Source organism: Microbispora sp. NPDC046973, assembly GCF_040644495.1.
Taxonomy (GTDB): domain Bacteria; phylum Actinomycetota; class Actinomycetes; order Streptosporangiales; family Streptosporangiaceae; genus Microbispora.
Genome location: NZ_JBEYWQ010000029.1, coordinates 1 through 57,386, shown reverse-complemented (window position 1 = coordinate 57,386; position 57,386 = coordinate 1). Strand labels below are relative to the sequence as shown.

48 protein-coding genes, 1 tRNA gene and 5 pseudogenes are annotated in these 57,386 nt (G+C 70.5%); 25 read left to right on the top strand and 29 right to left on the bottom strand.

Annotated features, from left to right (window positions below; genetic code table 11):
- Positions 1-4 precede the first annotated feature (4 nt).
- Together ABZ860_RS35005 and ABZ860_RS35000 are read left to right on the top strand one after the other, a co-directional pair.
- Entirely contained in the window at positions 5-394 is a 390-nt protein-coding gene (locus tag ABZ860_RS35005) for a hypothetical protein (protein WP_357228735.1), read from the top strand.
- Between the two features lie 364 nt (positions 395-758).
- Complete coding sequence (locus ABZ860_RS35000; protein ID WP_357228732.1) at positions 759-1,757, top strand: pentapeptide repeat-containing protein; 999 nt, start codon at positions 759-761, stop codon at positions 1,755-1,757.
- A gap of 141 nt (positions 1,758-1,898) precedes the next feature.
- Here the strand turns inward: ABZ860_RS35000 and ABZ860_RS34995 are convergent, their stop codons facing one another.
- The 11 genes and pseudogenes from ABZ860_RS34995 to ABZ860_RS34945 form a co-directional block, all read right to left on the bottom strand.
- The gene (locus tag ABZ860_RS34995; protein WP_357228729.1) at positions 1,899-3,050 is read right to left on the bottom strand and encodes a glutathione-independent formaldehyde dehydrogenase; all 1,152 of its coding nucleotides are present in this window, start codon (positions 3,048-3,050) and stop codon (positions 1,899-1,901) included.
- A 13-nt stretch (positions 3,051-3,063) separates the two neighbouring features.
- The gene (locus tag ABZ860_RS34990) at positions 3,064-3,516 is read right to left on the bottom strand and encodes a DUF1931 family protein (protein WP_357228727.1); all 453 of its coding nucleotides are present in this window, start codon (positions 3,514-3,516) and stop codon (positions 3,064-3,066) included.
- A gap of 30 nt (positions 3,517-3,546) precedes the next feature.
- Positions 3,547-3,681: pseudogene (locus ABZ860_RS34985) on the bottom strand (HSGNP motif-containing (seleno)protein); the annotation flags it as partial.
- A 204-nt stretch (positions 3,682-3,885) separates the two neighbouring features.
- Positions 3,886-4,329, bottom strand: coding sequence for a thioredoxin (trxA, locus tag ABZ860_RS34980; RefSeq protein ID WP_357228724.1), 444 nt, complete (start codon positions 4,327-4,329; stop codon positions 3,886-3,888).
- A gap of 3 nt (positions 4,330-4,332) precedes the next feature.
- On the bottom strand, positions 4,333-6,969 hold the full coding sequence (gene clpB / locus ABZ860_RS34975; protein WP_357228722.1) for an ATP-dependent chaperone ClpB: 2,637 nt from the start codon (positions 6,967-6,969) through the stop codon (positions 4,333-4,335).
- Entirely contained in the window at positions 6,942-7,268 is a 327-nt protein-coding gene (locus ABZ860_RS34970; protein ID WP_357228719.1) for a chaperone modulator CbpM, read from the bottom strand. Before ABZ860_RS34970 ends, clpB begins: the two co-directional genes overlap by 28 nt.
- A complete protein-coding gene (locus ABZ860_RS34965) occupies positions 7,265-8,254 on the bottom strand; it encodes a J domain-containing protein (RefSeq protein WP_357228717.1) in 990 nt (329 codons plus the stop codon). Before ABZ860_RS34965 ends, ABZ860_RS34970 begins: the two co-directional genes overlap by 4 nt.
- Positions 8,254-8,748: a nucleotide exchange factor GrpE gene (locus ABZ860_RS34960; protein WP_169988667.1), complete on the bottom strand. Its 495-nt coding sequence runs from the start codon at positions 8,746-8,748 to the stop codon at positions 8,254-8,256. The genes ABZ860_RS34965 and ABZ860_RS34960 overlap by 1 nt, the downstream gene beginning before the upstream one ends.
- Positions 8,749-8,761: 13 nt before the next feature.
- Positions 8,762-10,660: a molecular chaperone DnaK gene (gene dnaK, locus ABZ860_RS34955; RefSeq protein ID WP_357228714.1), complete on the bottom strand. Its 1,899-nt coding sequence runs from the start codon at positions 10,658-10,660 to the stop codon at positions 8,762-8,764.
- A gap of 22 nt (positions 10,661-10,682) precedes the next feature.
- Positions 10,683-11,150, bottom strand: a complete 468-nt coding sequence (locus tag ABZ860_RS34950; protein ID WP_357228711.1) for a general stress protein — start codon at positions 11,148-11,150, stop codon at positions 10,683-10,685.
- Between the two features lie 426 nt (positions 11,151-11,576).
- Positions 11,577-11,795 (bottom strand): glycosyltransferase, encoded by a 219-nt coding sequence (locus ABZ860_RS34945; RefSeq protein ID WP_357228709.1) that lies wholly within the window; start codon positions 11,793-11,795, stop codon positions 11,577-11,579.
- 236 nt (positions 11,796-12,031) lie between these two features.
- Here ABZ860_RS34945 and ABZ860_RS34940 point away from each other — a divergent pair, with 236 nt between their 5' ends.
- The gene (locus ABZ860_RS34940; RefSeq protein WP_357228706.1) at positions 12,032-12,247 is read left to right on the top strand and encodes a hypothetical protein; all 216 of its coding nucleotides are present in this window, start codon (positions 12,032-12,034) and stop codon (positions 12,245-12,247) included.
- 367 nt (positions 12,248-12,614) lie between these two features.
- On the opposite strand, the gene ABZ860_RS34935 is transcribed toward ABZ860_RS34940, so the two are convergent.
- Entirely contained in the window at positions 12,615-13,244 is a 630-nt protein-coding gene (locus tag ABZ860_RS34935) for an SMI1/KNR4 family protein (RefSeq protein ID WP_357228703.1), read from the bottom strand.
- A gap of 169 nt (positions 13,245-13,413) precedes the next feature.
- Here ABZ860_RS34935 and ABZ860_RS34930 point away from each other — a divergent pair, with 169 nt between their 5' ends.
- The 6 genes and pseudogenes from ABZ860_RS34930 to ABZ860_RS34905 all read left to right on the top strand — a co-directional run bounded on the left by ABZ860_RS34930 (position 13,414) and on the right by ABZ860_RS34905 (position 20,850).
- Entirely contained in the window at positions 13,414-13,722 is a 309-nt protein-coding gene (locus tag ABZ860_RS34930; RefSeq protein WP_357228700.1) for a transposase family protein, read from the top strand.
- A pseudogene (locus tag ABZ860_RS34925) lies at positions 13,698-13,932 on the top strand (transposase); the annotation flags it as partial. The gene ABZ860_RS34930 and the pseudogene ABZ860_RS34925, both read left to right, overlap by 25 nt.
- Before the next feature lie 624 nt (positions 13,933-14,556).
- Positions 14,557-16,716: a hypothetical protein gene (locus tag ABZ860_RS34920; protein ID WP_357228697.1), complete on the top strand. Its 2,160-nt coding sequence runs from the start codon at positions 14,557-14,559 to the stop codon at positions 16,714-16,716.
- A 147-nt stretch (positions 16,717-16,863) separates the two neighbouring features.
- Positions 16,864-18,249: a multicopper oxidase domain-containing protein gene (locus ABZ860_RS34915; protein ID WP_357228695.1), complete on the top strand. Its 1,386-nt coding sequence runs from the start codon at positions 16,864-16,866 to the stop codon at positions 18,247-18,249.
- Positions 18,250-18,346: 97 nt separating this feature from the next.
- Positions 18,347-19,096, top strand: a complete 750-nt coding sequence (locus ABZ860_RS34910) for a YcnI family protein (protein ID WP_357228692.1) — start codon at positions 18,347-18,349, stop codon at positions 19,094-19,096.
- Positions 19,093-20,850, top strand: coding sequence for a copper resistance protein CopC (locus tag ABZ860_RS34905; RefSeq protein ID WP_357228689.1), 1,758 nt, complete (start codon positions 19,093-19,095; stop codon positions 20,848-20,850). Before ABZ860_RS34910 ends, ABZ860_RS34905 begins: the two co-directional genes overlap by 4 nt.
- A 919-nt stretch (positions 20,851-21,769) precedes the next feature.
- On the opposite strand, the gene ABZ860_RS34900 is transcribed toward ABZ860_RS34905, so the two are convergent.
- The 4 genes and pseudogenes from ABZ860_RS34900 to ABZ860_RS34885 form a co-directional block, all read right to left on the bottom strand.
- Positions 21,770-22,777, bottom strand: a complete 1,008-nt coding sequence (locus ABZ860_RS34900; RefSeq protein WP_357228686.1) for a LacI family DNA-binding transcriptional regulator — start codon at positions 22,775-22,777, stop codon at positions 21,770-21,772.
- A gap of 36 nt (positions 22,778-22,813) precedes the next feature.
- Positions 22,814-24,166, bottom strand: coding sequence for an amidohydrolase family protein (locus tag ABZ860_RS34895; protein ID WP_169988444.1), 1,353 nt, complete (start codon positions 24,164-24,166; stop codon positions 22,814-22,816).
- A gap of 10 nt (positions 24,167-24,176) precedes the next feature.
- Complete coding sequence (locus ABZ860_RS34890) at positions 24,177-25,301, bottom strand: FAD-dependent oxidoreductase (protein ID WP_357228683.1); 1,125 nt, start codon at positions 25,299-25,301, stop codon at positions 24,177-24,179.
- 280 nt (positions 25,302-25,581) lie between these two features.
- A pseudogene (locus ABZ860_RS34885) lies at positions 25,582-26,061 on the bottom strand (transposase); the annotation flags it as partial.
- A gap of 47 nt (positions 26,062-26,108) precedes the next feature.
- Between ABZ860_RS34885 and ABZ860_RS34880 the strand changes: the two are divergent.
- A pseudogene (locus ABZ860_RS34880) lies at positions 26,109-28,202 on the top strand (ISAzo13 family transposase).
- A 15-nt stretch (positions 28,203-28,217) separates the two neighbouring features.
- Here the strand turns inward: ABZ860_RS34880 and ABZ860_RS34875 are convergent.
- A pseudogene (locus ABZ860_RS34875) lies at positions 28,218-28,979 on the bottom strand (IS256 family transposase); the annotation flags it as partial.
- A 509-nt stretch (positions 28,980-29,488) separates the two neighbouring features.
- Positions 29,489-29,562, bottom strand: a tRNA-Pro gene (locus ABZ860_RS34870).
- A 92-nt stretch (positions 29,563-29,654) separates the two neighbouring features.
- On the opposite strand from ABZ860_RS34870, the gene ABZ860_RS34865 reads away from it, so the two are divergent.
- A complete protein-coding gene (locus ABZ860_RS34865) occupies positions 29,655-30,089 on the top strand; it encodes a hypothetical protein (protein ID WP_357228681.1) in 435 nt (144 codons plus the stop codon).
- 9 nt (positions 30,090-30,098) lie between these two features.
- Here the strand turns inward: ABZ860_RS34865 and ABZ860_RS34860 are convergent, their stop codons facing one another.
- Positions 30,099-30,434 (bottom strand): DUF6458 family protein, encoded by a 336-nt coding sequence (locus tag ABZ860_RS34860; protein WP_357228678.1) that lies wholly within the window; start codon positions 30,432-30,434, stop codon positions 30,099-30,101.
- Between the two features lie 118 nt (positions 30,435-30,552).
- Between ABZ860_RS34860 and ABZ860_RS34855 the strand changes: the two genes are divergently transcribed.
- The 6 genes from ABZ860_RS34855 to ABZ860_RS34830 all read left to right on the top strand — a co-directional run bounded on the left by ABZ860_RS34855 (position 30,553) and on the right by ABZ860_RS34830 (position 36,734).
- On the top strand, positions 30,553-31,194 hold the full coding sequence (locus tag ABZ860_RS34855) for a hypothetical protein (RefSeq protein WP_357228676.1): 642 nt from the start codon (positions 30,553-30,555) through the stop codon (positions 31,192-31,194).
- A complete protein-coding gene (locus ABZ860_RS34850; protein ID WP_357228673.1) occupies positions 31,191-32,036 on the top strand; it encodes a hypothetical protein in 846 nt (281 codons plus the stop codon). The genes ABZ860_RS34855 and ABZ860_RS34850 overlap by 4 nt, the downstream gene beginning before the upstream one ends.
- Before the next feature lie 7 nt (positions 32,037-32,043).
- Positions 32,044-32,238: a hypothetical protein gene (locus ABZ860_RS34845; protein ID WP_030509495.1), complete on the top strand. Its 195-nt coding sequence runs from the start codon at positions 32,044-32,046 to the stop codon at positions 32,236-32,238.
- A gap of 152 nt (positions 32,239-32,390) precedes the next feature.
- The gene (locus ABZ860_RS34840; RefSeq protein WP_357228671.1) at positions 32,391-32,852 is read left to right on the top strand and encodes a CBS domain-containing protein; all 462 of its coding nucleotides are present in this window, start codon (positions 32,391-32,393) and stop codon (positions 32,850-32,852) included.
- Positions 32,853-33,003: 151 nt separating this feature from the next.
- The gene (locus tag ABZ860_RS34835; protein WP_357228668.1) at positions 33,004-34,737 is read left to right on the top strand and encodes an ABC transporter ATP-binding protein; all 1,734 of its coding nucleotides are present in this window, start codon (positions 33,004-33,006) and stop codon (positions 34,735-34,737) included.
- The gene (locus tag ABZ860_RS34830) at positions 34,734-36,734 is read left to right on the top strand and encodes an ABC transporter ATP-binding protein (protein WP_357228666.1); all 2,001 of its coding nucleotides are present in this window, start codon (positions 34,734-34,736) and stop codon (positions 36,732-36,734) included. Before ABZ860_RS34835 ends, ABZ860_RS34830 begins: the two co-directional genes overlap by 4 nt.
- Before the next feature lie 28 nt (positions 36,735-36,762).
- Here ABZ860_RS34830 and ABZ860_RS34825 read toward each other — a convergent pair whose 3' ends face one another.
- The 8 genes from ABZ860_RS34825 to ABZ860_RS34790 form a co-directional block, all read right to left on the bottom strand.
- Positions 36,763-38,082, bottom strand: a complete 1,320-nt coding sequence (locus ABZ860_RS34825) for an MFS transporter (RefSeq protein WP_357228663.1) — start codon at positions 38,080-38,082, stop codon at positions 36,763-36,765.
- Positions 38,079-39,362, bottom strand: a complete 1,284-nt coding sequence (locus ABZ860_RS34820) for a hypothetical protein (protein ID WP_357228660.1) — start codon at positions 39,360-39,362, stop codon at positions 38,079-38,081. Before ABZ860_RS34820 ends, ABZ860_RS34825 begins: the two co-directional genes overlap by 4 nt.
- On the bottom strand, positions 39,359-41,554 hold the full coding sequence (locus ABZ860_RS34815; RefSeq protein WP_357228658.1) for a prolyl oligopeptidase family serine peptidase: 2,196 nt from the start codon (positions 41,552-41,554) through the stop codon (positions 39,359-39,361). Before ABZ860_RS34815 ends, ABZ860_RS34820 begins: the two co-directional genes overlap by 4 nt.
- On the bottom strand, positions 41,551-42,744 hold the full coding sequence (locus tag ABZ860_RS34810; protein ID WP_357228656.1) for a radical SAM protein: 1,194 nt from the start codon (positions 42,742-42,744) through the stop codon (positions 41,551-41,553). The genes ABZ860_RS34815 and ABZ860_RS34810 overlap by 4 nt, the downstream gene beginning before the upstream one ends.
- A 118-nt stretch (positions 42,745-42,862) precedes the next feature.
- Entirely contained in the window at positions 42,863-42,997 is a 135-nt protein-coding gene (locus tag ABZ860_RS34805; protein WP_357228653.1) for a hypothetical protein, read from the bottom strand.
- Positions 42,998-43,158: 161 nt separating this feature from the next.
- Positions 43,159-44,457 carry an NAD(P)/FAD-dependent oxidoreductase gene (locus ABZ860_RS34800; protein WP_357228651.1) on the bottom strand — a complete coding sequence of 433 codons (1,299 nt, stop codon included), beginning with the start codon at positions 44,455-44,457 and terminating at the stop codon, positions 43,159-43,161.
- 15 nt (positions 44,458-44,472) lie between these two features.
- Positions 44,473-44,889: an ATP-binding protein gene (locus tag ABZ860_RS34795; RefSeq protein WP_357228648.1), complete on the bottom strand. Its 417-nt coding sequence runs from the start codon at positions 44,887-44,889 to the stop codon at positions 44,473-44,475.
- Positions 44,890-45,009: 120 nt separating this feature from the next.
- Complete coding sequence (locus tag ABZ860_RS34790) at positions 45,010-45,789, bottom strand: SigB/SigF/SigG family RNA polymerase sigma factor (protein WP_142557195.1); 780 nt, start codon at positions 45,787-45,789, stop codon at positions 45,010-45,012.
- 186 nt (positions 45,790-45,975) lie between these two features.
- On the opposite strand from ABZ860_RS34790, the gene ABZ860_RS34785 reads away from it, so the two are divergent.
- Positions 45,976-46,332, top strand: coding sequence for an STAS domain-containing protein (locus tag ABZ860_RS34785; RefSeq protein ID WP_357228645.1), 357 nt, complete (start codon positions 45,976-45,978; stop codon positions 46,330-46,332).
- A 61-nt stretch (positions 46,333-46,393) separates the two neighbouring features.
- Here the strand turns inward: ABZ860_RS34785 and ABZ860_RS34780 are convergent, their stop codons facing one another.
- Positions 46,394-47,104 (bottom strand): GAF and ANTAR domain-containing protein, encoded by a 711-nt coding sequence (locus ABZ860_RS34780; protein WP_357228642.1) that lies wholly within the window; start codon positions 47,102-47,104, stop codon positions 46,394-46,396.
- Between the two features lie 97 nt (positions 47,105-47,201).
- On the opposite strand from ABZ860_RS34780, the gene ABZ860_RS34775 reads away from it, so the two are divergent.
- The 5 genes from ABZ860_RS34775 (at position 47,202) to ABZ860_RS34755 (ending at position 53,493) form a co-directional block, all read left to right on the top strand.
- Positions 47,202-49,007, top strand: a complete 1,806-nt coding sequence (locus ABZ860_RS34775) for a SpoIIE family protein phosphatase (protein ID WP_357228640.1) — start codon at positions 47,202-47,204, stop codon at positions 49,005-49,007.
- Between the two features lie 437 nt (positions 49,008-49,444).
- Positions 49,445-50,497, top strand: a complete 1,053-nt coding sequence (locus tag ABZ860_RS34770; protein ID WP_357228637.1) for a glycosyltransferase — start codon at positions 49,445-49,447, stop codon at positions 50,495-50,497.
- 90 nt (positions 50,498-50,587) lie between these two features.
- Positions 50,588-51,823: a glycoside hydrolase family 16 protein gene (locus tag ABZ860_RS34765; protein ID WP_357228634.1), complete on the top strand. Its 1,236-nt coding sequence runs from the start codon at positions 50,588-50,590 to the stop codon at positions 51,821-51,823.
- A gap of 44 nt (positions 51,824-51,867) precedes the next feature.
- Positions 51,868-52,959 (top strand): RNA polymerase subunit sigma-70, encoded by a 1,092-nt coding sequence (locus tag ABZ860_RS34760; protein WP_357228632.1) that lies wholly within the window; start codon positions 51,868-51,870, stop codon positions 52,957-52,959.
- 93 nt (positions 52,960-53,052) lie between these two features.
- On the top strand, positions 53,053-53,493 hold the full coding sequence (locus ABZ860_RS34755) for a hypothetical protein (protein ID WP_357228629.1): 441 nt from the start codon (positions 53,053-53,055) through the stop codon (positions 53,491-53,493).
- A 79-nt stretch (positions 53,494-53,572) separates the two neighbouring features.
- On the opposite strand, the gene ABZ860_RS34750 is transcribed toward ABZ860_RS34755, so the two are convergent.
- Positions 53,573-54,625 (bottom strand): helix-turn-helix domain-containing protein, encoded by a 1,053-nt coding sequence (locus tag ABZ860_RS34750; protein WP_357228627.1) that lies wholly within the window; start codon positions 54,623-54,625, stop codon positions 53,573-53,575.
- Positions 54,626-54,708: 83 nt separating this feature from the next.
- On the opposite strand from ABZ860_RS34750, the gene ABZ860_RS34745 reads away from it, so the two are divergent.
- Positions 54,709-55,620: a proline dehydrogenase family protein gene (locus ABZ860_RS34745; RefSeq protein ID WP_357228625.1), complete on the top strand. Its 912-nt coding sequence runs from the start codon at positions 54,709-54,711 to the stop codon at positions 55,618-55,620.
- Positions 55,620-57,293, top strand: a complete 1,674-nt coding sequence (gene pruA, locus ABZ860_RS34740; RefSeq protein ID WP_357228622.1) for an L-glutamate gamma-semialdehyde dehydrogenase — start codon at positions 55,620-55,622, stop codon at positions 57,291-57,293. Before ABZ860_RS34745 ends, pruA begins: the two co-directional genes overlap by 1 nt.
- The last annotated feature ends 93 nt before the right edge of the window (positions 57,294-57,386 follow it).

The following is a 57,386-nucleotide window of genomic DNA, read 5'->3' as shown; positions in this document are numbered from 1 at the left end:
GGGGTTGATTCCCGCGGGGCTGCTGGTCGTCGGTCATCCGTCTGCGGCATCGGCGGTGCGCGGCGCGGGGTTGTCGTCGGCGACGGGGCAGGCGGCAGGCGAGCTCGTCGATCGTTGCCTGGCGCTGCCGGGCCAGCGCGAGCTCACGCACCAGCTCGGCGATGCGCGGTTGCGGTCGAGTGCCTGCGGTCGTCCGGTGCCGTCGTCACCCACCGCCGCCGCTGTCGCGGCCCTCCACTGCGCCTATCAGGCCGTCACAATGCTGACGCGGCGGCACACCGAACTGCATCCCACCCGCGAACTGCTCGTCCGCCCGCACCTACGCCTGTCCGCGGAAGGCCTTCACCGTGTGCTCGACCGCTGGCAGGCCGTACAGCGGGGTGTCGGCAACTGACGGCTCGTCCGAGCAACAAACGAGCAACGAGAAACAGAAAAAGCCGTGATCACCTTCGCGTGATCACGGCTCCGACCTGCTGGTACCCAGTCATTGAGATCGGCTACCCCACACCGCCCAGAGTCGAAAACCGTACAGTGGCGCTCCTGGCCATGTAACTGCGCTCGCGAGACAGTGGAACCACTGATCCCATTGCCGATCTCCTCGGGTGCCCATGAGCCGCTTCGAAGATCACATACCTCGTCTCCCCGGCCACCCTGTGCGAACAGACAAGATCATGCGGGGACGCGCCCCATGCCGATATTGGATATCCGCGCCTCTCGTCTTCACTGCGCTCTCAGGACTCATCACACTGGCCTGCACCTTGTTCCTTCCCCGATATGTCCTCGCGTGGGACCTGGGCACCGCCAAGGCACCGGACGACTACGCCGCCGCGGTGAACGACATCCGAACCGCCCTGCTCCAAGGAGTCGGTGGTTTGGTACTTCTGATCGGCGCCTATCTGACCTGGCGTCAACTACAGCTCAGCCGTCACGGGCAGGCCACCGAGTCCTTTGCTGCTGCCATCACCCACCTGGGCGATCCGAACCTGGACGTCCGCCTCGGCGGCATCTACGCTCTCGAACGCATCTCCCGCTCCTCCTCAGACGATCGCCGGTCTATCTCGGAGATCCTGTCCTCGTTCGTCGGCAACCGCAGCCGCGATCCTCAACGAGGTGCCGCGCACGCGCGGCAGGCCGGCACACCGCCTGGCAGCGATGTCAACCTTTCGCTCCGCGCCCCCGACATCCACGCAGCGCTGACTGTGCTCGGCCGCCGGGCCCCGATCCGAGGTCAGGTGCTCTTTCTCGACCGCCTGGTCCTTCCCAAGGCCAACCTCGCCTCCGTTCGACTCCGGGACGCGGATCTCCACTTCAGCGACCTGACGGAGGCCTCCCTCATCGGAGCCGATCTGACCCGAGCAGATCTCACCGGAGTAAGACTGGCTGGGACGAACCTCATCGACGCCGTTCTCTACCAGTCCGACCTACGCGACGCCGTCCTGACCGGGGTCATCGCGGAGGGCGTTGACCTTCGTGGAACAGATTTGACCAGGGCCGACCTGCGGAATGCCAACTTACGCGGCGCTCGGATGGACTACGCCGACCTTCGCGAGGCCACGCTCACCGGCGCCGACCTTGCAGGCGCCTCGCTGAAACGAGTGGTCTTCGACGAGAAGACCAAATGGCCCGAGGGCTTCGACACCTCACGCATCAAGCCAACGCGCCAACGGAATCTCCCACCCATCAGTCCCCGCACCTACGATGAATTCGCCGTCCCAAAGCTCGCCGCCGAGAAAGGCCGGCCATCCAAGTCCACGTAATCTGCCGATGATCACGCTATCTGCCACGGCGCGATGCTCCACGAGTTCACCATCACACTCGGCGGCGCAGCCCTCTGAGCTGCGTCGGGACGGCGGGATTTGAACCCACGACCCCTTGGCCCACTCCCACGACGGGCCGGGTCAGCCGATGCCGGCGGGATGCAGGACGACCTTGGTCCAGCCGGGATCCCTCCGGTCGAAGTGCTCGTAGCCGCCGGGCGCGTCGTCCAGATCCAGCTCGTGTGAGACGATCCACGACGGCCGGGCCTTCCCCTGGTGGATGAGGGTGCAGAGCTGCCGGTTGTAGTTCTTGACGTTGCACTGGCCGTTGCCCATGGTCTGGCCCTTGAACCAGAACATCCCGTAGTCGAAGGCGATCTCGCCCTGCTTGTAGAGGTCGTCGGGGCTGCCGGGATCCGTGGGGATGAACACGCCCACGACCCCGATCGTCCCGGCGAACCTCACCGACTTGACGAGGTTGTTCAGCGTCATGTTGGGATGCTCGTGCCCCTGGGGGTCGTGCGCCTGGAAGCCCACGCACTCGCAGCCCCGGTCGGCGCCCCTGCCGTGCGTGAGCTCCATGACCTGGTCGACCGGCGACGTCTTGGAGTCGTCGATCGGAATCGCCCCGATCTCCTCGGCCTTGGCCAGCCGGTCCGGGTGGCGGTCCACGACCATCACCATGCCTGCGCTCTTGAACGTCGCGGAGTAGGCGGCCATCAGGCCGACCGGCCCCGCCCCGTAGATCACGACCGAGTCGCCGGCCTGCACACAGGCGAGCTGGGTCGCGTGCCAGCCGGTGGGCCAGATGTCGGCCAGCATGACGTAGTCGCTCTGCCTCTCCCGCGCGTCCTCAGGCAGGACCAGGCAGTTGAAGTCGCCGAACGGCACGCGTAGCAGCTCGGCCTGGCCGCCGTTGTACGGGCCCATGTCCGCGAAGCCGTAAGCGGCCCCGTCCACCCCCGGCTCCGGGTTGGTGGTGAGGCAGAAGGCGGTCAGGCCTCTCTCGCAGTTGGCGCAGAAGCCGCACGCGACGTTGAACGGCACGCAGACCATGTCGCCGACGCGGACGCGTACCACTCCCGGCCCCACCTCGACCACCTCGCCGAGGTTCTCGTGGCCGAGGACACGGCCCGGCTCCAGGTCGGTCCGGCCTTCGTACATGTGCAGGTCCGACCCGCAGATGTTGGTCGTGGTGACACGGACCAGGACGTCGGTGGGCATCTCTATCCGCGCGTCCGGCACGTTCTCGACGCCGACCTGTCGGGGTCCCTCGTATACGACTGCCTTCATGATGTCCTCGCTTCTAGAGCAGCAGCTCGAAAACGCGGATCACGCGTTCCCACTGCTCGGTCCTCGGATTCTTCAGGCCGGGATCGAGGATGGTGAACGTGAGCGCCAGCGCCAGCGACAGCCCGCCGACGATCTCGGGCAGCCGTTTTCTCACCTCCTCGCCGATGGACAGGTCGAGCGGAGGCAACGCCGCGAGCTGCTCCAGGATGGGCTTCAGCTCGATGTCCTCGTCGAGGTCGCGGAACCGGTGGATGCTCTCCTGGAGGCCCTTGGTGATGGGCAGGTCCCAGGTCTCGACGACGTCCCGGACGTTCGCCTTCGCGTGGGCCTGGCCGATCACCAGCAGGTCGTACAGCTTCTGGTTCACGAAGTCGCTGTAGCGCCGGAGATCCTCCTTGTCGACGTCGAGGCCCGCCGCCGTCCTGAAGAACCGCTCGAACCTCGGCACCGCCATCACTTCTGCCATCGCCAGTCCCCTTCCTCCCCGCGTGGGCGCTCAGCCCCTCAGCTGAAGGTGTTCGTGCACGAGGCGCACGGCCATCGCGCCCTCGCCGACGGCCGACGCGACCTGTTTGATCGACCCGTTCCGCATGTCGCCGGCCGCGAACACACCCGCTCTGCTGGTCTCCAGCGGGAACGACCGGCTCGTGGAGTCCGGCACGCCCTCGCCACCTTGCCGCTCAGTACGACGAGGAAGGCGGCGCACGGGTCGCCCTCCGCGAACAGCACGTCGTCCCGGTGAGCCGGGCGACGCTCGCCGTGGGCGGCCGGCGTCCGCATCTGCACATCGCTCAGCCGGGGGTAGGCGCCCTGCGGATCGGGCGACTCGGTGAGCTCATCCGGCCAGCGCATCGCCGACCCACTTCCGCAACACGGGCGCCGGCGCCGCACCGGCCCGCTGGGCCACGACCCGCCCCAGCCGCAGGACGACGAGCGTCGGCACGGCTCGCACGTCGAAGCGCCGCGACGTCTCTGGCGCCTCGTCGATGTTCACCTTCACCAGCTTGATCCGCCCGGCCAGCTCGGTGGCGACCTGCTGGAGCGCCGGGCTCACCATGCGGCAGGGCCCACACCAGGACGCCCAGAAGTCGACGACGACCGGAATCCGCGCCGCCTCGGCGACCTCGGCGAAGTCCTCGTCCCGCGCGTCCACCACCCAGGGCAGCGACTCGCGGCACTCGCCGCAGCGCGGCGCTCCCGCCCCCGCCTTGGGCACGCGGTTGTTCCGGCCGCAGTGCGGGCACCGGACGACGCTCGACTCGACGACCTTCGGCGGCATCGGTCAGCCCTCCGGGTTCTCGTACGTGACCACGATCTCGCCGCCGGACAGTTCCACCCGGATGGTCGCGCCGTCGCGGACGTCGCCGGCGACCAGCGCCCGCGCGACCCGGGTCTCCACCTCGCGGGCGATGTAACGCCGCAGCGGGCGGGCTCCGTAGATCGGGTCGAACCCGCGCTCGGCGATGTGGCGGACCGCCTCCGGGCTGATCTCGAGCGTCATCCTGCGCTCGGCGAGCCGCGCTCTGATGTCGTTGAACATCAGCGTGACGATCTGCTCGATCTCGGCCTCGGTAAGCGGCTTGAACAGCACGATGTCGTCGATGCGGTTGAGGAACTCGGGGCGGAAGCGGGCGCGCAGCTCCGCCATGACCATCTCGCGCACCTCCGGGTCGATCTCGCCCGACGGCGCCGCCTTCTCGCTGAGGTAGTGCGAGCCGATGTTGGACGTCATGATGATCACGGTGTTGCGGAAGTCGACCGTGCGCCCCTGGGCGTCGGTGAGCCGCCCGTCGTCCAGCACCTGCAGCAGCGTGTTGAACACGTCCGTGTGTGCCTTCTCGATCTCGTCGAAGAGCACCACGGAGTAGGGCTTGCGCCGCACGGCCTCGGTGAGCTGGCCGCCCTCCTCGTAGCCGACGTACCCGGGTGGGGCGCCGACGAGGCGGCTGACGGTGTGGCGCTCCTGGTATTCGCTCATGTCGACGCGGACGATGTTCTCCTCGGTGTCGAACAATGCCTCGGCCAGCGTCTTGGCCAGCTCGGTCTTGCCGACTCCGGTCGGCCCGAGGAAGATGAACGACCCGATCGGGCGGCGGGGGTCCTTGATCCCCGAGCGCGCCCGGATGATGGCGTCGGCGACCGCCCGCACGGCCTCGTCCTGGCCGATCACCCGCTGGTGCAGGATCTCGTCGAGCCGTAGCAGCTTCTCCCGCTCGCCCTCCTGCAGGCGGCTGATCGGGATGCCGGTCCACCGCGACACGATGCCGGCGATCTCCTCCTCGGTCACCACCTCGCGCAGCAGCCGGTGCCCGCCCTGCTTGCTCTCCAGCTGTTCCTCCGCGGCACGCAGCCTGCGCTCCAGTTCGGGAAGCCTGCCGTGCCGCAGCTCGGCCGCGCGGTTCAGGTCGTACATGCGCTCGGCCTGCTCGGCCTCCCGGCGTACGCTCTCGATCTCCTCGCGCAGCTGCTGCACCTTGCGCAGGGCGTGCCGCTCGGCCTCCCACTGGGCCCGCATGGCGTCGGCCTCGGCCCGCAGGTCGGCCAGCTCCTTGCGTAGCGTCTCCAGGCGCTCCCGGCTCGCCGGGTCGTCCTCCTTGGCGAGCGCCGCCTCCTCGATCTCCAGCCGCGTCACCCGGCGGGTCAGCTCGTCCAGCTCCGCGGGCATCGAGTCGATCTCTGTACGGAGCATGGCGCACGCCTCGTCGACCAGGTCGATCGCCTTGTCGGGGAGGAAGCGGTCGGAGATGTAGCGGTGGCTCAGCACGACCGCGGCGACGATCGCGCCGTCCTGGATCTTCACGCCGTGGAAGACCTCGAGCCGCTCGCGCAGCCCGCGCAGGATGGAGATGGAATCCTCGACCGACGGCTCGTCGACGAAGACGGGCTGGAAGCGGCGCTCCAGCGCGGCGTCCTTCTCGATGTGCTTGCGATACTCCGCCACGGTCGTCGCGCCGATCATGTGCAGCTCGCCGCGGGCCAGCATCGGCTTGAGCATGTTGCCGGCGTCCATCGCCCCCTCGGCGGCGCCCGCACCGACCACCGTGTGCACCTCGTCGACGAACAGCAGGATGCGTCCCTCGGACGCCGTCACCTCGGTGAGCACGGCCTTCAGGCGCTCCTCGAACTCGCCGCGGTACTTCGCCCCCGCGACGAGCGCGCCCATGTCCAGGCTGAAGATCGTCTTGTCCTTCAGGCCCTCCGGTACGTCGCCGCGCGCGACGCGCTGCGCGAGGCCCTCCACGATCGCCGTCTTGCCCACGCCCGGGTCGCCGATCAGGACCGGGTTGTTCTTGCTCTTGCGGGACAGGATCTGGACGACCCGGCGGATCTCGCCGTCCCGCCCGATGACCGGGTCGAGCTTGTCCGCCCGCGCCGCGGCGACGAGGTCGCGCCCATACTTCTCAAGCGCCTCGTAGGCGACCTCCGGATTGGCGGAGGTCACCCGCTGATTCCCGCGTGCCTGCGTCAGGACCTGCAGGAAGCGCTCACGGGTCAGCCCGTGTCCCTTGAGCAGCCGGCCCGCCGCGCTGTCGACGCCCTCGTCCAGCAGCGCCATCAGCAGGTGCTCGACCGACACGTACTCGTCCTTCAGCCGGCCGGCCTCCCGCTCGGCGGCGTCGAACAGCCGCGACAGTCGTTGGGTGACGTAGACCTGGCCGGGAGCGGCGCCGGGACCGGTGACGCGGGGCCGCCGTTCCAGCTCGTGCTCCAGTTCGAGCCGGAGCTTGTCCGGGTCGGCGCCGGCGGCGGACAGCAGGCGCGGGACGAGCCCGTCGGGCTGCCGGACCAGCGCCAACAGCAGGTGCTCCCCGTCGACCTCGGTGTGTCCGAAGCGGATCGCCGCGGTCTGGGCGTCGTGCAGGGCCTCCTGCGACTTCTGCGTCAGGCGGTTCAGGTCCACGATCTGTCTCCGGTCCATCTCGTATGGGTGCGCAGAGCCGCCTCCAGCTCCGCGATGCGGTCCAGGAGGTCCGTCACGAGGCCGAGGGAGGCGTAGTTGACGGCGAGCCCCGCGTGCAGGCGCTTAAGGCGCCCCACGGCGGCGACCTGGGCGGGCGGGAAGCACAGGCCGCCCGAGAAGCCGGTCCAGGCCTCGATCAGCCCGAGCGCCACCAGGCGACGCACCAGTTCCGGGTGCAGTCCCGTGGCCCGGGAGAAGGACTCCAGGTCCAGGTGCCCGACGTCCACCTGGGCGAGCCGGACGAGCGGATAGGTCATGACGGGCTCCTCGGGTTGAACGCCGAGATCCTGGCCAGTTGCTCGTACAGGCGGCGCTCCTCGTCGCCGAGCGTGGGCGGCACCATGATCCGGACCTCGGCCAGCAGGTCTCCGGGCCGGCCGCGCGGGTTCGGCATGCCCTGTCCGCGCAGGCGCAGGCGGCGCCCGGACGAGGTGCCCGGCGGCACCTTGACCTTCGCCTCCCCGCCGGGCGTGTCGACCGCTACAGTCGCCCCCAGCGCGGCCTCCGACGGCGTCAGCGGAAGGCGGACGTGGATGTCGCGCCCCTCGAGGCGGTAGCGGGGGTGGTCGGCGATCCGCGCGATCAGGTAGAGGTCGCCCGCCCTGGCGCCGTCGCTGCCCGCGCCGCCCTGACCCGCGAGCCGGATCCGCTGGCCGTCGGTCACGCCGGGGGGAATGTTCACCTGGAGGGTCCGCCCGCCTCCCGGGCCGGGGATCGTGATGCTCCGCCGGCCGCCGCGGTAGGCCTCCTCCACCGTGAGCGGCAGCTCGGCCTCCTGGTCGGCGCCGGGCACCGGGCCCCAGCCGCGGCCGGTCGCGCCGCGCCTGCGCCTGCCGAAGACGCCACCGAGCAGGTCTTCGAGGTCGATGCCCTCGAAGCCCTCGCCGGTGGTGAAGTGGATCTCCTCCCCGCCGGGTCCGCGCGCCCAGGCGGGCCCCTGTCCCGCCCAGCCCGGCCCCGCGCCGGCTCCCGCTCCGGCGCGGGCGCGCGCGTACGCCGCCGGGTCCACGCCCTCGGGCACCCGGCGGAAGTCCGGCCCGAACGCGTCGTACCGCCGCCGCGTCCCGGGGTCCGACAGCACCTCGTACGCCTCCGAGACCTCCTTGAAGCGGTCCTCGGCGTCCGGGGCCTTGTTGACGTCGGGATGGTAGGTGCGGGCCAGCTTCCGGTAGGCCCGCTGGATCTCGTCCTGGTCCGCCGTCCTCGGCACTCCGAGAGCCTCGTAGAAGTCGCGCTCCGCCATCACTCGTCGGCCTTCGTGGAGACGACGACGGAGGCCGGGCGCAGTTGCAGCGCGCCGTCGCCGTAGCCGGGCCGTACGACGTCGACGACGGTGCCGGCGTCGACGTCCGGGACGGCGACCGTGCTGACGGCCTCGTGCCTGGCGGGGTCGAATCGCGTCCCGACGTCGTCCCTGCGCGGGAAGCCGAGACGCGCGAGCACGCCGACCGCCTGGTCGCGGACGGCCCGGACCCCCTCGATCACCGCGTCGGCGTCGGCGCCCGCGTGCTTCAGCGCGAGTTCGAGGTTGTCGATCACCGGCAGCCACTCGGCCGCGACACGCGTACGCTCCTCGATCCGCTGCCGGTCCATGTCGCGCGCGACACGCTTACGGAGGTTGTCGAGGTCGGCGACGGCCCGCAGCCACCGGTCCTCCAGCTCGGCGAGCTTCTCAGCAACGGGTTCCTCGACGGCCTGCCGGGGCTCCGGAGGTGGTGTCTCATTCCGCTCGGTCATGTCATGTCACGGGCTATTCGGAGCTGGTGAACTCGGCGTCGATGACGTCCTCGTCCGAGGGGCCGGCGGCGGCCTGGCCGGGCCCGGCCTGAGTCGGCCCCTGGGTCTGGGCCTGGGCGGCGGACGCCGCCACGCCGAGGCCGTGGTAGACCTGCTGCAGCTCCGCGGTCAGGCCGCGCAGCCGGTCGACGGGCACCTCTTCCTTGATCGCCTGACGCGCCTCCATGATCAGCTGCTCGGCCCGCGCCTTCTCGTGCACCGGGACGGCCTCGCCCAGCTCCGACAGCCGGCGTTCCACCTGGTGGGCGACCGAGTCCAGCTCGTTGCGCGCGTCGATCGCGGCGCGAAGCTGCGCGTCCTCGGCGCGGTGCCGCTCCGCGTCGGCGATCATCCGGTCGATCTCGCTCTTGTCCAGGTTGGAGCTCTCGCTGATCGTGATGCGCTGCTCGGCGCCGGTGTCCTTGTCCTTGGCGGAGACATTCAGGATGCCGTTGGCGTCGATGTCGGTGGTGACCTCGATCTGCGGCACCCCGCGGGGCGCGGGCCGGATGTTCTCCAGCCGGAACCGGCCGAGCACCCGGTTGTCGGCGGCCCGCTCGCGCTCGCCCTGCAGGATGACCACGTCCACGGCCGACTGGTTGTCGTCCGCCGTGCTGAACGTCTCCGTGCGGCGGGCCGGGATCGTGGTGTTCCTGTCAATGATCTTCGTCATCACGCCGCCGAGCGTCTCGACGCCGAGCGACAGAGGAGTGACGTCGAGCAGCACGACGTCCTTCAGCTCGCCCTTGATGATGGCGGCCTGGACGGCCGCGCCGACGGCCACGACCTCGTCCGGGTTGACCGTCATGTTCGGTTCCTTGCCCGTCAGCCGCCGCACGAGTTGCTGCACGGCCGGCATGCGGGTGGAGCCGCCGACGAGGATCACCTCGTCGAGGTCGTTCGTCGTCAGCTTCGCGTCGGCCATCGCCTGCTCCACCGGGCCCCGGCAGCGTTCGAGCAGATCGTGGGTGATCTGCTCGAAGGTCGAGCGCATGAGCGTCGTGTTCAGGTGCTTGGGGCCGGTCGCGTCGGCCGTGATGAACGGCAGGCTGACCTGCGTCTGGGTGACCGCCGACAGCTCCACCTTGGCCTTCTCCGCGGCCTCGAACAGCCGCTGGAGGGCCTGCGGATCGCGCCGCAGGTCGATGCCCTGCTGCTTGTGGAACTCGTCGGCCAGGTGGTCGACGATGCGCCGGTCGAAGTCGTCGCCGCCCAGGTGAGTGTCGCCCGAGGTGGCGCGGACCTCGATGACGCCCTCGCCGATGTCGAGGACGCTGACGTCGAACGTGCCCCCGCCCAGGTCGAACACGAGAACGGTCTCGTTGCCCTTCTTGTCCAGGCCGTATGCCAGGGCCGCCGCGGTCGGCTCGTTGATGATCCGCAGGACCTCCAGGCCGGCGATCTTGCCGGCGTCCTTGGTGGCCTGCCGCTGCGCGTCGTTGAAGTACGCGGGCACCGTGACGACGGCCTCGTTGACCTTCTCCCCCAGGAACTTCCCGGCGTCCGAGGCCAGTTTGCGCAGCACGAAGGCGGAGATCTCCTCCGGCGCGTACAGCTTGTCGCGCACCTTGAACCGCACGGCGCCGTCCGGGCCCGGCACCACGTCGAACGAGACCGCCTTGATCTCGCTGCTCACCTCGTCGAACTTGCGCCCGATGAAGCGCTTGGCCGAATAAATCGTGCCCTTCGGGTTGAGGATCGCCTGGCGTCTGGCCATCTGGCCCACCAGCACCTCGCCCTGGTCCGTAAAGGCCACCACCGAGGGAGTCGTGCGCGACCCCTCGGCGTTCGGGACGACCGTCGGATGCGCGTCCTCGGTGGTCGCGATGACCGAGTTCGTCGTGCCGAGGTCGATGCCCACCGCCTTGGCCATGTCCTCATCCCCCTCCTGGCGCTCACCTGAGCGCAGCGGCCTCACGAGCGTGTGTGAGCACGCGCCGGGCCTCGTCGGCGAACTCCGGGTCGACGAGGATGTCGTAGTGGTCGGCGACGACCGCAGGCATCGAGGCGAACGCCCGGTGCTGCACCACGTGACTGATCGCACCCCAGACGAGGCCGAAGATCAGCCCGAGCACGATCGAGGAGCCGATGGCCCATCCGGCCCCCGGGCTGAAGATCGCGAATATCAAGCCGATGAGAAGACCGATCCAGCCGCCGGTACCCGCGCCGGTGACGAGCGCCCTGCCGAGGCCCCATCGCCCGAGCACCTTCTCCTCCCACCGCAGATCGCAGCCCACGATGGTGACGTGTGCGATCGGGAAGTCGTGGCGGGCCAGGACGTCCACCGCGTGCTGGGCCGCGTCGTAGCTGCTGTAGGTGGCCAGCACCACCTTGTGGGGCCCTGCTGTTCTCGGGACGCTCACGGGACCGATCCCCCTCGCCTATTCCAGCTCGTGAAGACGACTCGCTCCGCCGCCGATGCGCATCGGCCGGAGCGGGAGAACCGGAATCCACGCCACCTTCGACGTTGGCGGTATCAGGGCTCTACCAGCGAGAACAATCCCTATGACGCGTGTCCCCCCGTCGGCTTGTGGAACACCCGACGGGATTTTCGTCTCCCATGCCAGGATCTCGCCTCCCGTTCCCTCGCACCACCCTCCCTGCCCCTCATCTGCCTCTCATGAGAAGTGGCAAGTCGCCCAATGGGAGCGCCAGATGAGAAGCATCTTTGTACCTACTCGGTCATGCATCGTGGCTCCCCGCAATTCACCCTTCCCGTCCAGTCGGACGGGGAGGCTGATGCATCCGCGAGGAGACCTGCTGGTACACGCGTTCGTAGGCCTCGATCATCACCGGGACGTCGAAGCGTTGCAGCGCGTAGGCCGACACGGCCGCCGGCTCCCGGCCTCCTCGATGGCGATCGGGAGCTGCCCGACCTCGTGACGGACACTGCCCGTCACCCCATCCAGGACGACCTCGGGGACCGCACTCCTGCTGAGTCCCACCACCGGTGTCCCGCAGGCCAGAGCCTCGATCATGACCATGCCGAAGGGCTCCTCCCACCGCACCGCGCTCAGCGGCCTCGGCGTCCAGGCCGGTCTGGCGGCTCACGATTTCGAGGAACTCTTCGTAGTCCACGTCCGCGCTCCTCGCTCGACACAGCATGCATAGGTTTCTCGTGGTCGGCTACCCGCCGCCCATGGGGAGGCTCATCCAGCTCAAAGCGGTGTTTCCTGATCCACCCCTCCTGCTCGAACGCCGCCCGCGACGCGGTCTGACGCTTGCTCGTGACGCGGTCTGACGCTTGCTCGTGACGCGGGCCCGGCAGGACGGGCCGCCGCGGATGGTGAGTGCGGTCGGCGTTGTCGTACCGGCGATGTGCGGCATCAGCGGCAGGATCTCCCGCGGCTACGTTGCCGGAGACCCGGACGACACCGACACCGAGGTGCTGACCGCCTTCATCGAGGCGGCCCAGGCACTGGATCTCTGGGCTAAAGCGCCTTTCCCGCTCGTCGCTTGACCCCCGCAGCTAGTCATATCCGTTGAGCACAAGGCTGTGACACCTGCTCCTGAGACAGCACTTTTATAGAGTTTTCCTTTACAGCGTAGATCATTAACTCAATCGCTGCGACCGGCCGATTTGACCATTTGGCGAGCTCATTGGTTTCAAGGCCTCGGAATGAGCGGCAGCCTGCGGCAAGGCTAAAAACAGTGTCGGGACGGCGGGATTTGAACCCACGACCCTTTGACCCCCAGGACGTTGAAGTAGACGTCTGCGCAGCTCATCGGGGTTTAGGTAGCTGTGAACAAACGTCTGGTGACGCGCCGGTTGTTCGGCTGCGAGCATGGCGTGTGGTCCCCGGATGGTCCCTACGTTGCCAGCCCTACTAGAACTCTTCGGTACGCGTGCCATCCGGGTTGATTCGGTAGTAGTAGAGACGGTGGTCCTTCGCGTACTTGGCCTGTTCCTCGCGGTAGGAGGCGGTCAGCCGGCGCCATGACGAGATCTCGCGTGCCGCGATGCCGCGCAACCAATCTGTGAAGCGCTCATGCGTGGCGGTGGGAACATTCTCTGGACTGCCACCCTCGCAATACGACCAAACTTCGGGATCGTCTTCCGAACCTCGCAGAAAATCGAACTGGTAGCCCTGGTGCATGGAGATCACCCGGTCAGTCTCCTGGAGGCGGAACGGTGAGGCATTCTCCTCCAGAAGCTCCTTCGCCGCGGACCACAGACCAAGGATGCGCGGATGGTAGACGTCAGTTCCCTGCATAAAGTGGCCTGCACCGCCACCGAGCAACAGAAGAAAGCACCGGTATGCTTCCGGCAACGGCGCCGGCTGGTCGCGTTCTACCTCGCGGATCTGCTCAGTTGTCAGCCCTAGAATCTGATCAGCTACAGCCGTGGTCCCGTCCGCAACGGCTGCGGCGACGGCACGCACTCGTTCCGCTGACGACAGCGACGACCAACTGTCGGGCCAACCGACCTGCCGGACTGACTGCCGCTCATCTCCCACAGTCCAAGGTCTCCTCTCGACACCCCGCCGCACCGTGTCAGGCGAAATCGGCCAGGCGGCAGTAGTGCGATCAAGCCAAGACTTGTGTCGACGACACGTGAAAACCGGCTCTGGCACTAATTCTGCGATCTTCCAGCGCTCGGCTGCCGGGTGTTGCTGATCATGCTGGGTGACGATCTCGGAGTTGCTCGCGGTTCTCTTCCCTCATCTGTCCGGCCCGCAGATTGACGGGGTGTGCCGGTCGGGCAGGTCGATCCGGATCCGGGCCAGGACTGGCTCCAGGCAGGCGGCGTGCTCGCGGTGTGGGACGGTCTCCCAGCGCGTGCACAGCAGCTATGAGCGGCGGGTGTGCGACAGCGCGGTCGGCGGCCAGGAGATGGTGCTTCACCTGCGGGTACGGCGGTTCCGGTGCGGCAACGACGACTACGCCGCGAAGACTTTCTGCGGCTCACCGGCGAGGGCCTGGAGCAGTGGATGAAGCGGGTTCAGGCCGATGACCTGCCGGAAATGCACTCCTTCGTCACGGGTCTACGCCGCGATTTCGACGCCGCCAAAGCCGGTTTGACCTTGCCCCACAGCTCGGGAAAGGTCGAAGGGCACGTCAACCGCGTCAAGATGCTCAAGCGGCAGATGTATGGCCGGGGCCAACCCCGACCTCCTGCGCAAACGCATCCTCCTCGCCAACTGAGGCGGATCAACGCACGAAATCAGTGCCAGAGCCACGATCGAGCCGGAATTGACAACTGAGCGCTTGAGAACATCACGCTCGTCTTCCAGCTCAGCGCGGTCCTTCTCCCACGCGGCCTTTGGCGTCTCATGAGTCGTGAAGGGTGCCGGTGTGTGTCACGCCGTGCGTCCCGGCGCCGGCGATGGAGTAATCGGTGGACCCTGGCCGTTGGGCCACGTGACGCGGCTTGTTTCAGGGTTGTTGCGTCTGTTGTATTTGTCCATCAGTCGCCTGAGCGGCGCAAATCCCGCTCTGGTCAGTTCGACCTGAGCTTGGCACTGAACCAACCCCATTCACGGACCCCGCCGCGCCACGTTGAGGCGTTCGTAACCGTGTTGCGCGTGAGCGCGCATTCACGGCGAGTTAACTTCGCCCGGCCGTGGCGTGAAACATCCGGCTGGCGTCATCGATCTCACCCCACTTCAGGAGGATTGCATGCATTCTCCCCCACGCGGCATTCTCGCCGCCCGACGCCGGGCCCATCGACGACGACTGGCTTGGCTGCTGACCCCGATCCTGGTTCTCGTAACAATTGGGGTCAATCCTTCCTCATCCCAGGCGCTTCCGATCGGTGTAGGAACGCCGGTGCAATTCACGCTCACCGACAACCAGGGTGCGTGGTTCGACACCGGTGCGACGCTGTTCGGCACGCGGTCGCTCGGCGTCGCCGTGACGCCGCGGACCAAGCTCGCGTCGCTGCCGCTGAGCACCGACACGCTGCTCAACGGCGACCTCGGCGGCGGCCTGCTCAACCTGCCGCTGCTCAACGGCAACGCACCGCTGGTCGGCCAGCTCGGTGTGAACGTCAACAGCCTGCTCAACCTCGACCAGCTCAACTCGGCGGTCGACGCGGCGGGCGGCGCGCTCGGATTCCTGAACCCAACGATCCAGCGTGCCAAGACGCAGATCAACCAGCTCAGCCAGCAGCTGTCGACGGTGCCGGACAGCAGCGCCGTCCCGCTCGGCAGCCTGCCCGTGGGGCTCGACCTGATGCGCACGCTCAACGAGGTCGCCGCGCTGGCGCCCTCGGACCTGAGCCTCGCGCCGAAGGCGAAGTTCGCGGTGGCGGCACCGGCGGCCGCCTCGGCCCACTCGGTGACCAGCCTGATCTGGCCGGTCGGCGCGCAGCCGATCGACCAGAACAGTGCGTTCATCGGCAACGTCGAGGCCAACCTGACCGAACCGGGCCTGTACGCGTGGGCCTGCAAGATCCACCCGTACATGCTCGGTGCTGTGGTCGTGGACGACCCGCTCACGCCCGGCCTGGACTTCGGCAAGAAGCTCAACGTCAACGTCAAGGGCGGCATCGTCGTGCCCAGCTCGGCCGACGTGGTGCAGGAGCTCGTGCAGAAGTTCTTCCGGATCACCACGCCCGACAACTGGCAGGTCTACAGCAACACGCAGACCAAGAACTGGAACCCCTACTACCCGCCCGCGCCGATCCTGGAGTACGACGCGAACGAGCAGCCGGTGATCATCCCGAGCCTCGACGCGTACTACAACAGCAAGTTCAACGAGGGCGTCACGCTGCCCGCGCTAACCCAGCGGCCGAGCGTGCCCGGCGTCGGTGAGCTCTGGGTCGACACCCAGATGGAGCAGTACGCCGGCAAGGTCAAGTCCGGCGCGGCGACCAAGGTCGACGTGCAGAACTGGACCGTAGACCGGAAGGTGGCGCTACCACAGATCAACCTCAACAACCCGCACAATATGTGGTCGGACCGCAACGGAAAGTACATCTATCAGACGGAATGGTTCTCCGACCGCCTGACCGTGTTCGACCGGACCACGGGCAAGCTCGTGCGAACTATCCAGGTCGGCCCGGACCCATCCCATGTGATGACCCGGACCGACACCGACCAGCTCCACGTCGCCATCAACGCCGGCAACGCGGTGGTCGAACTGAGTCCGGGTGCCACGCAGATCGACAGACGCATCCTGGTGCAGGGTCCCGGCCAGACACCGGCCCACCCGCACGCGCACTGGATGAGCGCCGACGGGCACACCATGGTCACGCCGAACGTCAACCACAACAACTCGACGATCGTCGACGTGCCGTCGGGCTCGATCCAGGAGGTGCAGACCGAGCAGCTGCCCATCGCGACCGGCATGATGCCGGACTCCTCGAAGTACTACGTGGCCAACTTCCTCGGCCAGAGCGTCTCCTGCATCTCGCTGGACGGGCCGGCGTGCCACTCCGACAGCGGCACGAACGTCGGCTACAAGGCCATCAACCTGTGGGCGAACTACGACATGGTGACCGGGGCGACGACCGGGGGCTTCGGCGGCCTGCCGATCCAGATCCCGGTCAGCCCTGACGGCAACGTGGCGTTCGTGGCGAACACGCTCACGAGCAACATCGCCGTCATCGACACCAAGACCGACAAGGTCATCAAGTACCTGCCGTGCGACTCCGGCTGTCACGGCATCAACTTCGGTGCCAAGCGCGGCGGCGGCTACTACGCCTACGTGTCGAGCAAGTTCGCCAACACCCTCGCCGTGATCGACCCTGACCCCAACGGCGACGGCAACCCCGCCGACTCCACAATCGTCGGCAAGATGGTTCTCGACTCGGCCGCGGGCACCGCCGTGGACGACGTCGTGACCGGCTACAACGGCATGGGCGGGCAGGGCGTCTTCCCCTACCCGATCGTCTACAACGGCTGGGTGCAGAACGCCACGCCGGAGATGGCGGACCAGCTCACGTGTGCCCAGCTCAACCCCATCAACCAGGGGGTCTGCGAGTAACTGCGGGCCCGCACTGCGGGGGAGGGACCGTAAAGCGGACGGTCCCTCCCCCTGACCAGGGCCCCCGATCGCGCACCACCCACGCCGGTCCATTCGGCCGCCGACACGTGGGCGCGTGCATTCCACAGTAGACGAGGAAGTACACCCATGTCTGATACGACCGCGCCGGAGCCCTTCGCGGCCCTCCGGCGTGCCCTCTCCGACGCCTCGCCACCGGTACGGCGGCTGATGCTGATCGGCGTGATCGCGCTCTCGATCCTGGTCCCCGGCGCGGCACTGTTCGCGCCGAAGGCCGCGGGCGCGACGAACCACACGATCGCGATCAAGAACTTCGCGTTCACGCCGGACGTGCTCACGCTGGCACCCGGCGACACGGTCACGTTCGTCAACCAGGAGACAGACGGTACCGTCCACGCCATCCGCGGCGACTTCACGTCCCCGGACCTGCCGCCCGGGGCGAGCTTCATGGTCACCGTCACCACCGCCGGCTCGTACAACTACTACTGCAGTTTCCACCCGTACATGACCGGCATCATCAACGCCGGAACGGCACCGCCGTCGCCGTCGCCGTCCCGATCGCCGAGCGCGAGCCCGTCGCCGACCCCGAGCCGTTCGCCCAGCGGCAGCCCGTCGCCGAGTGGCAGCCCGGGCACGAGCCCGAGCCCGAGCGTCACCCCGACGACGCCGCCGCCCGGTTCCGCGCCCTGCGACAAGCCGGTCCTCGGCGCCGACCAGGGCGATGGCACCCGGCTGGCCGCCTACGACCTTGTCGGCGGCGTCAAGGTGTTCAAGCTGTGCATGTCGCAGACCGACTGGGAGGTCTCGCCCGGGGTGGTGAAGCAGGCGTACACGTTCAACGGCATAGTGCCCGGCCCCACCATCAAGGTCAACGAGGGTGACCAGGTGCGGGTCATCGTGCAGAACGACCTGCCGGAGCACACGGCGGTGCACTGGCACGGCATGCAACTGCCGAACGCGCAGGACGGCGTGCCGGATATCACCCAGCCGCACATCATGCCCGGCCAGACCTACACGTACGAGTGGACCGCCAAGTCGACCGGCACGCACTGGTACCACTCGCACATGGGTGGCGGCCAGGTCGGCCGGGGCCTCTACGGCGCGCTCCTGGTGACCCCGACGCTGGGCGACATCGCCGCCGACAAGCACTACACCATCGAGATCGGCGACGGTTCCAACGGGTTCACCTTCAACGGCAAGTCGTACCCGGCGACCGTGCCGCTGACGGCGGCGGTCAACCAGAAGGTCCACGTCCGGCTGATCGGCACGGGCCCCGAGATGATCCACCCGATGCACCTGCACGGCACGCCGTTCCAGGTCGTGGCCCAAGACGGCAACAAGCTCGCCTCACCGTACACCGTGGACACGCTCAACGTCGGCGTCGGACAGACGTACGACATCGTGTTCCAGCCCAAAGAGCCCGGGAAGTGGTTGCTGCACTGCCACATCTTCTCCCACTCCGAGGGACCCAACGGCATGATCGGCCTCGTGACGATCGTCAATGTGACGCCGTAATCGCCGGCTGAACCTGCCTCCGAACCCGTGCCGGTCAGCCGTGAGCGCACCTGGCCGGCACGGGCTCCACATACCGATACGCGCAAGGAGTCCGCGCATGAAGCCCATCCGTGCCGTCGCCGCGACGCTCGTCGCCGGCGTCGCCGTCCTGCTCGCCCCCACCTTGCCGGCGTGGGCCCACGTCACCGTTTCCCCCTCGGTCGCCACCACCGGCGGCTACGGCACGTTCGCGTTCAAGGTGCCCGACGAGCGCGCGGACGCGAAAACGACCCGCGTCGAGGTCGTCTTCCCGGAGAACGCCCAGCTCACCAGCGTCTCCCTGCGCCCCGTCCCGGGCTGGACGGCCACTGTCGCCACCCGGCAACTGCCGAACGCCGCGTCCGCCGGACACGACGACGAGGCCTCCAACAAGGCCGTCACGGGCATCGTGTGGGAAGGCGGCGCCATCAAGCCCGGCGAGTTCCAGGTCTTCGAGGTGTCCCTCGGTCCGCTGCCCACCACGCCCGGCCAGCTCGTGTTCAAGGCGCTGCAGACGTACAGCAATGGTGAGGTCGTCCGCTGGATCGACATCCCGGAGGCCGGCGCGCCACGGCCCGAACACCCGGCGCCGGTGATCGACGTCAAGCCGGCGGAAGCGCAGGCCAACGCGCCCGCCGCGCCCGCCGCGGCCACCCCCACCCCCACCCCCACCGGCGACGGCGTCGCTCGCCTGCTCGGCTGGGCCGGCCTCGCGCTCGGCGCCCTCGCGCTGCTGACGGCGGCCGCGACCGGGCTGCGCCGGCGCATCCCGGTGCCGGCCTCCGCGCCGCTCGCGGAGGCGGACACCGCCGCGCGGCTCTCGCCGTGACCCGCACCAGGACGCGCGGCGCGGGGCTCGCCGTCCTCCTCGCAGGGTTCGCCACCGCCGTGTCCCTCGTGGTGGCGAGCCCTGCCTGGGCGCACGCGGAACTGGTCGACGCCGCGCCGGCCAACGGCCAGATCTACCAGGACTCCCCTCGGACGCTGCTGCTGCAGTTCACCGACCCGGTGACCGTGCCGCCGGACGGCCTGCGGCTGTTCGGCCCAGACGGCGCCCGCATCGACATCGGCGCACCGGTCCACCGCGTGGGCGACGACACGTCGGTGGAGGCCCCGCTGAACGGGAAACTCGCCGACGGCGTCTACACCGTCTCGTGGCGGGTGGTGTCCTCCGACAGCCACCCGGTGCAGGGCGCCTACACGTTCACCGTCGGTACGCCGGGCAGCCGCCCGGCCGCCGTCACGCCCCCGGGCGATCGTTCCGGCGATGCCGCGACGGCGTACGGCGTCGCCCGGTGGGCCGCGTTCGCAGGGTTCGCCGTGCTGCTCGGCACCGCGTTCTACCTGGCGTGGTGCTGGCCGGCCGGTGCGCGGCGACGGTCGGCCCGGCGGGCGTTGTGGGCCGGCTGGGGCGCCAGCCTCGCCGCCGCGATCGCCTCCGGCCTGTTGTACGGGCCGTACGTGACAGACGGCGATGTGGTGGGCGCCTTCGACCCGCGGCTGCTGTCCACGACGTGGGCCACCGGCCTGGGCCGTGCCCTCGGGATTCGCGTCGCTCTGCTGCTCGCCGCGGCGCCCGCGCTCGTCTGGCTGCTGAACCGCTACCCGGACGCGCCGGACCGCCGCACGCGGTGGACGGCCGCGGCGGCGGTGCTCGCGGCCGCCGCGGCGCTCGCCGTGACCTGGAGCATCGCGAACCACAGCGTGACGGGCGAGGCCGGCGGGTTCGCCGTGCCGGTCGACGTCGTGCACTTCGTCGCCTGCTCGGTCTGGCTCGGGGGTCTCGTCGCGCTCGCCATGACGCACGTGCCGGCCCGCGACGCCGTGACCCTGCGCGTGGCGGTGCCCCGGTTCTCGCACACGGCGCTGGTGTGCGTGGCGCTCATCGTCGCCACCGGCCTGTTCCAGGCATGGCGGCAGGTCGGGTCGCCGCCGACGCTGTTCGCCACGGCGTACGGCCGGGTTCTGCTGGCGAAGGTCGCCCTCGTGGTCGTGCTGGTCGCGTTCGGCGCCGCCGCCCGCGGATGGGTCGCCCGCCACTACGGCGCGGGCGGCAACCGGCGCCGCGGCGGCCCTGACCCGTACCAGCTCTACGCGTTCTACCGGCGGCTGCTGGCCGAGATGGCGGTGGGCGCCGTCGTGCTCGGCCTGTCCGCCGCGTTGGTCGCCATCGAGCCGGCCCGCTCGGCGTACGCCGAGCGCCGCTCGACGGCGGCGCCCGCGAATCGAGCGGCGCCGGTGCCGGCCGTGCCCACATCCGTGCCGTTCTCGGCCGGCTCCGGCCCCGCCGCGCGCGGTGCGGTGCTGCTCGCGGTATTTCCGCCCAAGGTGGGGCCGGCGCAGCTGCACCTGTCGGTGCTCGACCCGAACGGCGCGCCGCTCAACGTGCCGGAGGTGCACGCCGCCATGACCCTCACAGACCGGGACCTCGGGCCGATCCCGGTGGAGCTTCAGGGCGCCGGCGGGCACTACATCGGCCAGCTGAACCTGCCGTTCCCGGGTCGCTGGCAGGCCGTTCTCACGGTCCGCACCACGGAGACGGACCAGGCCACGGTTCGCGTCGTGGTCGACGTGAGCGCCTGAAGGGCGGATTCGGACAAGCCACGCGGCACGCGGGCCGAGATCGACACGGCGGTCGCGGACGCGCAGTGCCGGGCCGAGACCGGCTACTCCGACGTCCGCCGCACGGTCTACACCGAGGCCCAGCAGCGGGTCATCGACCGCGAGCCACAATCCCCGATCTTGGGAACTGTGGCTCTGACCTGCTACAACAGTGTCGGGACGGCGGGATTTGAACCCACGACCCCTTGACCCCCAGGACGTTGGAGTAGGCGTTTTCGCAGCCCAACGGCGTTCAGGTAACTCCGGACGGCGTCTAGTGACGTGCGGATTGTTCGACTGCGCGCAAGACGTGTGGTCCCCACCTGGTCCCCGGGCGGGACTGTCCCGCCAGCAGTCTGCTTGACGTACGAACGAAACGACCCTCGTCTCGGGCCGAGGTCAGCGCAGGGATGCGAAGAACGCGCGGATATCGTCGGCCACGAGGTCGGGGCGTTCCAGCGAGGCGAAGTGGCCGCCCTCGTCTGGTACGGCTCGAACCTGTGGACGCGATCCTCCACGCCGACCACCCGCTGGCGGACGCCCCCGCGATCCGTCCGGCACAGTTGCGCGACGGCGTGCTGTGGACCCCCGGCCCGCTCCACCGGCTGGACTTCCTGCACCGCTTCGCCACGGCCTTCGGCATCCACCAGCACGCCGAAGGCACGAATCTCGGACTGGACCACTTCCTGGCAGACCTGGCAGCCGACACGCAGCACTTCAGCCTGCTGCCCGCGGACATACCCCTCCCGCCGCACCCGACGATCCGCTCGGTCCCGCTGGTCCACCCCACACCGCTGTACGCCTGGTCACATTGCGCTGGTAGGCGAGTGGGGAACGACCGTGGGCAGCGCAGTCGAGGCTGGACTGCTTGGCGGGAGCGCCGAGCTGCCGGGGTACGGGATCAGGCCTTCTGGCGCTCGCCGCACGAGGTGCGGGCGACCAACGTAGGCGCGAAGACCAACTCGACCGGCCCGCTGGGGCGGTCGACGACGAGTTCGCCCGCCTTCAGGCCCATCTGGTAGGAGGGCTGGGCGATCACGGTGATCCCGAGCGCGGTGGCCCACGGAAAATCGTCCATCGTCACGAACGCGATGTCGCCGGGGATGGCGATGCCGCGAGCGGTGAGGGCCGCGTGGACCGCGACGGTGAGTCGGCCGGTGGTGCAGACGATCGCGTCCAATGGCTCGCCGCGATCACGGCCACGGACGAGCAGCGTGTCGACGGCACCGCTCACCTCGTCTTCGGTTTCCGCGACCATCACCGCGTCCTCGGGCAAGGGCAGCCCCAGGTCCGCGAGGGCCCGCCTCAGCCCCGCCGTGCGCTCGATCTGAGACGTGCGGCGTCCCGAGGACACGACGCCTATGGACGACCGCCCGCACCCGGCCAGATGGACGGCCATCAGCTGCCCGGCCTCGACGTTGTCCAAGCTGATCGAGTGCATGCCGGGCGGCGCGTCCAGCACGGAGCGCGCGATGATCACGCAGGGGGTGCCGTTCTCGGCCATCCGGCGTGTCCGGCCATCGGTCGCTTCGCCGGTCGTCACGATCAGGCCACGCACCCTCTGTTCGTCCATGGTCCGTACCTGGGCGACCTCGCGGTCGACGCGACGGAAGGTGTTGGCGAGCATGACGAGGCTGTCGTTTGCGGCCGCCACCTCGTCGATGCCGCGGATCAGGTCCAGGTAGAACGGGCTGCTCAGGTCGCGGATGACGACTCCGATCGTGCTGGAGCGTCCGGCGAAGACGCCCCTGGTGAGCGCGTTGGGGGTGTACTCGAGACGAGCGACCGCTTCCCACACCCGGGTGGCGGTCGCCTCGGTGACGGCGCCGCCGTTGAGGACGCGGGAGACCGTGGCCGTGGACACGCCGGCGTCCGCGGCGACGTCGCCGATGGTCGCTCGTTTCACCATGATTCTCCCGGTCCCCCCCAGCAGTTCCGGCGCCGGTCAGGCGGCGACGCGCCGACCGGCTCTCGCGACGATCTCGCCACCGACCATGACGATCCCCACGTGGTGGAGCTCCGCAGGGTCCGTCAGCACGAGGTCGGCGATCGTTCCCGGCAGGATACGGCCACGCCGCGGCGCCACGCCGGGGATGGCGTCCGCGACGTTGGCGGTCGCCATCGCGACCGCCGCCGGCAGACTCACCACACCCGCCTTGATGGATCGGTCGATCGCCAGCAGGATCGGGTCGTGGTGGCCGCCCGCGTAGTCGGTCGAGATCGTGTCGACCACCCCCGCGGAAAACATCGCATAAAGCAATTCCGGCCCCGTTGTGAGCCGCTGTGCCCCGAAGGTGTCCAGGGTGGAGACATCCACGATCGCACCCATCTCCTTGAGCCGTCCGGCGTGCTCGACCGCCTCGCGGAGCTCGAAGCTCGAGTGGTTGGAGTGCCCGGCGATCAGCGTCACGTCCGTCTCCGCGATGGAGGCGACCTGGGTCATCGATGCCGCCGCGTTGTGCACCAGCACCGGGACGCCCGCCTCGCGAGCTTGCCCGGCCGCCTCGGCGAGCCCGTGCAAGGCGATGTCGAAGGCCGGCAGCACGATGCCGGAGACGATCTCACGGGTGTCCTCGACCGAGAGCGTGCCAGTCAGGCCCGCGCTCGCCAGGGCCTCCTCGACACGGTCCCGATCGAACGCCTTCTCCGAGATGTGCCGGCCCAGCACCGCGGTCTTCAGCCCGTTCGCCTGCCGGGGTGTGATCTTCACGCCGGTACGTCTCTCGATCTCGGCCGGGATGTACATGTAACTCGCCCCGCCCCCACCGAGGGTGTGTCCCGCCCCGATCTCGCCGAGCGCGACCGCGCCGGCGCGTACCGCGTGCCGCGCGGTGAACATGCGGTTCGCCTCGGTGAGGCCGCCGCCGTCGGCGATGGTCGCCGCCGCCAGGCACGCCGGGGTGTTGCACGAGGCGAGTTTGACGTTGATCGGATGCACTTCACCGGTGCGCGCGAGCGCCTCGGCGGTGACGAACCCGTCCACGCAGAGCACCGTGGTCGTCCCTTCCAGCAGGTGCCGGTCGAGGTTGGCGAGGACCTGCTCGTGTGGCAGGCCCACGTGTCCGCTGGGAAACAGCGGTCCGTACGCGGTGCCATGTGTGTGGTTGTTGATCAGTCCGGGGATCATCAGCATTCCGGCCGCGTCAACGATCTCGTCCACCGTGCCGTAGGCGTCAGCCGGTCGCGCGGGAACGATCTCGCGAATGGTGCCCCCCGCGACGACGATGTCCACCCCGTGCCGTGGATCCGTGCCCGTGCCGTCGACCAGGTCGCAGCCATGCAGGACGATCGTGCGCATGATCCCTCCGTTACCGGGCCGCCAGTGCCGGCCGCTCGAACCGGAACGCGGCCAGCGCGTCGTCGTGGTCCTCACCGAGCACCTCGCCGGCGACCAGGTCGCCGGCGTGCACGCTGAGCGTCGCGCCGCTGTGCGAGACCGCGAAGTGGAAGTTGGGCAGCGCGACGACCCGGCCGAGTACCGGCAGGCCGTCGCCGGGGATGGGCCGTTGACCGACCCGGACGGCTTCCACGGTCGAGGCTCGCATTCCCGGGTACAGCGCACGACCGGCCTCGACCACCTTGTCGATGGCCGACGGGTCGACGCTGATCTCCCCGGTGCCGGACACGTGTGCCGTGCCGTCGATCTCATGGGTGTGCAGCAGCAGCCGCCCGCCGCCATCCGGGCGTAGGTGGACGTGCGGGGCATGGATGACGCGCGAGACCGATACCGCGACCGGTGAGGAGCAGACGAGCACACCGCGGGTGTTGCGCATGGGCAGAACCAGTCCGGCCAGCGCGGCGATCCCGGCGGCCTGGGGTCCTGCACAGTTCACGACCGCATCCGCGAGGAGCCGCCGGCCGGAGGCGAGCCGCACGGCGCGCACCGTGCCCGCAGTCACCTCCAGTGCGGTGACGGCGTCGTTCGCCGCCAGTTCGGAACCGCCGGCCACCGCCCTCGACAGCAGGTGGGCGATCAGGCGCACCGGCTCGATCCAGCCTTCGCGCGGGAAGTAGGCGATCTCGCCTGCCGGCAACTCGCCGGGGTCCATGTCCGGTTCCAGGCCCAGCGCCTCCGCTCGGCTGAGCCACCGTGCCTCGTATCCGTAGTCGAGGACGCCCGCAACCTTCTTGCGCAGTGCCTCGCGCCCGGCGTCGTCGGCGGCCCATTCGAGGTTGCCGCCCTCGTGGTACCAGTCGCCATGAGGCACGTCGGTGGCCAGCTTGCGATGGGCCGCCATACTCGCGACGCTGAAATCGTGGTACGACCGCGGCTGCTTGCCGCAGGAGTTGGTCCACGAGAACGTCGCACCAGAGCTGCCAGCCGCCGGTGCACCGGCGTCAACGACCGTGACACGAGCGCCCCGCCGCGTCAGCGCGGCGGTCACCGCCGCACCGTAGACGCCGGCACCGATGACGACCACATGCTCGACCATGCTGATCCGGTCTCCCTCGTCTTTCGTGGGGCTTGTCGGGTCGTTTCGGGTGTCGCCGGTCTCGGCGCTCATCGTCTAAGCCGGGGGCGAATGAAAGGGAACTGATGACCTCGGCTCGACGGCTTACGCCCTCTCGAAAGTAACTAGTTGCTGTAACTAGTTACAAACAAAGCATGCGCCGTTCCGCGTGTCAATCGAATCTGGGCCCCTGGTGATGTCCCGCCGAGTGGTGTAACTCGCTGCTGATCATGTGGGGTCGGCGAGTTGTGGGTTTGTGTGACTATGACGCGGCGAGGGCGGTGTGCTCCAGGGGTTCGGCCAGATCGTCTGCGGGTGGGGCGGCGAGTTGGGCCATGGAGCCCTCCGACAGGTAGCGGCGGTCGCTGACCTGCCATTCGTCGTGGTGTTCGGCCAGCACGGCTCCGGCCAGGCGGCCCAGGGCGGTGGGGTTGGGGAAGACGCCCACGACGTCGGAGCGGCGTTTGGTCTCCCGGTTCAGCCGTTCCAGTGGGTTGGTCGACCAGATCTTCTTCCAATGCTGGACGGGGAAGGCGGCGAACGCGGTGATGTCGTCGGCTGCCTCGAGGAGCATCTGTTCCACGACCGGGAATTGACGGCCGAGCATGGTGGCGATGGTGGTCAGCTGGGCGCGGACGGTTTGCGCGGTGGGCTGGGCGAAGATGGTGCGAATCGCTGCGGCGACCATTTCCGCTGAGCCCTTGGGGACGCGGGACAAGACGTTGCGCATGAACTGAAGCCGTCAAGAAATAAGCCGTTGCTTTCTGATCTTGGGCTCGTTGGTGTGGTATGGCCATCTCCACCGAGGTCCGCGAGCAACTCGAGCTGAGATTCATGGTGTTGCTGCCGCATCTGAACGAGCGTCAACAGCGGCTGATGTTGGCGGCCGAGGCACGGCTGCTCGGACACGGAGGTGTGCGGGCGGTCGCCCGGGCGGCGGGAGTCAGCGAGACGACGGTCCGGTCAGGCATTTGCGAACTGGAGGAAGGCCACGACCCCCTGGCCTTTAGACCGCGTCCGACGGCCAGGCGGAGGCCGCAAGCCGGTGACCGAACACAGTCCGGGACTGTTACCAGCACTGCTGGCATTGGTCGAGCCGGATGAGCGAGGCGATCCGCATCACCGCTCCGCTGGACCACCAAGTCACTGCGGAAGTTGGCCGAGGAACTGAGCCGGCAAGGACACCGGGTCTCCGCCCCGACGGTAGGCAGGCTGCTGAAGGAGCAGGGCTTCAGCCTGCAGGCCAACGTCAAGACGCTGGAGGGCGCGCAGCATCCCGACCGGGACGTGCAGTTTCGCTATATCAACGACCGAGTCAAGGACCATCAGAGCGCCGGGCAGCCTGTGATCAGCGTCGACACCAAGAAGAAGGAGCAGCTCGGGCAGCTGCCCAACCCCGGGCGGCAGTGGCGCCCGAAGGGCGACCCGGTCCAGGTCGAGGACCACAGCTTCTTCTTCACCGGCCCGGATGTCCCGCATGCCATCCCTTACGGCATCTACGACCTGGCCACCGACCGGGGCTGGGTCAACGTCGGAGTCGACCACGACACCTCGGCGTTCGCGGTGGCCTCGATCCGCCGCTGGTGGCGCGCCCGCGGCCGGGCCGACTACCCGGACGCCTCCCAGCTGATGATCACTGCAGACTGCGGCGGCTCCAACAGCTATCGCTACCGGGCTTGGAAGGCCGAACTGGCCGATTTCGCCGCCGAGACCGGGCTGACCATCACGGTCTGCCACTTCCCGCCGGGCACCTCAAAGTGGAACAAGGTCGAGCATCGGTTGTTCTCCCACATCACGATGAACTGGCGGGGCAGACCCCTGACCAGCCACGAGGTCGTTGTCAACAGCATCGCCGCCACCCGCACCCGGGCCGGGCTACGCGTCCAAGCCGAACTGGACACCGGGGACTACCCGATCGGGGTCTCGGTCAGCACCGAGCGCATGGACGCGCTGCCCATCACGCCGCACGCTCAGCGCGGATCGTGGAACTACACCATCGCCCCGGCAACAGACCAACAAGCAACTGCCGTCCAGGCCGGTGACCGCAACCAGATCCGGGCCCGTGCCCTCCACACTCTGGGCGACCCGCGCCTGACCGGCATGAACCGCCAAGCCCTTGCTGCGTTGACCACCGCGCTGGCTCCCACTCAGGCCGCGCGTGCTGAACAGCGCTACTTCGAGCAGCGCGGTGGTCCACGCCGCCAGGCCAAGGGCAATCACGGCCGTCCCCTGCTCAGCGACGCCGACAAGGTCGTGCTCACCGTCGTTTGCCTACGGCAGGTCTGTTCTCAGCGGGTCTTGTCCGAGATGGTCGAAGTCAACCCTGCCTCCATCGGCAAGGCGGTCTCCGAGACCAGTCACCTGCTGGCCGCGCATAAGCACCGGATCGAGCCCACGCTTCTGCGCTTCACGAGCGTGGCCGCCTTGCGCGAGTTCCTGGACGGTGACACGGTTCCGGAGCGGCCGAGCCGGCTTGTGACTTTCGGCGATCCCGCACTGACCGGGATGAGCCGATCGGAGCTGAATCAGCTGATCAAGCGATTGTCGCGCCGTCAAGCTGCCCAGGCCGAGCGGCGCAAGCACCGTCAGCGTGGTGGAGACCGACAGGCAACGGCCCGCGGCGGCATCTTCTACGAGAAGATCACCGATGCTGAACGCGTCCTCGCGGTCATCCTCGGCCTGCGCAAAGCCTGCAGCTGGGACGTGGTGGCCGAACTGTTTGAGGTGAGCCGACGCACCATCGGCAACGCCAGGACATGGGTCCGTCCACTGCTGGAAGAGGACGGCTATGTCGTGACCCACTCCACGGCCCGCTACTCCAGTGCGGCCGAACTCCTCAACAGCCTGACATCAACGACGTCTCAGGACACACCGACAATTTGATTCTTGACGGCTTCAGTGGACGCGACACCTCTGCCAGGATGCGCCGAGGAAGACCGCCCGCAGCGCGCCGACCAGGCCGGCGTGGGCGTCGGAGATGGCCAGTTGCACCCCGGTCAGTCCGCGGGCCTTCAGCGAGCGCAGGAACGCCGTCCAGAACGCACCGTCTTCGCTGTCGCCGACGGCGAAGCCGAGGATCTCACGCCGGCCGTCGATGCTGACGCCGGTGGCGATGACGACAGCTTGGGAGACGACCCGGTGGTTCACGCGGGCCTTGCAGTAGGTGGCGTCGAGGAACACGTAGGGGAAGGTGGTGTGGGACAGCGGCCGGTCGCGGAAGGCGGCCACCTCGCTGTCCAGGTCCGCGCAGATGCGCGAGACCTCGCTTTTGGAGATCCCGGTCTCGGCGCCGAGTGCTTTGACCAGATCATCGACGCTGCGGGTGGACACTCCGTGCAGGTAGGCCTCCATGACCACGGCGAACAGCGCCTGGTCGATGCGGCGGCGTTCCAGCAGCGAGGGGAAGAACGACCCCGATCGCAGCTTGGGAATCTTCAGTTCCAGGTCACCGGCGGTGATCAGCAGCCGGTCGCGGTAGCCGTTGCGCTGAGCGGTCCGGGTCTCGGTGCGCTGGTGCGGGGCGGCGCCGATGACCGCGGTCGCCTCCGCCTCGATGAGCGCTTGCAGGACGGCTTGCAGCGCTTGGCGGATGACGTCGTCGGCGTCGGCGGCTTTCAAAGACTCCAGCAGGTTGAGCAGGGCAGACTGGTCCAGAGCCATCGTGTGGTGTCCTCCGCGAGAACCTTTGGTCGGGAACTCGCTGACCGTCACACGATGGCTCGCCCCATGTCCGGGGCTTGCATCAACAGCTTGGAGTTGATCGTCAGTATCGCCAGGGCGAGGCCGGTCAACTTCCTTGCCATCGGTCTGGTCGGGTCTGGATGATCCTCTCCGTTCTGAGGTCTCATGCAGTTGGACCCGGTCTGGCCCCGCCCGGTTGGCCACATTGCCATATCAGGCCCGTGAACCGCTGCGTCCCCGATCGCCCATCGCGACGCTCCGCGCCGCCGGCGAAAACGGGCAACCCTGGCGGCCGGGTGGGGCGGTTCATTTGAACACACCGGGCTGGAGCAGTCTCGTTGACCGTGGATCCCCTGGTCAGCTCCGGTATTGAGGGGTATCGGTCGGGAGCGGTCGGCACGTTCAGCTTCACGGTCAAACGACGGTCAGACATCAAAAAAGCCTGATCACTTGGAGAGTGATCAGGCCTCTGACCTGCTACAACAGTGTCGGGACGGCGGGATTTGAACCCACGACCCCTTGACCCCCAGTCAAGTGCGCTGCCAAACTGCGCTACGTCCCGTTGCCCTGGTCTCCCCGGGCACACCCAAACCTTAGCGCAGTTTCCGCCCTCGTGCGTACACGAACCGCGCCAGTGGGCCTAGGCTGGCGATCATGGGGAGGAAGGCGCGCATCGACCAGGAGGAACTCGTCCGGCTGGCCGCCGAAGGGTGGACCAACTCCCGTCTCGCCGAGCACTTCGGCGTCACGGAGTCGGGCATCCTGCAGGCGAAGCGGGCCGCCGGCGTGTCCAAGCCGATGACGGACCACAGCCGTGCCCTGCCGTGGAAGCTCCGGCGCGAGCACAGCCAGAGCGGCCCCGCCACCAACCTCCGGAACCTCTCCGCCGCGGCCCAGGGCCGCCCGATCCCCAAGGACAGGCTCAACACCGCGCTCCGCTGGGCGAACCGGCTGGTCGACAACGGTCTCGACATCGCCTACGACCCCGAGCTGGGCTTCCACGAGGTGCCCGCCGGCGACGACTCACACGTCGCCCGTGTCCTCGCCGAGGCCCGCGAAGCCACGGACGCGGCGGGCACCACTCCCTGACCGTACGGCTCACACGCCGTCGCGCGGCAGGGGCGTGGTCTCCTCCCGTACATGCACGTGACGCTCGCCCGGGTGGACGGCGGTGTGCGACTCGGTCTCGTGGACGTGGACATGCGGCTCGGCCGCCGGGTCCACGGTGTACATCGTGTCCGGCTCGATGGTCTCCACCGTCTCCTCCGTCCGCGGACGGCGGGTGTAGCGACCGGTGAGCACCATGCCGACGATCCCCACGGCCATGAGAATCCAACCGATCATTTGAAGGTCGATTCCAGGAACGTCCCATTTGACGGCGAACGCGAGAACCGCGCCGACCGCGATGAAGGCGAGACTGGCCCCGAAGCCCATGGCTACCTCCTCTGCTGGTCAACGGCCCTTTACCCGCAGAATCCGCGATTACGCAAGGCGTGAAGGCCGCATTCCCGGGCAGTGCGGATGAACAACGCACTCACCCCTGGAGGCAGATATGACCGCCGTAGCATGGGTGGCCGTCGTGATCGTCGCCGTGCTGGTGATCCTGGCAGTCGGCTACCTTGTGTCGGCGCGCAACCGCCGGCGCCACCTGCAGGACCGTTTCGGGCCCGAGTACGAACGGGCGGTGCGGGAGAGCGACAGCCGTAAAGAGGCCGAGCAGGAACTGCTCGCCCGCGAGGAGCGCCACGCCAAGCTGGACATCCGCCCGCTCGACCCGCAGACCCGGGAACGGTACGCGAGGAAGTGGACCGAGGTGCAGGAGCGGTTCGTGGACGCTCCCGGCTTCGCCGTGACCGAGGCGGACGCGCTGGTCACCGCGGTGATGGCCGAGCGCGGCTATCCCACCGACGAGTTCGAGCAGCGTCTGAGCGACCTGTCCGTGGCTCACGCCGCCACGCTCGACCACTACCGCAAGGCCCACGACATCAGCAGCCGCGCCGCCCGGCAGGACGCCACCACCGAAGAGCTCCGGCAGGCGATGGTCCACTACCGCGCGCTGTTCCAGGAGCTTCTCGGCGAGGGCGCCGATGTTCCTCTGAACGACCACGTCAACGGTGCCGCGTACACCACCGACGGCTACGACGGCGCCTCGATGAACGGCCACCACGCGGACGTACGGAAGGCGGGGCGATGACCATGCGGACGAACAGGTATGACGAGCGCGACGACGTCGCCGAGCAGCCGACTCCCGAGACCCCCGAGCCCCTCGAGGAGGAGGCTCGCAGGGAGAGGGCTCTCGCGGACGCCGGGCGGGACGAGCACGAGGGCCCCGGCCCGGTCTACTCCCCCAGCGACGCGTACACCGCCGGCTACGCGGACGGCACGGCAGGCGACACCGGCGACCGCGCGCACCCGCGGGACACGACGCAGGAAACCGGCGATGACGCGCGGACGGACGGCGCGGACGACGACGGCTCCCGCTTCCGCCAGCCGTACGGCCAGGCGGGCGACGACGTCCTCACGTCGCCCCGGACCGGCGGCAGGCACACGGCCGAGGGCGACCGCCTCGTCGCGGGCGGCCGCACCGGCGACTCCACCGAGTCCGGCGACGCCGCCACGGGCGCGTACGGCACCCATGGCGACGACGCGGACCGCGACGTGGAGACGGACGGCACCGGCTACGCCCGGGACGAGATGACCTCCGGCGACGCCACTGCCGGCGCCACTGCCGGCGCCACCGTCGACGGGCCGGTGGCCTACCCCGTCACCGCCACCACCGCCGCCTCCGGCGCGGCGTCCGTCCTGGACGAGGCGCTGGAAAGCCGGTGGCGCGAGATCAAGACGGGCTTCGTCGACGATCCGCGCCGATCGGTCGAGCAGGCGGACGCGCTGGTGGAGGAGGCCCTGTCGGCCCTCACCAGCCGCCGGCAGGCGCTGCTCGACCAGTGGAAGGACAACGAGCGGGGCGACACCGAGGCGCTGCGCCTGGCCCTGCACGAGTATCACGCGTTACTTGCCCACCTGAACCGGAAGTGAGGTAACAATGCTCGCCATCGCCGCGGCGGTCGTCTTCGGGATCGCCTTCCTCCTCGATCTCCTCAACGCGAGCATCGGCATCGGCCTGACCGCGCTGCTCGCCCTCGGCCTGTGCCTGCTGTCCCTGCACCAGGCCGGTGTCGGCACCGCCGGTGTGAACTCCTGGCGCGGCGGCTGGCGCGGCGGACGCGTCCGTCGCTGAGCCGCGCGAACCGAACGTCCCCGGAAAACACACCTCTGAAAACGCGAAGCGGTCTCGCGGGAGAACTCCTTCCGCGAGACCGCAGAACCGTGTCACCGCAAGAAATGCGTATAACTAAAAGAAATACCCCCACCGGCCCCCAGGAGACCGAGATGCCCCACACGGTGGAAGAGGTCATGACGCGCGATCCGGTCACGCTGCCGGAGGAGGCTCCGGTGGTCAAGGCCGCCAAGCTGATGCGCGACCGCGGGATCGGCGACGTGCTGGTGGTCGGGGACGGCCGGCTGCGCGGGCTGGTGACCGACCGGGACATCGTCGTACGCGCGGTCGCGGAGGGCAGGGACCTCGCCACCACCCCGCTGGCGGTGCTGTGCACCTGCGACGTGGTCACCGTCGGCCCCGACCAGGACGTGGCCGAGGCGGCGCGGCTGATGCGCGAGAAGGACGTGCACCAGCTCCCTGTCGTCGTGGACGGCCGCCCGGTCGGCGTCGTCGCCCTGGCCGACCTCACTTCGAGCCACGCCCCCGGCCTCACTCCCGGCTTCACCTCGAGCCCCACCCCCGGCGGCCTCGGTCTCGAGCAGGTCCCCGGCCGTGCTCCCGCCCCCGCCTGACGGCCCCGTACGGCCCTGTCACCCGCGCGGGAGGGCCGACGCGGGTCCCCTGTTCGCTCCTGCCGAAAATCAGGGGTGGGTGAGCTAGCTGCTCATATAGCGTGTTGCGCATGATTTCGCCCTCCCCGCGACGCTCGCCTGGACCACGGCTGTGCTGAGCCGTCTGCTCCGCGCGTACCTGCGGCCCTACTCGCCCGCGCTCACGGCGGTGGTGCTGTTCCAGCTCGTCGGCACCATCGCCTCCCTGTATCTGCCGAGCCTGAACGCCGACATCATCGACCGGGGGGTGGCCACGGGCGACACCGGCTACATCCTGGCCACCGGCGGCTGGATGCTGACCGTGTCCCTCGTGCAGATCGCCTGCTCGATCGCGGCGGTCTACTACGGTGCCCGGGTGGCGGCGGGGTTCGGCCGGGATGTCCGGTCGGCGGTCTTCCACCGGGTGAGCGGCTTCTCGCAGCGGGAGGTCGCCGAGTTCGGGGCTCCGTCGCTGATCACCCGCAACACCAACGACGTGCAGCAGATCCAGATGCTCGTGGTGATGACCTGCACGATGCTGGTCGCCGCGCCCATCATGGGGGTCGGCGGCATCATCATGGCCCTGCGTCAGGACGTCGGGCTGTCGTGGCTCATGCTGGTCTGCGTCCCGGTGCTGCTGATCTCGATCGGGCTGATCGTCTTCCGCATGGTCCCGCAGTTCCGTGCCATGCAGACCCGCATCGACGTGGTGAACCAGGTGCTCCGCGAGCAGCTCTCCGGCATCCGCGTGGTGCGGGCCTTCGTCCGGGAGCGCGAGGAGATCCGCCGGTTCGCCCGGGCGAACGACGATCTGACCGGGACGGCGCTGCGCGTCGGGCGGCTGACCGCGCTCATCTTCCCCACCGTGATGCTGATCCTCAACGCCTCCAGCGTCGCCGTGCTGTGGTTCGGCGCAGCCCGCGTGGACAGCGGCGAGATGCAGGTGGGCGCCCTCACCGCGTTCCTCATGTACCTGATGCAGATCCTCATGTCGATGATGATGGCCACCTTCATCTCGATCATGATCCCGCGCGCCGCGGTCTGCGCGGAGCGCGTCGCCGAGGTGCTGGACACCGAGTCGTCGGTGCGCCCGTCCACCGATCCCGTACGGCGGGTGGACCGCCGGGCCGAGCTGGAGCTGCGTGACGTCGGGTTCCGCTATCCGGGCGCGGAGGCGCCGGTGTTGTCCGGTGTCTCCTTCCGTGTGGCCGCGGGGAAGACCACCGCCGTCATCGGCAGCACCGGGTCGGGCAAGACGACCCTGGTCTCCCTGGTGCCCCGGCTGTTCGACGCGACGTCCGGCGCCGTGCTGATCGACGGTGTCGACGTACGCGACCTCGACCCCCAGATGCTCTGGACGCGCATCGGCCTGGTGCCGCAGAAGCCGTACCTGTTCACCGGTACCGTGGCGAGCAACCTGCGGTACGGCAACCCGGACGCCACCGACGAGGAGCTGTGGGAGGCGCTGGAGGTCGCCCAGGCCCGCGACTTCGTGGAGGCGATGCCCGAGGGCCTGCAGGCGCCGATCTCCCAGGGCGGCACGAACGTGTCCGGCGGGCAGCGCCAGCGCCTGTCCATCGCCCGCGCGCTGGTCGCCAAACCCGAGATCTATCTGTTCGACGACTCGTTCTCGGCGCTCGACCTGACCACCGACGCCAGGCTGCGCGCCGCCCTGCGCCCGTACACGGCCGACGCCGCCGTGGTGATCGTCGCCCAGCGGGTCTCCACCATCGCCGACGCCGACCAGATCGTCGTCCTGGACGACGGGGTCGTCGCCGGCATCGGCACCCATGGCGAACTGCTCGATTCCTGCCCGACGTACGTCGAGATCGTCGAGTCCCAACTGACCGCGGGGAGTGCGGTATGAGCGACCGGCCCACGGCACGGCCCATGGCACCGGTGCGACCGCGGCCCGGCGGAGGCGGCGGTTTCGGGCCGTTCGGCGGCGGGCAGATGCCGGCGGAGAAGTCGATGAACTTCGGCCCCTCCGTCCGGCGGCTGCTGCGCCGGTTGAGCCCCGAACGGCCGAAGATCGTCGCCGTGATCGGCCTCGCGGTGATCAGCGTGGTGTTCTCCGTCATCGGGCCGAAGCTGCTCGGCCGCGCGACGGACGTGATCTTCAGCGGGGTGATCGGCGCCCAGCTGCCCGCGGGAAGGACCAAGGAGCAGGCCGTGCAGGGCCTGCGCGCCTCGGGCCACGGCGACTTCGCCGACATGCTCGCGGGGATGGACGTCGTCCCCGGCCACGGCATCGACTTCCACGCGCTCGCCACGGTCCTGGCCTGGGTGCTGGCGCTCTACGTCGCGGCGTCGCTGTTCATGTGGCTGCAGGGCCGGCTGCTCAACGACGTGACGCAGCGCACGGTGTTCCGCCTCCGCGCGGACGTCGAGGACAAGCTGCACCGGCTCCCGCTGAAGTTCTTCGACGGCCAGCCGCGCGGCGAGCTGCTCAGCCGGGTCACCAACGACATCGACAACGTGTCCCAGACCCTGCAGCAGACGCTGAGCCAGCTGCTGAGCTCGCTGCTCACCGTGATCGGCGTGCTGGTCATGATGTTCGTCATCTCGCCGCTGCTCGCCGCGATCGCGCTGGTGACGATCCCGGTCACGATGATCGTAACCGGGCAGATCGCCAAGCGCTCGCAGAAGCAGTTCGTCGCCCAGTGGGCCCACACCGGCACGCTGAACGCCCACATCGAGGAGGCCTTCACCGGGCACGAGCTGGTGAAGGTCTTCGGGCGGGGCCCGGAGGTCGAGGAGGTGTTCCGGGAGCGCAACGAGGCCCTGTACAGGGCGAGCTTCGGCGCCCAGTTCATCTCCGGGATCATCATGCCGACGATGATGTTCATCGGAAACCTCAACTACGTCGCCATCGCGGTCGTCGGCGCCGTACGGGTGGCCGGCGGGTCGATGAGCCTGGGCGACGTCCAGGCGTTCATCCAGTACTCCCGGCAGTTCACCCAGCCGCTGACGCAGGTCGCCTCGATGGCCAACCTGCTGCAGTCGGGGGTGGCCTCAGCCGAGCGGGTCTTCGAGCTGCTGGACGCCGAGGAGCAGGAGCCCGACCCCGCCGACCCGGTGCTGCCCGCCACCCGGCGGGGGCGCGTCGAGTTCGAGCACGTGTCCTTCAGGTACGACCCCGAGCAGCCCCTCATCGAGGACCTGTCGCTGGTGGCCGAGCCCGGGCACACGATCGCGATCGTCGGCCCGACCGGCGCGGGGAAGACCACGCTGGTCAACCTGATCATGCGCTTCTACGAGCTGGACGCGGGCCGCATCACCCTTGACGGCGTCGACATCACCGCGATGCGCCGCGAGGACCTGCGCTCCCAGATCGGCATGGTGCTCCAGGACACCTGGCTGTTCGGCGGGACGATCCGCGACAACATCGCCTACGGCAACCCCCGGGCCACCGACGAGGAGATCCAGGCGGCGGCCCGGGCGACGTACGTCGACCGGTTCGTCCGCACCCTTCCCGACGGGTACGACACCGTGATCGACGAGGAGGGCGGCAACATCAGCGCCGGCGAGAAGCAGCTGCTGACCATCGCCCGCGCGTTCCTCGCCAACCCGTCGCTGCTCATCCTGGACGAGGCGACCAGCTCGGTCGACACCCGCACCGAGGTGCTGGTGCAGCACGCGATGGCCGCGCTGCGCAGCGACAGGACCAGCTTCGTCATCGCCCACCGGCTGTCCACCATCCGCGACGCGGACCTCATCCTGGTGATGGAGGCCGGGAGCATCGTCGAGCACGGCACCCACGACGAGCTGCTCGCCGCACGCGGCGCCTACCACCGGCTCTACTCCGCCCAGTTCGCCGGCGCCCTGGCCGGGGACGACGCCCCCGCCGCCGAAGTGGGGTGATCGGCGCGGGCGCGCTCCGCGCTTCCCGTCACCGCTCGGCCACCGGTTCGCGGTCCGGCACGGCGGGCTCCGCGGGAACGGCGAGTTCGGCGGGCTCGACAGGTTCGGTGGGAACGGCCGGCACGGCCGCCTCGGGGGCACCTTCGAGCCCGCGCAGCGTGGCACTCGTCGCGGCCAGGACGCAGCACACGGCGAGCGCGCCGCCGATGGCGAGCAGCGCGCCGGCGCCACCGGCGCGGTCCGCCAGGACACCGCCCAGCAACGGCCCGAGCGGCGCCAGCCCCATGGTCGCCACCCGGAGGAGCGAGGTGAGCCGGCCCATCATCGCGTCCGGGACGAGCGTCGCCACGAGCACGCGCAGGACCACGTTGAGCGCCGGGGCCGCGACCATCGCCAGGATGAGCGGGACCACGGGCCAGTAGGCGCCGAACGGGAGGGTGGTCGCGCAGACGGCGAGCGCGAACACGCCGACCACCATCAGCATCAGCTTGCCGGGCGGGAGCAGGGCGCCGATCTTCGCCGACAGGGCGGCTCCGAGCAGGCCGCCCAGCCCCAGGCCCGCGAGGACCATCCCGGTCGCCGCGGGGTCCCCGCCGCGGGAGTCCACCAGCACGACCACCGGCAGCAGCAGCGCGTTGGCGGCGAGGTTGGAGACCAGGGAGAAGGCCAGCCCCGCCCGCAGCGCGGGCCGCTGCCACAGCCAGCGGGCCGCCTCCGCGATGTCGGCCCGCATCCGGGTCCTGCCGGAGCCCGCGGCGTTCTCGGGCCGTCGCGGGACCCGGGCCAGCAGCACGCACACCATCGAGACCACGTAGGTGACCGCGTCCACGGCGAACGGGACGGCCCGGCCCAGGCCGAACAATAACCCGCCGAGCGGCGGCCCCGCGAGGGCCGTCGCGTGGCCGCGCGCCTCGTCCTGCGCGTACGCCGACATGAGCCGGCTCGCGGGGACGACCGCGCGGATCGCCGCGTCGCGGGCGGGCCGGAAGAACGCGTCCGCGGCCCCGTTGGTCACGGCCACGGCGACGATGTGCCCCATCGTCACCCGGTCGGTCAGGACCGCCGCCGCGAGGGTGGCCAGGGCGACGGCCCGCACCCCCTCGCTGCACAGCAGGATCCGGCGCCTGTCCCACCGGTCCACCCACACCCCCGCGGGGAGCGAGACGAGGATCCCGGTGGCGATGCGGCAGGCGGCGGTGAGCCCGGCCAGCGCCGCGGAGCCGGTGACGGCCAGGATCAGCAGCGGCAGGGCGAGCCCGGTCAGCGAGGAGCCCAGCTCCGACGTCACCGAGCCCAGCCACAGGAACTGGAACCGCATGTTGCGCCGCAGGGGCGGGGGCTCGCTCATGGGTCACCTCTGATCGTGCCGATGTCGATGCGAGCATCGCGGGCGTGCGTCCGCGCGCCGGCCGGGACCGGTACGGGCCCGGTGTTGGCGGCCTCGGTGTTGGCGGCTCCGGCGCGGGCGACGGCCCGCGCCGAGGAGGCGGCGGCGACCACCGCGTCGGCGGCAGCGGGGGCGCCGCCGGAGGTGTTCAGGCGCGCGCCGAGCTCCCGCACGCGCGCGCCGAGCCCGCCCGCGTACGCGGTGCCGAGCGCCGCGACGCCGTCGCCCACCGGGCCGGGGGGAAACCCGACCGCCACCCCGGCCCGTACGCACGCCTCGGACAGCAGCGGCTGCTCCGAGCCGATCGGCGCGACGGCGAGGGGCTTTCCCCGCATGAGCGCGGCCAGGACGGGAGACGAGGTGCCGTTCGTGAGCACCAGGTCCGACAGCTCGATCAGGGGCCCCATCCAGGGTTCGCGCACCACGACGACGTCCGCTCCCGGGGCGGGCCGCGGCTCGCCGGAACGGCCCCGCTCGACCACCGCCTGGAAGGGGCTCCCGGTGAACGTCGTGTTCAGCCGGGGCCACATGCTCTCCCCGCCGAACACCCGGCCCAGATGTACGTACACGACGGGTTTGCCGATCCGGCGCACCTGCCCGGCCAGCCGGTGCAGCGCGGCCGGGTCGGCGGCGGGCTCCCATGGGCACGGCCCCACGTGGCGCACGCCCTCGGGCAGCTCCGCACCCGGATGCTCCAGCGCCTGGTCGCCGCGGAGCAGCAGGCCCGACCCGATCAGCGGGAGGTCCCGCCGCCGGTCCCGGCGGGGCGGCAGCCCGGCCTGCTCCCGCGCGAGCTCGTAGCGGCGCAGCAGCTGCAGCAGCCGCCGCTCCCGCATGGCGGCGCGCCCGTGCCGCTCCCCCTCGCCGCCGCGGCCGTACGTCCACAGGTGCGCCGCGAAGCCCAGCACCACCACCGGCAGGTCGAGCGCGTCGGCGGCGAGGAGCGCGCCGTGGCACAGGATCGAGGTGACCAGCGCGTCGGCCCGGACCTCGCGGGCCGCGCGGGCCACGGCCCGGTACTGGACGGCGCCGGTCTCGCCCCACCAGGCGACCGAGAAGGCGCGGGCTCCGCCGTACTCGTGCGCGTTCAGCGCGGGGAGGCCCGCCTCACCCGGGACGCCGGCCGCACCGGGCCGGACGAGGGGGAAGACGGCGTGCCCGCGCCGGCGGAGCTCCCGGCCGACCGCGAGGGCGGGGTAGAGGTAGCCGGCGTCGCTGAACGGGCAGAGGAGGACGTTCACGGCAGACCCACCGGGTCGAGGCCGCAGTGCCGCTCGAGGAAGGCGACGACGTCGGCGAGCAGCGCGAGCTTCGCCGACGCGGACCTCGCGCCGTGGCCGACGCCCCGGTCCACCCGGTGCAGCACGGGGCCCGGGCCGGCCGACGCGTGCTGCAGCAGGGCGCACATCTTGCGCGAGTGGCCCGGGTCCACCCGGGTGTCGCCGTCGGCGACGGCGAACAGCACCGGCGGGTACGGCAGGCCCTCGCGCACCCGGTGGTAGGGCGAGTAGGCCAGCAGCGCGCGGAACTCCCCGGGGTCGCGCACGCTGCCGTACTCCGCCCGCCAGCTCGGGCCCATGCCCAGCCGCTCGTAGGCGAGCATGTCCAGCAGCGGCGCGACGCAGACGACCGCGGCGTACTTGTCCGGATGCTGGGTGAGCGCCGCGGCGGCGAGCAGCCCCCCGTTGGACTCCCCCAGGACACCGAGGCGGTCGGGGGAGGTCCAGCCCTGCCCGATCAGCAGGTCGGTGGCGGCGTCGAAGTCGTCGAAGACGTTCTGCTTGCGTACGCCCATCCCGGCGCGGTGCCACTCCTCGCCTTCCTCCCCCCCTCCGCGCAGGCACGCGATCGCGTAGACCCCGCCGGCCCGGACCCAGGCCAGCGCCTGCGGGGTGTAGGCGGGGGTCATCGAGGTGCCGAACCCGCCGTACCCGGTGAGGACCGCCGGGCGCCTGCGGTCCGGCACGCCGTGCGGCGAGAGGACGAACATCCGCACCGTGGTGCCGTCCCGGGACGGGAAGGCGACCTGCGTGGTCGTCACGGAGCCCGGCTCCGGGAGGCAAGTCCGGGGAGAAGGCGGGACGGACGCCGGGGAGACACCCGGCGGGAACGAGGGGGCGGGCGTCCGCGGCGGAGAGGCGAGGGCGGGCGCGGCCGGGCACGGCCAGGGCTCCACCGTCCCCGTACGGGCGTCGTAGCGCAGCACCGTCGGCGGCGTGACGTGGTCGTGGTAGCCGAACCACACCTCGTGCCCGCCCTCGGGCCGCATGGCGAACCGTCCGAGGCTTCCCCTGCCGGGCAGCGGCACCGCGGCCAGCTCCCGGCCGTCGGCGAGGTCGTGGAGGGTGATCTCGGAGACGGCGTGGCGGGTCCAGGAGACCAGCGCGAGCGGACGCGGCAGCGCCGGGTCGCGCAGCGGCGCGAAGTCCTCCAGCACCGCGTCCGGCCGCTCGGGGATGAGCGTGCGCCACCGTTCCGCGGCGGGGTCGGCGGCGGTGGTCGCCACGATCCGCCCGCGGGGGGCGTCCAGGTCGGTACGCAGCCAGATCGGGTCGCCGGGCGCCGTGCCCGGGGCGATGGTGAGCCTGCCGCGGGCGGGCGTCTCCGTCCGCACGGCACGCAGCCGGGGCCGGTCGGGGGCGCCGTCCAGGCCGGCCAGCCACAGATCGGTCGCGGGACGAGTCCCAAGAGTCGACGAGACGCTCAGCCAGCGGCCGTCCGGCGTGACGGCGACGGTGTGGAAGCTGGTCTTCTCCCGGCCCTCGCCGAAGACGAGGACGTCGTCGTCCGGGCCGGTGCCCACCCGGTGCAGATAGACGCGCCGGTGGTAGCGCTCCTCCCCCGGATTCAGGCGGGGATGCAGCCGGCGCACGTAGTAGTACGCCCGGCCGCCCGGCAGCCAGGCGACCGGGGTCCGCCGCACCCGGTCGACGGGGCCGTCGACCTGGGCGCCGGTGGCGACGTCGATCACCCGGAGCACGCAGTCCTCCAGGCCGTCGGCGGACAGCTGGTAGGCGAGCAGGTCGCCCTCGACGGAGGGATGCCACGCCTCCAGCACGGTGCGTCCGCCGGGGTCCAGGGCGAGCGGGTCCACCAGGGGCCGTACGGTCCCGTGTTCTGCGACCAGCAGCACCGGGTGTTGCGCGCGGGGCTCCCTGCGGGTGAAGAAGACGCGGTCCCCGCGGGGGCGGGGCACCGACGACAGCGGGAACTCGTACAGGCGGTTCAACTCCACCCGCCACTTCTCCACGTGCGGCCACTCGGCCCGCTCGGCGTCGAACAGCGCGTCCTGGGCGGCGATCCACGCGCGGGTCCGCTCGTCGCGGGAGTCCTCCATCCAGCGGTACGGGTCCGCCACCTCGTGGCCGTGGAACACCTCGGACCGGTCCTCCCGGGGAGCGGCGGGGTAGTCCCCCGCGCGGCCCTCGGTCATGCCCGCAGCCGGCCGGTGGCGCTGAGGTGGTCGAGGTGCGCCGCGTCCACCCGGTCGCGGAACCTCGCCGCCCCCCGCGTGTCGTCCGCCCGCCCGTAGGTGTCCTCGCACGTGACCCATCGGTCCTCGGTCCGCTCCCGGGGCAGGTAGCCGTCGCGGGCCGTGCCCACTCGCCACCCGGGCCTGCCCGCGGTGGTCCAGCAGCTGTACAGCGCGCCGTCGGGGTTGACGACCGCCCCGTACTTGCCGTCCCGGTAGGAGCACGCCTTGCAGGGCCGCCGTACGCGGGGACGGGGCACGGCGAAGCCGAGATCGAGCGCGCGGCGCTGCCACCGGATGAACCGGTCCGCCAGATCGTCGGAGTAGGCCAGCGTGTCCTCGTAGCCGACGCCGGCGTCGCCGACGCGGGCGAAGTGGATGGAGCACCGGGACGGGTCCAGCGCGGCGGCCAGCCGCTCGACCAGCGCGTCGACGCCCGCCACGTTCCGGGCGGAGACGTTGACCCGCAGGTCGCATCTGAGCGAGGTGGTCTCCGTCATCGCGGCCATGGCGTCCACGATGGCGTCGAACGTGCCGCCGCCCTTCCTGCGCACCCGGATCCGGTCGTGGTCGGGCCGGTCGCCGTCGAAGGTCACCTGTACGAACCGCAGCCCCAGGCCGGCGAGCTGCCGGGCCAGGCGTGGGGTCAGCAGCGTTCCGTTGGAGATCATGCCCGCGCCGCGCAGCCCGTAGCCGGCGGCGCGTTCGAGCAGCTCACGGCAGCCTCGCGGGTTCAGCAGCGGCTCTCCCCCGAAGATGGTGAGGACCAGACCGTCCAGCCCCGACTCCGCCTGCCGCCGCCCCACGAAGGTGAGGATCTCGGCGATGACGCCGGAGGTGAGCCTGACCGAGGCGATGCGCGGCGGGCTGGTGCCGCCGGCGTCCTGGTCCAGGTTCTGGAAGCAGTAGGCGCAGCCCAGGTTGCACCCGGTGGCCGTCAGCACGGTCAGGGAGTAGCTGCGGCTGGGCCGTACGGTGAACAGCCCCTGCTCGCGGAGCCCGCGCTCGACGTCCGGGCGCAGCGTGCGTGCCGGGGTCAGATGCCCGTCCCCGAGCCGGGCGATGCCGCCCGGCCCCAGGAACCACCAGCCGCGCTCTCCCCGGATCAACCGCGGGGGCGCCTCCTCCTCGCGGTTGCTCCCTTCGATCACTGGATCCTCCAAGCGGGGACGACGAGGATGCCCGGTCCTCCCGGAGGACCGGGCCGGCGAGACGTGCCCGGCGACGTGGCAGGCGCCGGGGCGTCCGGAGGATGTCGGCCGGCTGGGCCTAGTTGTTCTCGATGTGGATCCCGTAGCAGTCGGGATTGTCTTCGGACTCCTCCTCGGAGTGCGCGACGACCTCGGGGGCTTCCTCGTCCGTGATCTCCGGCTCGACGCTCGGGTTGTCGTTCGCCTCGGGCATGGCTACTCCTCGCCTTCCAGGGGGCCGAAGCCGCTCACCAGGGATGGCCCCACGGTAGGGAAGGCCAGTTCAGCCGTGGTATGGCGACGGCAAGGCGCCGCCACAGCGCCACAGCGGCGTGCGACGGCGCCGAAGGTGGGAGGTGCCGGGTGCCGCGACGCTCACGAGCGGGCGGACAGGGTGAACTCCTTGCGCGGCTCCTCGATGGCCCCCAGCGAGATGATCTCCCGGGGGAAGAACAGCCCGAGCGTCCAGTCCATGAGGATCCGGGTCTTCTTGTTGAAGGTCGGCATCCGCGTCAGGTGGTAGGTGCGGTGCATCAGCCAGGCGGGGAAGCCGCGAAGCTCCCGGCCGTAGATCTGCGCGACCCCCTTGTAGAGTCCCAGGCTCGCCACCGACCCCGCGTACTTGTGCCGGTACGGCCGCTGGGTCTCCCCGCGCAGCGCCGCAAGCAGGTTGTCGGCCAGCGTCCTGGCCTGCCGTACGGCGTGCTGGGCGTTGGGCGGGCAGAACTCGCCCGGCCGGGTGAGGTCGGGGACGGCGGCGGAGTCGCCCGCGGCGAAGGCGAAGTCGGTGCCGTGCACGCGCAGACAGGGATCGACCCTGATCCTGCCCTTCTTGTCCAGGGGCAGGTCGCCCGCGCCGACCAGCGGGTTGGGCTTGACGCCCGCCGTCCAGACGAGGGTGTCGGCGTCGAACTCCTCGCCGTCGCTCAGCACGATGCGGCCGCCCTCGGCGGACTTCAGCAGCGTGCCCATGCGGATCTCGATGCCCCGCTCGCGCAGCTGCAGGGCCGTCCATTTGCCCATGTCCGGGCCTACCTCGGGCAGGATCCGGTCGGTGGCCTCCACCAGCACCCAGCGCATGTCCTCGCGGCGCAGCCCGCTGAAGTATTTGAGCGCGCCCGCCGCCATGTCCTCCAGCTCGGCCAGGGCCTCCACGCCGGCGTAGCCGCCGCCGACGAAGACGAAGGTGAGGGCCCTGCGGCGGACCTCCTCGTCCGGCGTGGACGCGGCGATGTCGAGGCGGCCCAGCACGTGGTTGCGCAGGGCGATGGCCTCTTCGATGGTCTTGAAGCCGATGCCGTGCTCGGCCAGGCCTGGCACCGGCAGCAGCCGTGAGATCGAACCCGGCGCGACGACGAGGTAGTCGTAGTCGATGGTGAGGTCGGGCCCCTCGTGCGGGGTGAACTCCGCCTTGCGGTCGCCCAGCCGCACCTGGGTGACCCGCCCGCTGAGGATCTGGCACCTGTTCAGCACCCGCCTGAGCGGGACGACGACGTGCCGCGCCTCGATGTTCCCGGCGGCCGCCTCCGGCAGGAAGGGCTGGTAGGTCATGTAGGAGTCGAGGTCCGCGACGGTCACGAGTGCCTCGCCGCGGCGGAGCCTGCGCTGCAGGCGGAGTGCTGTGTACATGCCGACGTATCCGCCGCCGACGATCAGAATCCGTGGGACAGCCATGGCTGTCCCCTACCCCTACTCAAGGAGGAAACGCATCGTCACCGTGGTCCCCCTGGGACCCGTGGTGACGTGGAGATCGTTGCTCAGCATGCGCGCCACCCACAGTCCCATGCCGCTGGTCGCGTCCTCCGGAGGCGGGTCGTGGCCCGGCTCGCTCTCGAGACGCCACTCCCGGCCGTCGTCGTGCACGGCGACCACCAGGACCGGGCCCTCGCGCCAGATGCCCAGCCGCGCCTTGGTCGACCCGTGGGTGACCGCGTTGGTGGCGACCTCGTTGAGCGCGACGAGGAAGTCGCCGATCGCGTCCTCCCGCATCCCGCGGCGCAGCGCCTCGGCGGCGGCGAACTCCCGCAGATCGGGCAGATCGGCTAAGGAGAAGGCACGCTCCCTCGCCGCTCTGGTGACGTGCGCGGGAACGCCGTCATCTTTCACCCGGTACACGCCTCCCGCCGGAAATCTGGCCGTCTCAGGATCTTTGGGCTGTGGGCAGGACGAAGATACCCCGGGACACCGCCTTGGCACAGACGGTGTCCCGGGCATCGTCGCATCCTCTCATCCCGCGACGAGCTCCGCCCGGAGCTGGTCGAGGGTCTTGCGGAGGATCCGTGAGACGTGCATCTGCGATATGCCGAACTCCGCCGCGATCTCGGCCTGCGTCATGTTGCCGTAGAAGCGCAGCAGGAGGATGTTCTTCTCCCGCTCGGGGAGAAGGTCGATGAGAGGCTTCAGCGCCTCGGTGTCCACCAGGGTGTCGAGCGCGTCGTCCTCTTCGGGGATCACGTCGCCGAGGGCGGCGGCGTCGTCGTCGGCGCCGATCGGCGCGTCGAGGGAGAGCGTGCTGTACGCCGCGGAGGCGTCCATCGTGAGGAGCATGTCCTCCTCGGACAGACCCATCTTCTTGGCGAGCTCGGCGACGGTGGGGAACCGGCCCAGCTCCTGGGTCATGTCGGCGACGTGCCGGTTGAGCTCGGCCCGGCGCTCCTGGTAGAGGCGGGGCACCCGGACGGCCCAGGTGCGGTCCCGGAAGTGCCGCTTGACCTCGCCGGTCATGGTGACCATGGCGTACCCGCGGAAGCTGTGGCCCAGGGTGGGGTCGAAGCCGTTGATGGCCTTCATGAGGCCGACATACGCGGCCTGGAGGAGGTCTTCCATCGGCTCGCCACGGTTGAGGTACCGCCGGGCGATGTCCCTCGCCATCGGACGGTGCATTTCTACGATCTTTTCACGGAGGCGTTCCCGCCGCTCCTCGGACAGTCCGTCCTCGGCCAGCTCGGCCAGGAGCTCTTCGGCGGTCGGATTGCTGACGGTCTCTGCACGGACCTCGGCAGCCATCTGCGCAGTCCCCTCGTATTTTCTCGCGAGGGCGCCTACGCGTCGGGGTGACCACGCAGAAGGCACGCCTCGCTACAGTATCGAGACGAGGCCCTCTGCTGGACCTCTGCTTCAGTATATTGCCCCAAAATCAGGAGTATCACCACCCCTTCGGCACCAGTAATGTTGCCGCAGAGGAGGCGCGAGGTGTCTAACAACGGACTGCTGTCCCTGACGTCCAGCATGGCGGGGGACATTGTGGTGATCCATGTGAACGGTGTCCTCGACGCCACGACCCGTGAGCAGTTCTCGGACTATCTGGACGCCGAGGCGGACGACCACGGCCCCCACATGATCCTCGACCTGGGTGGCGTGACGTTCATGGACTCCCGGGCGCTGGGCCTGATCGTGCACCACTGGCAGCGCTCGACCACGGCCGGCGGCAACTTCGCGCTGGTCTCCGTGCAATACCCGAACTCCAAGGTGATGTGGGTCACCGGCCTGTCCGAGCGGCTGCCCCTGTTCGACACCCTCGACGAGGCCCTGGCCGCGTTCGCCGCCTGAGCCCCGCCGCGCCCGCCGCCCCTCTGCCATCACGCTGCCGCCGCCCGCGCGTACGGCCCGCTCAGGCCGGGGCGGCTCCTCCGTGCTTCTGCTGGTGCTCGGTGACCAGGAGCTTGGCCAGATCGGCCACCTTGACCTGGTGGTGCTGCGACACCCGCCTGAGCTCCTCGAACGCCTCCTCGGCCGAGCAGCCGCTCTTCGACATGATGATGCCCTTGGCCTGGTCGATGACCGACCGGCCCGCCAGGGCCTCCTGCATCTGCGCCGCGCCGGTCAGGACGTCGTCGAACTCCCAGATGTTGGCCAGCGCCACGGTGACCTGCTCGCGCAGCAGGGCCATGAGCGGGCCGCCGGAGCTGAACACGCCGGGACGCACGCCGTACAGGCCGATGATCACTACGGCGCCTTCCACCGCGATCGGCACGACGAGGACCGAGCGCACCCCTTGCCGCACGGCCGTGGCGGCGTAGCGCGACCAGCGGGACTCGCGCATCACGTCGGGGATCGTCACCGGACGGCCGGTGGACAGCGCCTCTCTCGACGGGCCCTCGCGCAGGTCGCGCTCGCGGTCGATCAGGGCGGTGAGCTCGCTGTGGGAGGCGGCCAGCAGCACCCGCTCCTCCATCCACAGCTCGGCGGTGCCGCCGGCGCAGCCGGGGACGCCGCGCGCGACCGCCTCGGTGATGCCGCGCAGAACGCTCTCGGCCGACGTGCCCTCCGTCACACGGCCCAGTGCCGCGAGGTCACGGGCGAGAATGGATGTCGTCTCCATGGTAGAAAGACCATTCCCATAGTTATCGGGTTAATCCAGGCTGGATCGATTAGACCCGGGGTTTGGCGTAGCGTCTACGTCGAGAGAGGGGGGCAGCTTGCCCGACACCGCCGAGCTCGAGCGCGCGTTGAGCGGGCTCGCCGACCGCATCGCCACCCTACGGGACGATCCCGATCCGGGTGCGATGCTACGGGAGCTGGACGCCGCCGAGGAACTGGTCCGCAAGGCCCTGAGCGAGCTGGCCCGCAGCCGCAGGCGCAGGGACGGCGGCAGCCAGCGCGAGCAGAAGCTGCTGCGCCAGGTCTTCCGCGCGCTGCCGATCCCCGTGATCATCATGGACACGGGCGGCACGGTGCGCCGTATCAACAACGAGACCACCCGCCTGCTCGGCAGCCCCGCCGGCTACCTCCTCGGCCGCGCCTTCCCCCTGCTCGTCGACGTGACCGCCCGGGCCGCGTTCCGGCAGCGCTTCGCCGCCGTCCTCCACGGCGACGACAGCGCCTCGTTCCAGACCCGGCTGGCCCACCAGGGCCGCGCCCACACCGTACGGCTGGTGCTGAGCCGCCTGCGCATGCCGGGTGAGCCGCAGGAGATGATCGCCGGGGTCGTGCTGCCCACCGAGGTCCAGCTGCCCGAGCCGGCCGTGCAGGCGGGCGTGCCCGACGACGCGGCGGTCCTCGCGGCGGCCAGGCGTCACGAGCTGCTGTCGCGGCTGACCGGGCTGCTGCTGGACGAGGAGAGCCTGCGCGAGCCCGTCGCCCTGCTGCGGGCGGCCCGCCTGCTGGCCGCGGAGACGGCCGACTGGGTGATCGCGGACGTCGCCAGGGACGGCGGCCTGGTCCGGTCGGTCGTCATCGGCCCGAGCGACCAGCCGGTCGGGCGGTTGCAGCGGACGGTCGAGGAGGCCCCGCCCGCGCTGGCTCCGGTCGTGGAGCAGGTGATGACCACGCAGAGCGGCGTCGTCCACGAGATGCTCACCGACGACTCCCTGCTCGGCGGCGACGTGCTCCAGGCGATGCGCGCGGGCTCGCTGCTCAGCGTGCCGATCCGCACCGACGACGAGGCACGCGGCGTGCTCACGCTGGTGCGGCTGCGCGACCGGCCGCCGTTCGGCCTGGCCGACCTGGGCCTGATGGAGGAGATCGGCCTGCACCTCGGCCTGGCGATGCGGGCCCAGCAGGGGTTCCAGCGCCGGTCACAGGCCGCCGACACCCTGCAGACCGGCGTGCTCCCCCGCACGCTCCCCGAGATCCCCGGCTTCGAGATCGCCGCCGTCTACCACCCCGGCTCCGGCATGCGCGCCATCGGTGGCGAGTTCTACGACGTGTTCCCTGTCAAGAACGGGTGGGGCTTCGTGATCGGCAGCGCGGCGGGACGCGGCGAGGAGGCGGCCGCCGTCATCGCCATGGTCCGCAACGGCCTGCGCGTGCTGAGCGTGTGGGAGGACGACCCGGGGCAGGCCCTGCGCAAGGTCAGCGACGCCCTGGTCGCGCAGAACACGGGCCTGTTCGTGATGGCCGCCGCGGGCTTCGTCCGGGGCCGCAAGGTGCGCCTCGCCTCCGCGGGGCACCATCCCACGGCACTGATCCAGCCCGGGGGCGGCGTACGGTTCTCCGAGGGCGGCGGCGTCCCGCTGGGCTTCGAGGAGGGCTCGATGCCCGCGACGGAGGAGCTCACGCTGTCGGCCGGGGAGACGCTCGTCCTGTACAGCGACGGCCTGGTGGGCTCGCAGAGCCCCGCCGGGGACAACTACGGCGAGCAGCGGCTCACCGAGGCCCTCGCCCGCTGCGCGGGGCAGCCCCCGGGCGCGGTCGTCAAGGCCATCGAGGAGGACCACCGGGCCTTCTGCGGCAGCCACGCGGTCGACGAGATCACCGTCCTCACGCTGCGCCGATCCCGCTGACGGGATTCGCCCCCGCCTCGCCGGGGTGGTGGACTGAAAGGGACGCGTGCGTGGGGGGCGCGACGCCCGGCGCGTCGACTACGCCGAGAGCGCCTGCTTCGGCCGCCGCGCCGCTCAGCGGGCGGCGGCCTTCCTGCGCTACCGGGAGCGCAACGCGGCGCGCGGCCGGGTCCGCATCCTGGCCGAGCCGGTGTGGCCCGGCCCGGACGAGCGGCCTGTGGGTGGCCCGCCAGATCTGCGACCACCTGGACGTTCGCCAGGAGGAGGGCGGCTGCCGGATCCGGCCGCAGGCGGCCACGTCCCGGATGCAGGAGTCGGCATGATTTTTCCCGATTAGGCGTTTAGCGCGAATCAGAGTAAGGTAAACATCATCTACATCGATCGTGCCTAGGACGCAGGCACACCCTTTCAGACGCCTTCCTGTCTCGAGGTGTGCCATGGATATCGCGATCGTCTCCGCGCACGAACTGACTCCCGACACTCCCGCCATCGCCCGTGAGCTGGGCCGAGGCCACCGGGTGACCGTCTACACCCGCTCGAAGGTCCAGGGGGACGGCGTCGAGCACGTGCCCGCCGGACCCGACGTGGAGCTGTCGGAAAGCGACCTCCTCCCCTACATCTCGGACTTCAGCGACGGCCTGCGGCGCAGGTGGCGGGAGCACCGCCCGGACATCATCCACGCCTACTCGTGGTCCAGCGGCCTGGCCGCCATCGCCGGGTCCGAGGGCCTGGGCGTGCCGGTCACCCAGACCTTCCACAGTCACTACGACGACGCCCGGAGCGCCGCGCCGGTGCGGCGGCTGGAGTGCGCGATCGGCCGCCGGGCCAGGGCGGTCATCGCCGCCTGCGCCGACGAGGAGTCCGAGCTGATCCGGATGGGCGTGCCGCGCCGCAACATCTCGGTCGTCCCGCACGGCGTGGACATCGAGCGCTTCCGCCGGCAGGGCCCCGCCTTCCCGAGGGGCGAGCGGCCTCGCCTCCTCCACGTGGGGCACGTGGGCGCCGACTGGGCCGTGCACGCGCTGCGGGCCGTACCGGACGCCGAGCTCGTGATCGCGGGCGGCGACGACCAGAGCGTCGAGCGGCTGCGCGCCCTCGCCGGGGAGCACGGCGTGGCGGATCGCGTGGAGATGCTCGGCATGGTCCCGCACACCGCGATGCCCAAGCTCATGCGCAGCGCCGACCTGGTGCTGTCGCTGCCGCCGACCGTTCCCACGGGCACGGCCGCGCTGGAGGCCATGGCCTGCGGCATCCCGGTCATCGCCTCGGCCGCCGGGGCGCACCTCGACTCGGTGGTGGACGGCGTGACCGGATTCCTGACCCGGCCCGACCGCCCGCTGGAGATCGCCCACCGGATCCGCCGCCTGCTTGGCGACGCCACCCTGCGCACGGCCATCGGCTACGCGGCCGCCGACCGCGCCCGTTCCCGCTATTCGGTCGAGCGAATCAGCATGGAACTGCTCCGCGTTTACGAGAAGACGTGCGCGTAAAGGCAAGCGATATTACCGGATTTAGGCCGTTATCTGAGTGAAATCATGTGATTAACTCGGCTCATGTCACGTCATGGGCCTGGTTTAGCGGTGGCGGCGGCGATGCTCATCGCCGCCGCCACGGCCTGTTCAAGCGGGGACTCGACGAAGGTGTTCAACGCCGGGGGCGAGTCCACCGCAGAGGGGTCGGCGTCCTCCCCCGGTTCGTCCGGCGCGCTGCCGGGAAACGCGAACGCGGCGGGGCTGAGCGCGACGCAGACCGCCACCGCGGCCGCCGCACCCGCGGGCCGTAAAGGCGACGAGGCCGCGGAGAAGACCGGCGACGCCACCGTGGCGGAGAAGATCGGCGACATCCCCGCGAACCCGTCGCCGCGCCCCTCCCCCAGCCGGTCTCCCCTTCCGTCTCCCGGCCTCTCGTCCGCCCCGCGGGCGACGCCCGCGCCCACGGCCGGAACCGAGACCGAGCCGCCGATGCGGCTCGCGCGGCCCGTGCGCACGGCGGACCGGCCGGTCGTCGTGGACGCCATCGAACCGGAGGACGTGCCCCGGGCGGACCGCACGCCCGCCCGGGCGATCCCCGGGGGCGCGAACGCGGCCGGGCGGGAGTCCTCGTCGCCGTCGCGTGCGCCGTCCCGCACGCCGATGCCCCGCTCGTCCGGCGCCTCCGCCGGCGGCTGGGGCGATCCTGCCCTTGCCGATGACTTCGGCGGGCAGGCGCTGCGCCTCACCGCGGGCGGCAGCGCGGGCCTGTCCGGAACGTCGGCCCAGCGGTACGGCCGCTGGGAGGTCCGGCTGCGGGCCGAGGAGGGCGCGCTTCCCGTCGCGCTGCTGCAGTCCGCCCGGTCGGACACCGCCCAGTATGGAGACTCGCGGCGCGGTGACTCGCGATACGGCGACTCCCGATACGGCGGATCAGGGTACGACGACTCGTGGCGCGACGACGCGGAATACGCCGGTCCTCAGGACGACATCCGGGAATCCGCGCGATTCGCGGGGACGGACGGCGCGGAGACGGACGACGCGGGTACGGAGGACGCGGCGATCGGCGTGGCGGGAATCGCGGGCGGGCGGCGCGCGGAGCTCTCCGTCCGGCGGGACCGGGAGCTGGCGCGGGCCGAGACGGCGGCCGACCTCACCCAGTGGCACACGGTCGCCGTCGACTGGCTGCCCGGCCGGGTGACCTTCTGGCTGGACGGCAGGCAGGTGTGGAATTACACCGGCCCGTACGTCCCCCGGTCCCCGTTGGGCCTGGTGCTGCGCAACGACGCCTCCGGCGGCACGGTGTACGTCGACCGGGTGCGGGTCTACCGGGCTCCGGAGCGGTAGCCTTCCGGATGATCTCGAATGCCTGACGGAGACGCGGGGCGAGTGTGAGCGAACGGCACGGCACGGCCGGGGAACTCCCGGCCGATCCCATGGCGGCCGATCCCACGGCGGCCGATCCCATGGCGGAGGCCATCCGGGCGGGCGACGAGGCCGTGTTCGGCGAGCTCGCCTCGCGTCACCGGCACGAGCTGCGGGTGCACTGCTATCGGATGCTCGGGTCGTTCACCGACGCCGAGGACCTGGTGCAGGAGACACTGCTGCGCGCCTGGCGGGCGCGGGAGAGCTTCGAGGGACGCTCGACGTTCCGGGCCTGGCTGTACCGGATCGCCACGAACGCCTGCCTGGACGCGCTGTCCGGCCCGGCCCGCGCCCGCGAGGTGATGGCGGCGGACGCCTCGGAGAGCCCGGGGCGTCCGGCGGCGGCCGACGTCGCCTGGCTCCAGCCCTATCCGGACGAGCTGCTTGATCTGGCGGCGCCGGACGAGGGCGGGCCGGACGCGGTGGCCATCGCCAGGGAGACCGTCGAGCTGGCGTTCCTGGCGGCGATCCAGCATCTTCCGCCGCGGCAGCGGGCCGTGCTGATCCTGCGCGACGTCGTCGGCCGGCCGGTGGCCGAGACCGCCGAGGCGCTGGAGATGAGCGTCGCCTCGGTCAAGAGCGCGTTGCAGCGCGCCCGCGCGACGCTGCGCGAGCGGATGCCCCGTCGGCGGGCGGACTGGGCCGCGGCCACCCGGCCCAGCCGCGACGAGCTCGACCTGCTGGAGCGCTACGTCGCCGCCTCCAGGAACGCCGACCTGGCGGCGCTGGCGGCGCTGCTGCGCGAGGACGTCCTGCAGGCCATGCCGCCCGCCGCCCTGGTGTACGACGGGCGGGCGGCCGTGCTCGACATGTGGCGTCCGGTCCTGGAGGGCGAGGAGCGCTGGGGCGAGTGGCACTGCGTCCCGCTCGCGGTGAACCGGCAGCCCGCGGTGGCGAACTACGTGCGGCGGCCCGGCGAGACCTCCTACACCGCGGTCAACATCGACGTCTTGTGCGCCGAGGACGGCCTCATCACGGAGATCACTACTTTCGGCCCCGAGGTGCTGTCCTTGTTCGGCCTGCCGCTCTCCGTCGAACAGGCCGTTACCGGATCGTGACATCGGATGCCCGCGCGGACCGATTCCCTTTCCCGGCCCGCATCGTCGTACGAGCGGTATCGCAGAACGCCACCAACGGAGAAGGGGAACACCATGCCGGACATCATCGAGACGACGCAGCCCGACGAGCAGGTCAGGGCGCTGGACCGGCTGGTCGGCTCCTGGCGCGTGACCGGCGGCTCGGAGGGCACGGTCACCTACCGCTGGATGGAGGGGGGCTTCTTCCTCATCCAGGACATCCGGATGGAGCAGGACGGCCAGCCGATCGTCGGCGTCGAGGTCATCGGCCGTGAGAGGTCCTACGGGGCCGACAGGCCGAGTGAGGACATCAAGTCGCGCTACTACGGCAGCAGTGGCGACACGCTGGACTACGTCTACGAACTCGACGGCGACACGCTGACCATCTGGTTCGGCGAGAAGGGGTCTCCGGCGTACTTCCGGGGCACCTTCACCGCCGACGGCGACGCGATGACCGGCCGGTGGCACTACCCGGGCGGCGGGGGCTACGACTCCGTCATGACCAGGATCGGATAGTCCCGCACGGGCGGGCCGGGACGGGGGTCCGGCAGGTGCCGCCCGTCGCGAGCGTGGATCCGGACGGCTGGGTGATCCGTCAGACACGACCCAGGAGGGCCGCCGCCTTCAGCGACAGGTGAAGCAGCAGGCGGTTCTCCCCGTCGGCGAGGTCGAGGCCCGTGAGGTGCCCGGCCTTGCCCAGGCGGTAGTACAGCGTCTGCCGGTGCACGCCCAGCGCCGCCGCCGTCTCCTGCACCTGCCCGGCGTGGTCGAGATAGGCCTCCACGCTCGCCGCGATCCGGGGCGTGAGGGCGGCCGACTCGGCGGCGAGGTCGGCGAGGTCGCGCGGGGACAGCCGGGCCAGCAGCCGGTAGACGCCGAGCGCGCTCCAGTCGGCGACCGGGGCGTGCCGCTCGACGTGCCCGGCCACCCGGAGCGCCAGCAGCGCCTCCCGCCAGCTCTGCCACGCCTCCCCCGGGTCGTCGCGCGGGCCGCCGACCCCGGCGGCCATGCCGTACAGGCCGTGCAGGAGGCGTGCGACATGCGCGGCCTGCGCGGCGGGCGCCAGCACCGCGAGCAGCGGCGCGTCCACCGCCGTGTCGGTCACGTCCGGGTCGGCCAGCACGCCGCGCGGCAGCGTGCGCGGCGGCCCGGGGAGCTCCGCCGGCGTCCGCACGGCCACCGCCGTCACCGGTCCCTCGACGTCCACCCCGGCGGCGGCGCGGACCGCGGGGTCGGCGGAGAAGAACTGACGCAGCGGGGCGTGCCGGCCGCGGGCCTGCGTGGCCAGCAGCGCGGCCGCCCGGCCGACCAGCGGCGCGACGGCGGCCAGCCGCTCGTCGGTGAGCGCCCCGGATTCGAGCGCCCACAGGTAGCCGTAGGTCACCCCGCCGTGCCGCAGCGGCACGCACACGCGGCCGAGCAGGCCGGGGAGCCCGGGGATGCGCACCGGGCCCGTCGCGGTGGCGATGCCGTACGCCTCGAAGTGGGCGCGCACCTCGTCGGACGCGTGCCTGCGCAGGATCGACTCCTGCCGCACGCGGTCGATGTCCCCGCTCTGCGCGCCGTACGCCAGCAGGTTGAACGATCGGTCCTCCAGCGTCACGGAGGCGTCGAGCAGCCGGGAGATCTCATCGACGATGTCTTGCATGCTGACATTCTTGTGCATTTGTCGAAAAATGCTGTGGCGGATGTCCGTGGAACTTCCGTGACGTGCGGATTTAGCCTGGGGCCATGCTCGGTTCCCTGCTTCTCGCGGGCTCGCGCAGCCCGCTCGCCCGCCGGGCCGTGTCGGGGCTCCCGCTCACGCGCAAGGTCGTCGACCGCTTCGTGGCCGGGGAGTCCACCGCGGACGCCGTCGCCGCGGCGCGCCGTCTGACCGGCTCGGGGCTGTCCGTCACCATCGATCATCTCGGCGAGGAGGTCCGGGATCCCGGGACCGCCGTCGCCGCCGCCAAGGCGTACGTCTCGCTGCTTGAGGAGCTGCGGCCGCTCGGCCTCGGCGACCGGGCCGAGGTGTCGGTCAAGCTGTCGGCCGTGGGCCAGGCCCTCGACCCGGGCATGGCCCTGGAGAACGCGCGGCAGATCTGCGCGGCGGCGCGCGAGTGCGGCTCCACCGTCACCCTCGACATGGAGGACCACACCACCGTCGACGCGACGCTCGGCGTGCTGCGCGCGCTGCGGGAGGACTTCCCGGAGACGGGTGTGGCGATCCAGGCCTACCTGTTCCGCAGCGAGGCCGACTGCCGCGACCTCGCCGGGTCGCGGGTGCGGCTGGTCAAGGGCGCCTACGCCGAGCCCGCCTCGGTGGCCTGGCAGAGCAAGGCCGAGGTCGACCGCGCGTACGTGCGGTGCCTGCGGGCGCTCATGCCGGGCACGGGCTACCCCATGGTGGCCACCCACGACGACCGGCTGATCGCGATCGCCGAGTCGCTCGCGGTGAGCGCCGGGCGCGGCCCGGACGACTACGAGTTCCAGATGCTCTACGGCATCCGGGCCGACAGGCAGGCGGCGCTGGCCGCGGCCGGGTCGCGGGTGCGGGTCTACGTCCCCTACGGCGACGACTGGTACGGCTACTTCATGCGCCGCCTCGCCGAGCGCCCGGCCAACGTCGCCTTCTTCCTTCGCGCTCTGAGGGGTAAATGATGGATGCGATCACCGAAGTCCCGGTGCCGGCCAACGAGCCGGTCCACGCGTACGGACCGGGCAGCGCCGAGCGCACGGCCCTGGAGACCCGGATCAAGGAGCTGTCGGGGGCGTCCCTCGACCTGACGATGACGATCGGCGGCGAGCGGCGCATGGCCGGCGGCGCCCCGATCGACGTCGTGCAGCCGCACAACCACGCCGCCGTGCTCGGCCGTACGGCCGACGCCACCACGGCCGACGTGCGGGCGGCGGTCGACGCGGCGCTGGAGGCCGCGCCGCGCTGGCGGGCCCTGCCGTTCGAGGAGCGCGCCGCCGTGTTCCTCAGGGCCGCCGAGCTGCTCAGCGGCCCGTGGCGGGCAACCCTCAACGCGGCCACCATCCTCGGCCAGTCGAAGTCGGCGCAGCAGGCCGAGATCGACGCCGCGTGCGAGCTGATCGACTTCTTCCGGTTCAACGTCGCCTACGCCCGGCGGCTCCTCGCCGAGCAGCCGCAGTCGGCGCCGGGTGTGTGGAACCGCATGGAGTATCGGCCGCTCGAGGGTTTCGTCCTGGCGATCACGCCGTTCAACTTCACCTCCATCGCGGCCAACCTGCCGGCGTCGGCGGCGCTGATGGGCAACGTCGTGGTGTGGAAGCCGTCGCCGACGCAGCAGTTCGCGGCGCACTTCACCATGCGGCTGCTGGAGGCGGCCGGGCTGCCGCCCGGCGTGGTCAACATGGTCACCGGCAACGGCGCCGCAGTCTCCGAGGTCGCCCTGCCCCACCCCGAGCTGGCCGGGATCCACTTCACCGGCTCGACAGCCACGTTCCAGCATCTGTGGCGCACCGTCGGGGAGAACATCACGGGCTACCGGGGCTACCCGCGGCTCGTCGGCGAGACCGGCGGCAAGGACTTCATCCTGGCCCACCCGTCCGCGGAGGCCGGTGTGCTGTCGACCGCGCTGCTGCGGGGCGCGTTCGAATACCAGGGCCAGAAGTGCTCGGCGGCCTCCCGGGCGTACGTGCCGCGCTCGCTGTGGACCCGGATGCGCGACGACTTCGTCTCGGCGGCCGAGTCGCTCACCGTGGGCGACGTGTCGGGCGACCTGTCGACGTTCATGGGCGCGGTGATCGACGCGCGGGCCTTCGCCAAGCACAGGGAGGCGATCGACCGGGCGCGCTCGGCGGACTCGATCGAGGTGCTCACCGGCTCCTACGACGACTCGGCCGGCTACTTCGTGCGGCCGACGGTGCTGGAGTGCGCCGATCCCACGGACGAGGTCTTCGTGAAGGAGTACTTCGGCCCGATCCTCGCCGTCCACGTCTACGACGACGCCTCCTACGACACCGTGCTGGACCAGATGGAGAGCGTCGCGCCGTACGCGCTGACCGGGTCGGTGATCGCGCAGGACCGGTACGCGATCGACGACGCCACCGAACGGCTGCGCTTCGCAGCGGGCAACTTCTACGTCAACGACAAGCCCACCGGCGCGGTCGTCGGGCAGCAGCCGTTCGGCGGGGCCCGCGCCTCGGGCACCAACGACAAGGCCGGCTCGATCTTCAATCTGATCCGCTGGGTCAACGCCCGCACGATCAAGGAGACCTTCGTGCCTCCGGTCGTGAGCGGGCCGTACAAGGGCGACGTGCCGCAGGGCGGCTGGCAGCAGCCCGACCTCGGCGACCTCGGCTACTGACCGGTCGCGGGGGGGGCGGGGACCCCCCGCCCGGGGGCGGGGGGGCCCCCCGGGTCTCGCTCAACAACCCCGCCACAACAAAAAGACAATTTA

Bases quoted from the DNA above. Each gene is read 5' to 3' on its own strand.
- ABZ860_RS34960 (WP_169988667.1), bottom strand. From the start codon at position 8,748: ATGACCGAGCGGAATGAGACACCACCTCCGGAGCCCCGGCAGGCCGTC.
- ABZ860_RS34745 (WP_357228625.1), top strand. From the start codon at position 54,709: ATGCTCGGTTCCCTGCTTCTCGCGGGCTCGCGCAGCCCGCTCGCCCGC.
- ABZ860_RS34895 (WP_169988444.1), bottom strand. From the start codon at position 24,166: ATGCGCACGATCGTCCTGCATGGCTGCGACCTGGTCGACGGCACGGGC.
- ABZ860_RS34915 (WP_357228695.1), top strand. From the start codon at position 16,864: ATGTCTGATACGACCGCGCCGGAGCCCTTCGCGGCCCTCCGGCGTGCC.
- ABZ860_RS34770 (WP_357228637.1), top strand. From the start codon at position 49,445: ATGGATATCGCGATCGTCTCCGCGCACGAACTGACTCCCGACACTCCC.
- ABZ860_RS34855 (WP_357228676.1), top strand. From the start codon at position 30,553: ATGACCGCCGTAGCATGGGTGGCCGTCGTGATCGTCGCCGTGCTGGTG.
- ABZ860_RS34990 (WP_357228727.1), bottom strand. From the start codon at position 3,516: ATGGCAGAAGTGATGGCGGTGCCGAGGTTCGAGCGGTTCTTCAGGACG.
- ABZ860_RS34825 (WP_357228663.1), bottom strand. From the start codon at position 38,082: ATGAGCGAGCCCCCGCCCCTGCGGCGCAACATGCGGTTCCAGTTCCTG.
- pruA (WP_357228622.1), top strand. From the start codon at position 55,620: ATGGATGCGATCACCGAAGTCCCGGTGCCGGCCAACGAGCCGGTCCAC.
- ABZ860_RS34750 (WP_357228627.1), bottom strand. From the start codon at position 54,625: ATGCAAGACATCGTCGATGAGATCTCCCGGCTGCTCGACGCCTCCGTG.
- ABZ860_RS34845 (WP_030509495.1), top strand. From the start codon at position 32,044: ATGCTCGCCATCGCCGCGGCGGTCGTCTTCGGGATCGCCTTCCTCCTC.
- ABZ860_RS34890 (WP_357228683.1), bottom strand. From the start codon at position 25,301: ATGGTCGAGCATGTGGTCGTCATCGGTGCCGGCGTCTACGGTGCGGCG.
- ABZ860_RS34865 (WP_357228681.1), top strand. From the start codon at position 29,655: ATGGGGAGGAAGGCGCGCATCGACCAGGAGGAACTCGTCCGGCTGGCC.
- ABZ860_RS34995 (WP_357228729.1), bottom strand. From the start codon at position 3,050: ATGAAGGCAGTCGTATACGAGGGACCCCGACAGGTCGGCGTCGAGAAC.
- ABZ860_RS34970 (WP_357228719.1), bottom strand. From the start codon at position 7,268: ATGACCTATCCGCTCGTCCGGCTCGCCCAGGTGGACGTCGGGCACCTG.
- ABZ860_RS34840 (WP_357228671.1), top strand. From the start codon at position 32,391: ATGCCCCACACGGTGGAAGAGGTCATGACGCGCGATCCGGTCACGCTG.
- ABZ860_RS34900 (WP_357228686.1), bottom strand. From the start codon at position 22,777: ATGGTGAAACGAGCGACCATCGGCGACGTCGCCGCGGACGCCGGCGTG.
- clpB (WP_357228722.1), bottom strand. From the start codon at position 6,969: ATGGACCGGAGACAGATCGTGGACCTGAACCGCCTGACGCAGAAGTCG.
- trxA (WP_357228724.1), bottom strand. From the start codon at position 4,329: ATGCCGCCGAAGGTCGTCGAGTCGAGCGTCGTCCGGTGCCCGCACTGC.
- ABZ860_RS34850 (WP_357228673.1), top strand. From the start codon at position 31,191: ATGACCATGCGGACGAACAGGTATGACGAGCGCGACGACGTCGCCGAG.
- dnaK (WP_357228714.1), bottom strand. From the start codon at position 10,660: ATGGCCAAGGCGGTGGGCATCGACCTCGGCACGACGAACTCGGTCATC.
- ABZ860_RS34965 (WP_357228717.1), bottom strand. From the start codon at position 8,254: ATGGCGGAGCGCGACTTCTACGAGGCTCTCGGAGTGCCGAGGACGGCG.
- ABZ860_RS34910 (WP_357228692.1), top strand. From the start codon at position 18,347: ATGAAGCCCATCCGTGCCGTCGCCGCGACGCTCGTCGCCGGCGTCGCC.
- ABZ860_RS34860 (WP_357228678.1), bottom strand. From the start codon at position 30,434: ATGGGCTTCGGGGCCAGTCTCGCCTTCATCGCGGTCGGCGCGGTTCTC.
- ABZ860_RS34790 (WP_142557195.1), bottom strand. From the start codon at position 45,789: ATGGCTGCCGAGGTCCGTGCAGAGACCGTCAGCAATCCGACCGCCGAA.
- ABZ860_RS34815 (WP_357228658.1), bottom strand. From the start codon at position 41,554: ATGACCGAGGGCCGCGCGGGGGACTACCCCGCCGCTCCCCGGGAGGAC.
- ABZ860_RS34805 (WP_357228653.1), bottom strand. From the start codon at position 42,997: ATGCCCGAGGCGAACGACAACCCGAGCGTCGAGCCGGAGATCACGGAC.
- ABZ860_RS34830 (WP_357228666.1), top strand. From the start codon at position 34,734: ATGAGCGACCGGCCCACGGCACGGCCCATGGCACCGGTGCGACCGCGG.
- ABZ860_RS34780 (WP_357228642.1), bottom strand. From the start codon at position 47,104: ATGGAGACGACATCCATTCTCGCCCGTGACCTCGCGGCACTGGGCCGT.
- ABZ860_RS34755 (WP_357228629.1), top strand. From the start codon at position 53,053: ATGCCGGACATCATCGAGACGACGCAGCCCGACGAGCAGGTCAGGGCG.
- ABZ860_RS34800 (WP_357228651.1), bottom strand. From the start codon at position 44,457: ATGGCTGTCCCACGGATTCTGATCGTCGGCGGCGGATACGTCGGCATG.